Annotated in this window: 51 protein-coding genes and 2 pseudogenes (2 of these 53 cut by a window edge); 28 read left to right on the top strand and 25 right to left on the bottom strand. The window is 62.8% G+C overall.

The window, feature by feature from the left end; all coding sequences use genetic code 11:
• Positions 1 to 385 (top strand): annotated as a pseudogene (locus K3725_RS07870) (tetratricopeptide repeat protein) (its annotated part extends 434 nt beyond the left edge of the window); the annotation flags it as partial.
• 67 nt (positions 386 to 452) lie between these two features.
• Here K3725_RS07870 and mfd read toward each other — a convergent pair.
• Together mfd and K3725_RS07860 are read right to left on the bottom strand one after the other, a co-directional pair.
• Positions 453 to 3,905 carry a transcription-repair coupling factor gene (mfd, locus tag K3725_RS07865; RefSeq protein ID WP_260018235.1) on the bottom strand — a complete coding sequence of 1,151 codons (3,453 nt, stop codon included), beginning with the start codon at positions 3,903 to 3,905 and terminating at the stop codon, positions 453 to 455.
• Positions 3,906 to 3,942: 37 nt separating this feature from the next.
• Complete coding sequence (locus K3725_RS07860; RefSeq protein ID WP_260018234.1) at positions 3,943 to 4,467, bottom strand: component of SufBCD complex; 525 nt, start codon at positions 4,465 to 4,467, stop codon at positions 3,943 to 3,945.
• A 184-nt stretch (positions 4,468 to 4,651) separates the two neighbouring features.
• On the opposite strand from K3725_RS07860, the gene hemB reads away from it, so the two are divergent.
• Both hemB and K3725_RS07850 read left to right on the top strand, forming a co-directional pair.
• Positions 4,652 to 5,650 carry a porphobilinogen synthase gene (gene hemB, locus K3725_RS07855; protein ID WP_260018233.1) on the top strand — a complete coding sequence of 333 codons (999 nt, stop codon included), beginning with the start codon at positions 4,652 to 4,654 and terminating at the stop codon, positions 5,648 to 5,650.
• Positions 5,651 to 5,801: 151 nt separating this feature from the next.
• Positions 5,802 to 6,377 carry a YSC84-related protein gene (locus tag K3725_RS07850; RefSeq protein ID WP_260018232.1) on the top strand — a complete coding sequence of 192 codons (576 nt, stop codon included), beginning with the start codon at positions 5,802 to 5,804 and terminating at the stop codon, positions 6,375 to 6,377.
• Between the two features lie 101 nt (positions 6,378 to 6,478).
• On the opposite strand, the gene K3725_RS07845 is transcribed toward K3725_RS07850, so the two are convergent.
• Entirely contained in the window at positions 6,479 to 7,354 is an 876-nt protein-coding gene (locus tag K3725_RS07845; protein ID WP_260018231.1) for an NAD(P)-dependent oxidoreductase, read from the bottom strand.
• A 116-nt stretch (positions 7,355 to 7,470) separates the two neighbouring features.
• Between K3725_RS07845 and K3725_RS07840 the strand changes: the two genes are divergently transcribed.
• Both K3725_RS07840 and K3725_RS07835 read left to right on the top strand, forming a co-directional pair.
• Positions 7,471 to 9,945 carry a penicillin acylase family protein gene (locus K3725_RS07840; protein ID WP_260018230.1) on the top strand — a complete coding sequence of 825 codons (2,475 nt, stop codon included), beginning with the start codon at positions 7,471 to 7,473 and terminating at the stop codon, positions 9,943 to 9,945.
• Positions 9,946 to 10,010: 65 nt separating this feature from the next.
• On the top strand, positions 10,011 to 10,835 hold the full coding sequence (locus K3725_RS07835; RefSeq protein ID WP_260018229.1) for an alpha/beta hydrolase: 825 nt from the start codon (positions 10,011 to 10,013) through the stop codon (positions 10,833 to 10,835).
• A gap of 9 nt (positions 10,836 to 10,844) precedes the next feature.
• Here K3725_RS07835 and hflX read toward each other — a convergent pair whose 3' ends face one another.
• The 4 genes from hflX to trkA form a co-directional block, all read right to left on the bottom strand.
• The gene (gene hflX / locus K3725_RS07830; protein WP_260018228.1) at positions 10,845 to 12,116 is read right to left on the bottom strand and encodes a GTPase HflX; all 1,272 of its coding nucleotides are present in this window, start codon (positions 12,114 to 12,116) and stop codon (positions 10,845 to 10,847) included.
• Entirely contained in the window at positions 12,116 to 12,355 is a 240-nt protein-coding gene (hfq, locus tag K3725_RS07825; protein ID WP_005611588.1) for an RNA chaperone Hfq, read from the bottom strand. Before hfq ends, hflX begins: the two co-directional genes overlap by 1 nt.
• A 120-nt stretch (positions 12,356 to 12,475) precedes the next feature.
• Entirely contained in the window at positions 12,476 to 14,011 is a 1,536-nt protein-coding gene (locus K3725_RS07820; RefSeq protein WP_260018227.1) for a TrkH family potassium uptake protein, read from the bottom strand.
• A gap of 1 nt (position 14,012) precedes the next feature.
• Positions 14,013 to 15,389, bottom strand: coding sequence for a Trk system potassium transporter TrkA (gene trkA / locus K3725_RS07815; RefSeq protein WP_039183322.1), 1,377 nt, complete (start codon positions 15,387 to 15,389; stop codon positions 14,013 to 14,015).
• Between the two features lie 113 nt (positions 15,390 to 15,502).
• On the opposite strand from trkA, the gene K3725_RS07810 reads away from it, so the two are divergent.
• Both K3725_RS07810 and K3725_RS07805 read left to right on the top strand, forming a co-directional pair.
• The gene (locus tag K3725_RS07810) at positions 15,503 to 15,970 is read left to right on the top strand and encodes a hypothetical protein (protein ID WP_260018226.1); all 468 of its coding nucleotides are present in this window, start codon (positions 15,503 to 15,505) and stop codon (positions 15,968 to 15,970) included.
• 416 nt (positions 15,971 to 16,386) lie between these two features.
• Entirely contained in the window at positions 16,387 to 18,729 is a 2,343-nt protein-coding gene (locus K3725_RS07805; protein ID WP_260018225.1) for a caspase family protein, read from the top strand.
• 57 nt (positions 18,730 to 18,786) lie between these two features.
• Here the strand turns inward: K3725_RS07805 and K3725_RS07800 are convergent, their stop codons facing one another.
• From K3725_RS07800 to dusB, 5 genes are all read right to left on the bottom strand, one after another.
• On the bottom strand, positions 18,787 to 20,196 hold the full coding sequence (locus tag K3725_RS07800; RefSeq protein ID WP_260018224.1) for a sigma-54 dependent transcriptional regulator: 1,410 nt from the start codon (positions 20,194 to 20,196) through the stop codon (positions 18,787 to 18,789).
• Entirely contained in the window at positions 20,193 to 22,475 is a 2,283-nt protein-coding gene (locus K3725_RS07795) for a PAS domain-containing sensor histidine kinase (RefSeq protein WP_260018223.1), read from the bottom strand. The genes K3725_RS07800 and K3725_RS07795 overlap by 4 nt, the downstream gene beginning before the upstream one ends.
• Before the next feature lie 100 nt (positions 22,476 to 22,575).
• A complete protein-coding gene (locus K3725_RS07790) occupies positions 22,576 to 23,940 on the bottom strand; it encodes a sigma-54 dependent transcriptional regulator (protein ID WP_260018222.1) in 1,365 nt (454 codons plus the stop codon).
• A gap of 3 nt (positions 23,941 to 23,943) precedes the next feature.
• Entirely contained in the window at positions 23,944 to 25,023 is a 1,080-nt protein-coding gene (locus tag K3725_RS07785) for a nitrogen regulation protein NR(II) (protein WP_260018221.1), read from the bottom strand.
• Positions 25,020 to 26,006 (bottom strand): tRNA dihydrouridine synthase DusB, encoded by a 987-nt coding sequence (gene dusB, locus K3725_RS07780; RefSeq protein WP_260018220.1) that lies wholly within the window; start codon positions 26,004 to 26,006, stop codon positions 25,020 to 25,022. The genes K3725_RS07785 and dusB overlap by 4 nt, the downstream gene beginning before the upstream one ends.
• A gap of 182 nt (positions 26,007 to 26,188) precedes the next feature.
• Between dusB and K3725_RS07775 the strand changes: the two genes are divergently transcribed.
• The 4 genes from K3725_RS07775 (at position 26,189) to K3725_RS07760 (ending at position 29,643) form a co-directional block, all read left to right on the top strand.
• Complete coding sequence (locus tag K3725_RS07775; RefSeq protein ID WP_260018584.1) at positions 26,189 to 27,325, top strand: bifunctional 2-C-methyl-D-erythritol 4-phosphate cytidylyltransferase/2-C-methyl-D-erythritol 2,4-cyclodiphosphate synthase; 1,137 nt, start codon at positions 26,189 to 26,191, stop codon at positions 27,323 to 27,325.
• Positions 27,322 to 27,828: a phosphatidylglycerophosphatase A gene (locus tag K3725_RS07770; RefSeq protein WP_260018219.1), complete on the top strand. Its 507-nt coding sequence runs from the start codon at positions 27,322 to 27,324 to the stop codon at positions 27,826 to 27,828. The genes K3725_RS07775 and K3725_RS07770 overlap by 4 nt, the downstream gene beginning before the upstream one ends.
• Before the next feature lie 2 nt (positions 27,829 to 27,830).
• Positions 27,831 to 28,322, top strand: coding sequence for a CinA family protein (locus K3725_RS07765; RefSeq protein ID WP_260018218.1), 492 nt, complete (start codon positions 27,831 to 27,833; stop codon positions 28,320 to 28,322).
• A gap of 139 nt (positions 28,323 to 28,461) precedes the next feature.
• Positions 28,462 to 29,643, top strand: a complete 1,182-nt coding sequence (locus tag K3725_RS07760) for an ammonium transporter (RefSeq protein ID WP_260018217.1) — start codon at positions 28,462 to 28,464, stop codon at positions 29,641 to 29,643.
• 84 nt (positions 29,644 to 29,727) lie between these two features.
• Here the strand turns inward: K3725_RS07760 and tmpT are convergent, their stop codons facing one another.
• A complete protein-coding gene (tmpT, locus tag K3725_RS07755) occupies positions 29,728 to 30,369 on the bottom strand; it encodes a thiopurine S-methyltransferase (RefSeq protein WP_260018216.1) in 642 nt (213 codons plus the stop codon).
• Positions 30,370 to 30,463: 94 nt separating this feature from the next.
• A complete protein-coding gene (locus tag K3725_RS07750) occupies positions 30,464 to 30,910 on the bottom strand; it encodes a type II toxin-antitoxin system RatA family toxin (protein ID WP_065267326.1) in 447 nt (148 codons plus the stop codon).
• Between the two features lie 74 nt (positions 30,911 to 30,984).
• Here K3725_RS07750 and hpt point away from each other — a divergent pair, with 74 nt between their 5' ends.
• Positions 30,985 to 31,530 carry a hypoxanthine phosphoribosyltransferase gene (gene hpt, locus K3725_RS07745; RefSeq protein WP_260018215.1) on the top strand — a complete coding sequence of 182 codons (546 nt, stop codon included), beginning with the start codon at positions 30,985 to 30,987 and terminating at the stop codon, positions 31,528 to 31,530.
• Positions 31,531 to 31,786: 256 nt separating this feature from the next.
• Positions 31,787 to 32,155, top strand: coding sequence for an RcnB family protein (locus K3725_RS07740; RefSeq protein WP_260018214.1), 369 nt, complete (start codon positions 31,787 to 31,789; stop codon positions 32,153 to 32,155).
• Between the two features lie 3 nt (positions 32,156 to 32,158).
• Here K3725_RS07740 and K3725_RS07735 read toward each other — a convergent pair whose 3' ends face one another.
• Both K3725_RS07735 and lipA read right to left on the bottom strand, forming a co-directional pair.
• Positions 32,159 to 33,301, bottom strand: a complete 1,143-nt coding sequence (locus K3725_RS07735; protein WP_260018213.1) for an amidohydrolase — start codon at positions 33,299 to 33,301, stop codon at positions 32,159 to 32,161.
• Positions 33,298 to 34,251: a lipoyl synthase gene (gene lipA / locus K3725_RS07730; protein WP_260018212.1), complete on the bottom strand. Its 954-nt coding sequence runs from the start codon at positions 34,249 to 34,251 to the stop codon at positions 33,298 to 33,300. The genes K3725_RS07735 and lipA overlap by 4 nt, the downstream gene beginning before the upstream one ends.
• Before the next feature lie 208 nt (positions 34,252 to 34,459).
• On the opposite strand from lipA, the gene K3725_RS07725 reads away from it, so the two are divergent.
• Both K3725_RS07725 and K3725_RS07720 read left to right on the top strand, forming a co-directional pair.
• Positions 34,460 to 35,374, top strand: a complete 915-nt coding sequence (locus K3725_RS07725) for a hypothetical protein (RefSeq protein ID WP_260018211.1) — start codon at positions 34,460 to 34,462, stop codon at positions 35,372 to 35,374.
• Between the two features lie 174 nt (positions 35,375 to 35,548).
• Positions 35,549 to 36,097, top strand: a complete 549-nt coding sequence (locus K3725_RS07720; protein ID WP_260018210.1) for a peroxiredoxin — start codon at positions 35,549 to 35,551, stop codon at positions 36,095 to 36,097.
• 72 nt (positions 36,098 to 36,169) lie between these two features.
• Here the strand turns inward: K3725_RS07720 and K3725_RS07715 are convergent, their stop codons facing one another.
• Complete coding sequence (locus tag K3725_RS07715; RefSeq protein ID WP_260018209.1) at positions 36,170 to 37,243, bottom strand: helix-turn-helix domain-containing protein; 1,074 nt, start codon at positions 37,241 to 37,243, stop codon at positions 36,170 to 36,172.
• A gap of 232 nt (positions 37,244 to 37,475) precedes the next feature.
• Here K3725_RS07715 and K3725_RS07710 point away from each other — a divergent pair, with 232 nt between their 5' ends.
• Positions 37,476 to 37,826 carry a DUF6477 family protein gene (locus K3725_RS07710; protein ID WP_260018208.1) on the top strand — a complete coding sequence of 117 codons (351 nt, stop codon included), beginning with the start codon at positions 37,476 to 37,478 and terminating at the stop codon, positions 37,824 to 37,826.
• A 15-nt stretch (positions 37,827 to 37,841) separates the two neighbouring features.
• On the opposite strand, the gene K3725_RS07705 is transcribed toward K3725_RS07710, so the two are convergent.
• Positions 37,842 to 39,389: a trimethylamine methyltransferase family protein gene (locus K3725_RS07705; RefSeq protein WP_260018207.1), complete on the bottom strand. Its 1,548-nt coding sequence runs from the start codon at positions 39,387 to 39,389 to the stop codon at positions 37,842 to 37,844.
• Between the two features lie 243 nt (positions 39,390 to 39,632).
• Between K3725_RS07705 and guaA the strand changes: the two genes are divergently transcribed.
• From guaA to K3725_RS07660, 9 genes are all read left to right on the top strand, one after another.
• Complete coding sequence (guaA, locus tag K3725_RS07700; protein ID WP_260018206.1) at positions 39,633 to 41,201, top strand: glutamine-hydrolyzing GMP synthase; 1,569 nt, start codon at positions 39,633 to 39,635, stop codon at positions 41,199 to 41,201.
• 122 nt (positions 41,202 to 41,323) lie between these two features.
• Positions 41,324 to 42,832, top strand: a complete 1,509-nt coding sequence (locus K3725_RS07695) for a hypothetical protein (protein WP_260018205.1) — start codon at positions 41,324 to 41,326, stop codon at positions 42,830 to 42,832.
• A gap of 84 nt (positions 42,833 to 42,916) precedes the next feature.
• The gene (locus K3725_RS07690; RefSeq protein WP_260018204.1) at positions 42,917 to 43,801 is read left to right on the top strand and encodes a DMT family transporter; all 885 of its coding nucleotides are present in this window, start codon (positions 42,917 to 42,919) and stop codon (positions 43,799 to 43,801) included.
• A gap of 103 nt (positions 43,802 to 43,904) precedes the next feature.
• Positions 43,905 to 45,023: an outer membrane protein transport protein gene (locus K3725_RS07685; protein WP_260018203.1), complete on the top strand. Its 1,119-nt coding sequence runs from the start codon at positions 43,905 to 43,907 to the stop codon at positions 45,021 to 45,023.
• A 140-nt stretch (positions 45,024 to 45,163) separates the two neighbouring features.
• The gene (locus K3725_RS07680) at positions 45,164 to 46,027 is read left to right on the top strand and encodes an ATPase (RefSeq protein WP_260018202.1); all 864 of its coding nucleotides are present in this window, start codon (positions 45,164 to 45,166) and stop codon (positions 46,025 to 46,027) included.
• Positions 46,028 to 46,086: 59 nt separating this feature from the next.
• Positions 46,087 to 47,004: a homoserine O-succinyltransferase gene (gene metA / locus K3725_RS07675; RefSeq protein WP_260018201.1), complete on the top strand. Its 918-nt coding sequence runs from the start codon at positions 46,087 to 46,089 to the stop codon at positions 47,002 to 47,004.
• A gap of 1 nt (position 47,005) precedes the next feature.
• On the top strand, positions 47,006 to 47,959 hold the full coding sequence (locus K3725_RS07670) for an alpha/beta fold hydrolase (RefSeq protein ID WP_260018200.1): 954 nt from the start codon (positions 47,006 to 47,008) through the stop codon (positions 47,957 to 47,959).
• A gap of 61 nt (positions 47,960 to 48,020) precedes the next feature.
• Positions 48,021 to 48,890, top strand: coding sequence for a polyphosphate kinase 2 (gene ppk2, locus K3725_RS07665; protein ID WP_260018199.1), 870 nt, complete (start codon positions 48,021 to 48,023; stop codon positions 48,888 to 48,890).
• On the top strand, positions 48,883 to 49,500 hold the full coding sequence (locus K3725_RS07660) for a TetR/AcrR family transcriptional regulator (RefSeq protein WP_260018198.1): 618 nt from the start codon (positions 48,883 to 48,885) through the stop codon (positions 49,498 to 49,500). Before ppk2 ends, K3725_RS07660 begins: the two co-directional genes overlap by 8 nt.
• Positions 49,501 to 49,508: 8 nt before the next feature.
• Here K3725_RS07660 and K3725_RS07655 read toward each other — a convergent pair whose 3' ends face one another.
• The 6 genes and pseudogenes from K3725_RS07655 to K3725_RS07630 form a co-directional block, all read right to left on the bottom strand.
• Positions 49,509 to 50,567, bottom strand: a complete 1,059-nt coding sequence (locus K3725_RS07655) for an adenylate/guanylate cyclase domain-containing protein (protein WP_260018197.1) — start codon at positions 50,565 to 50,567, stop codon at positions 49,509 to 49,511.
• Complete coding sequence (locus tag K3725_RS07650; RefSeq protein WP_260018196.1) at positions 50,564 to 50,932, bottom strand: group 1 truncated hemoglobin; 369 nt, start codon at positions 50,930 to 50,932, stop codon at positions 50,564 to 50,566. Before K3725_RS07650 ends, K3725_RS07655 begins: the two co-directional genes overlap by 4 nt.
• A 136-nt stretch (positions 50,933 to 51,068) precedes the next feature.
• On the bottom strand, positions 51,069 to 51,680 hold the full coding sequence (locus K3725_RS07645; RefSeq protein ID WP_260018195.1) for a CatB-related O-acetyltransferase: 612 nt from the start codon (positions 51,678 to 51,680) through the stop codon (positions 51,069 to 51,071).
• Positions 51,681 to 51,843: 163 nt separating this feature from the next.
• Positions 51,844 to 52,329 (bottom strand): 30S ribosomal protein S9, encoded by a 486-nt coding sequence (rpsI, locus tag K3725_RS07640; protein WP_039178184.1) that lies wholly within the window; start codon positions 52,327 to 52,329, stop codon positions 51,844 to 51,846.
• A 5-nt stretch (positions 52,330 to 52,334) separates the two neighbouring features.
• Positions 52,335 to 52,793 (bottom strand): 50S ribosomal protein L13, encoded by a 459-nt coding sequence (rplM, locus tag K3725_RS07635; protein WP_260018194.1) that lies wholly within the window; start codon positions 52,791 to 52,793, stop codon positions 52,335 to 52,337.
• 166 nt (positions 52,794 to 52,959) lie between these two features.
• A pseudogene (locus K3725_RS07630) lies at positions 52,960 to 54,364 on the bottom strand (PLP-dependent aminotransferase family protein).
• A 96-nt stretch (positions 54,365 to 54,460) separates the two neighbouring features.
• Between K3725_RS07630 and K3725_RS07625 the strand changes: the two are divergent.
• Both K3725_RS07625 and asd read left to right on the top strand, forming a co-directional pair.
• Positions 54,461 to 54,694: a DUF1127 domain-containing protein gene (locus tag K3725_RS07625; protein WP_260018193.1), complete on the top strand. Its 234-nt coding sequence runs from the start codon at positions 54,461 to 54,463 to the stop codon at positions 54,692 to 54,694.
• Between the two features lie 171 nt (positions 54,695 to 54,865).
• Positions 54,866 to 55,756, top strand: coding sequence for an archaetidylserine decarboxylase (gene asd, locus K3725_RS07620; protein WP_260018192.1), 891 nt, complete (start codon positions 54,866 to 54,868; stop codon positions 55,754 to 55,756).
• On the opposite strand, the gene K3725_RS07615 is transcribed toward asd, so the two are convergent.
• On the bottom strand, positions 55,753 to 56,175 hold the full coding sequence (locus K3725_RS07615; RefSeq protein ID WP_260018191.1) for a PaaI family thioesterase: 423 nt from the start codon (positions 56,173 to 56,175) through the stop codon (positions 55,753 to 55,755). The two genes, asd and K3725_RS07615, sit on opposite strands and share 4 nt — an antisense overlap.
• 58 nt (positions 56,176 to 56,233) lie before the next feature.
• Between K3725_RS07615 and K3725_RS07610 the strand changes: the two genes are divergently transcribed.
• Positions 56,234 to 56,464, top strand: partial view of an enoyl-CoA hydratase gene (locus K3725_RS07610; protein WP_260018190.1) — the beginning only. The gene runs 555 nt beyond the window's last position; the window shows 231 of its 786 coding nt (coding positions 1–231); it begins with the start codon at positions 56,234 to 56,236; its stop codon lies off the right edge, out of view.

Genomic DNA, 56,464 nt, shown 5'->3' with positions numbered 1-56,464 from the left:
GGATCACCTGGACCTGCGCACGGTCTATGCCGAAAGCCTTCTGAACCTGACGCCCTGGCGGATGTGGGACCTCAAGTCCGGTCTGCCCGCCGAGGGTGCCGCCACGCTGGAGGCGCAGGAGGTACTGGAACGGGCAATGGACAGTGAACCGGGCGCCACGCAGCACCCGGGCCTGCTGCATCTTTACGTGCATCTGATGGAAATGTCGCCGGTGCCCGAAAAGGCGCTGAAGGCGGCGGATGTGCTGCGCACGCTGGTGCCGGATGCGGGCCATTTGGTGCATATGCCGACCCATATCGACGTGCTTTGCGGCGACTACCACAGCGTTGTGCACTGGAACCAGAAGGCGATAGAGGCGGACCTGAAGTTCTACGAATGGCGCGGCTGCCGCTGACGCCGGCCTGCGACATGAGCCCGGTCCGCGACGGGCTGGCCAAGGCCGGATTGCCAGCCTAGGCCCTGGCTTTCTTCTTCTCGGCCACGACCTTCTCTGCCAGGTCGCGGGCAATGGCAAAGGCGCCCTTGATCTTGTCGGCGTCTTTCTTCCAGTCGCGGCGCACAACGATCTTGTTGTCCTTCACCTTGGCCAGGCCGTTCTGGCCCTGGATGAACTCCACCAGTCCTTGCGGGGAGGCGAATTTGTCGTTGTGGAACTGGATCGTCGCCCCCTTGGGACCGCCGTCCATCTTGGCGATGCCGGCGCGTTTGCACATCGCCTTGATCCGCACCACCAGCATCAGCGTATTCACTTCCTTCGGCAGCTTGCCGAAACGGTCGATCAGCTCTGCGGCAAAGCCTTCCAGCTCCACCTTGGTCGACAGCGACGACAGGCGGCGGTAGAGACCCAGGCGCACATCCAGATCCGGCACGTAATCCTCCGGGATCAGCACCGGAACGCCCAGGTTGATCTGCGGCGCCCATTGGTCGTCGGCATCCGACAGGCCTTCCATCTCGCCCGCCTTGATCTTGGCAATCGCCTCCTCCAGCATCGACTGGTACAGCTCATAGCCGACATCGCGCATCTGGCCCGACTGCTCCTCGCCCAGAAGATTGCCAGCACCACGGATATCAAGGTCTTGGGAGGCAAGGGTAAAGCCCGCACCAAGCGTATCCAGCGACCCCAGAACCCGCAGGCGTTTCTCTGCCGCCGGGGTCAGCCGCTGGCGCGGCTTGGTCGTCAGATAAGCATAGGCAAGGGTCTTGGAGCGCCCGACACGTCCCCGGATCTGATAGAGCTGTGACAGGCCGAACATGTCGGCGCGGTGCACCACCATGGTGTTGGCGGTCGGGATATCCAGGCCCGACTCCACGATCGTGGTCGCCAGCAGCACATCGTATTTGCCGTCATAGAAGGCGTTCATCCGGTCGTCGAGTTCGCCTGCCGCCATCTGCCCGTGCGCGACCACATAGGTCAGTTCCGGCAGCTGCGCCTTCAGGAACTCCTCGACGTCCGGCAGATCGGTGATCCGCGGCACCACATAGAAGCTCTGACCGCCGCGGTAATGTTCGCGCAGCAGCGCCTCGCGGATCGTAACGGTATCGAATTCGCTGACATAAGTGCGGATCGCCAGGCGGTCCACGGGCGGCGTGCCGATGATCGACAGGTCGCGCACCCCGGTCAAGGACAGCTGCAAGGTCCGCGGGATCGGCGTGGCCGTCAGGGTCAGCACATGGATATCGCTGCGCAGCTGCTTTAGCCGTTCCTTGTGGGCGACGCCGAAATGCTGTTCCTCGTCGATGATCAAGAGGCCAAGGTTCTGGAACTTGATGTTCTTGGCCAGAACCGCGTGGGTGCCGACCACGATGTCGACGGTGCCCTTGGACAGCCCTTCGCGGGTTTGGCTGGCCTCCTTCGTGCCAACAAAGCGCGACAACTGTCTGACTTGCAGGGGAAAACCCCGGAACCGTTCGGCAAAGGACGCGGCGTGCTGGCGCGCCAGAAGCGTGGTCGGCGCCACCACCGCGACCTGCAAGCCCGACATGGAGGCAACAAAGGCCGCGCGCATCGCCACCTCGGTCTTGCCAAAGCCCACGTCGCCGCAGATCAGCCGGTCCATCGGCTGGCCGGAGTGGAGATCCTCCATCACATCTTCGATGGCGCGCAGCTGGTCGTCGGTCTCCTGATAAGGGAAGCGGGCCGAGAACTCCTCCCAGGCGTGCGGCGGCGGATCCATCACCGGTGCCTTGCGCAGGGCGCGCTCAGCGGCAATGCGGATCAGCTTGTCCGCCATCTCCCGGATGCGCTCTTTGAGCTTGGCCTTCTTGGCCTGCCAGGCGCCGCCGCCAAGGCGGTCCAGAAGCCCTTCGTCATGGCCGTATTTGGACAGCAGTTCGATGTTTTCAACCGGCAGATACAGCTTTGCAGCTTCGGCATATTCCAGCAGGATGCACTCATGCGCCGCACCGGCGGCCGTGACCACCTCCAGACCCTTGTAGCGGCCGATGCCGTGGTCCACATGCACCACCAGATCGCCGGGGCTGAGCGACTGGGTTTCGGTCAGGAAATTCTCCGCCTTGCGGCGTTTCTTCGGTGCCCGGATCAGCCGGTCGCCCAGCACATCCTGTTCCGCGATCACCGTCATGTCCGGGTCTTCGAACCCGTGCTCCAGCGCCCAGACGGCCAGATGCAGGCCAGACTTGCCAATGCGGGTGCCGTCCATCACCGGAATAGCTTCGGCCAGGCCCTCATCCTCGATAAGTCCCGTCAGACGCTCCCGCGCACCTTCTGAGTAAGAGGCGATGAGAACCGGACCTTCCTGCATCCGCGCCTTAATGTGTGCAGCCAAAGCGCCAAAAAGACTGATGTTTTCCTGCTGCCGCTCAGGCGCAAAATTGCGCCCGATTCGCCCGCCCGCATCCGCCACGCCGGGGCCGGAGGCCTGCGGCAGCGGGTGGAACTGCACAACGCGCTTTTCTGAAACCGCCGCCTCCCAGGCGGCATCATCCAGATACAGCAGACCCGGCGGTGTGGGTTTGTAAACGGTGTCGATCCGCCCTTTCTGCTCCAGCGCGTGTTTGCGGGTGCCGTACTGGTCCTCGATGCTGTCCCAGCGCGCCAGCCGCGCGGGTGTCAGCTGGTCATCCAGCGTGACGGTCGCCTGCGGCAGGTAGTCGAACAGGGTTTCCAGCTTCTCATGGAAGAACGGCAGCCAGTGTTCGATGCCCTGATGCTTGCGGCCTGCGCTGACGGCCTCGTAAAGCGGGTCGTCGGTTCCGGCGGCACCGAACTCAATCCGGTAATTCTGGCGGAACCGGGTGATGGCTGCCTCGTCCAGGATCACCTCGGAGACCGGCGCCAGTTCCACCACCTGCAGCTTTTCGGTGGTGCGCTGGGTCGCCGGATCAAAGCGGCGGGCGCCGTCCAGCACATCGCCAAAGAGGTCCAGGCGCACCGGACCGCTTTCACCCGGCGAGAAGATGTCGATGATTCCGCCGCGAATGGCATAGTCGCCCGGCTCCATCACCGTCGGGCTTTGGGAAAAGCCCATACGAACCAAAAAGTTGCGCAACGCGTCTTCATCCACCTTGTGATCGACGCGGGCGGTAAAGGCCGCCTCCCGCAGCACCTCCCGCGCAGGCACCCGCTGACTGGCGGCATTCAGCGTGGTCAGCAGCACGAACTGCTTGGGCATCTGGTGCACGAGCGCCGCCAGCGTGGCCATCCGCGCTGCGGAGATGTCCGCATTCGGCGACACCCGGTCATACGGCAGGCAGTCCCAGCCCGGGAACACGAACACCGGCATGTCAGGCGCAAAAAAGGCCAGCGCGGCCCGCATCGCCTCCATCCGCTTGTCATCGCGGGCGACATGCATCACCGGCGCGCCGGATTTCTGCACTTCCTTCAGGATCAGCCGGGCATCATACCCTTCGGGGGCGCCGCCCATGGTAATTGCGCGCTGTGCCATGCGGTTTCCTTTCCGGGTTCGCCTGATCCCCTGCCCCTCAGCCCAAGGCGCCGATCGAGAGGTTCTGATACATCCCCCAGAAGGCGGTGACCAGAATTGAGATTGACCCCACGAACTGGATGCAGAGCCGGCACAAGGCCAGCCGCTTGCACAGGTCCTCGCCTGCGGACCCATCCTGTGCAATGCGGCGTGCCGTGAAGTAGCTGATGACGCCGACAAAGGACATCGGGAAAGCGAGCAGGAACACGGCCTGGGCGAATTCCATCAGGAAGACATAGCCCAGCGTCGCCAAAGCAGACAGCAAGAAGCAGGCCAGCGCCACCAGCCAGGGGCCGGACACTTCGGCAATATAGAGAAGCCGGTTCACGTTGACGCGGACCATGTCCTCCAGATCCTGTTCGGCCTGCCCCCCGCGGCGGCGTGCCCGCTGGACCATGTCGAACGGAACACCCAGAACCCTGTGGCTGGCAGAGGACCACATCACCGCCAGTGCAATCCAGTACCAGAGGTTGGAAAACGACCGCAGGTCAATCATCTCATAGAGGATTTGAAACAGATCCACTCCAGCCCCCATCTTGCCGTCGCCGGCCCTTGGGGCCTGTTTTATGTAGCTGGCCCTATATCAACCGGGAAACGCCCGCAGGCAAGCCCGCAGAACACACAAGTTCCCAAGCGCGGCGAATGTGCCTCTTGTTCCCGGGGCAGCTTCCATGCCACCCATGGGCCAGCCAAAACGAGAGACCGCCATGAAGCCCACCGTCGCGCCCTTTCCCGCCGCCCGCCTGCGCCGCACCCGTGCCAGCCAGGCAATCCGCAATCTGGTGCAGGAAAACACTCTGAGCCCATCCGATTTCATCTGGCCGGTGTTTGTCCGTGATGGTGAAGGCGTGGAAGAGCCCATTGCCTCGATGCCCGGCGTGATGCGCCGCTCGGTGGACAAGATCACCGAGGCTGCGGTTGAAGCCCAGGCGCTGGGTATTCCGGCGATTTGCCTGTTTCCCTACACCGATGCCTCGCTCAAGACCCAGGACTGCGCCGAGGCCTGGAACCCGGACAACCTGACCAACCGCGCCATCCGCGCCATCAAAGACGCGGCACCGGATATTGCGGTGATGACCGACGTGGCGCTGGATCCCTATAATATCAACGGCCACGACGGCTATGTGGTGGATGGCGAGATCGTCAATGACGCCACGGTCGAGGCGCTGGTCAAGATGACCCTGGCCCAGGCAGACGCCGGCGCCGACATCATCGGCCCCTCTGACATGATGGACGGGCGCGTTGGCGCCATGCGGGCCGCGCTGGAACAGGCAGGCCACCACAATGTGGCCATTCTGTCTTACTCCGCCAAATACGCCTCTGCCTACTATGGGCCCTTCCGCGATGCGGTTGGGGCTTCTGGTGCGCTGAAAGGCGACAAAAAAACCTACCAGATGGACCCGGCCAACAGCGACGAAGCCCTGCGGCTGATCGAACGCGACCTGATGGAAGGCGCCGACATGGTCATGGTCAAGCCTGGCATCGCTTATCTCGACATCTGCCAGAGGGTGAAATCTGCCTTTGGCGTGCCGACCTACGCCTATCAGGTCTCTGGCGAATACGCGATGATCCAGGCCGCGTCCCAGAACGGCTGGGTCGACGGTGAGAAGGTCATGATGGAAAGCCTGATGGCCTTCAAGCGCGCCGGCTGCAACGGTATCCTGACCTATTTCGCTCCCGCCGCGGCACAGCTGCTGAACGGCTGACGGCGCAAGCCGGGCAACGCTGGATCACTTCAGCGGGAAGCCGCCAGTATCCGCCTTTGCAGCGGATGACAGGCAGCGGTTTTCCGCGTATAACCCTGGCCAGAGCCGGATCAAACCGGCCTCGGAGCAATTCATTACAGGCACCTGAAAAATGAGCGATAATTCCTCTACCCGCATGACCCGCCGCGGTTTTGCCCTGACCGCATTGGCCGGTGCAGGCGTCACTGCCGCCTGCGGCAATGGCGTCGGCAACAGCAACGCCGCCACCATCGACGCCCGTGTCAACGCCACGCTGAACCATATGTACAGCCAGTACCCGAACACCCGCACCCTGGCGGACAAGGCTGCCGGCATGCTGGTAATGCCGCTGGTCACTGAGGCGGGCTTTGTCTTTGGCGGCGCATATGGCCGCGGTGCGCTGCGGATCAATGATGTGACCGTCGACTACTATGCCACCTACAAGGGCAATGCCGGCATCCAGATCGGGGCCCAGCAATACGCCCACGTGCTGTTCTTCATGACCCAGGATGCACTGGCAGACTTCCGACGCTCGCAGGGCTGGGCGGCTGGCGCCGATGCCGAGTTTGTCATCATGAACGAAGGCGAGTCGCTGAGAGCCGATACCAACACCCTGACCTCACCGGTGCTGGCCGTGGTCTTTGCGCAGGCGGGCCTGCGTGTCGGCGCCACCCTGGAAGGCACCAAATACACCCGTATCATTCCCTAAGAGAACGGGATGGAGGCGGCAGGATCCGCCTCTTCATCTTGCTGGAAATATCCCCGCCGGAGGCATGGCCTTTCCAATTGGAAAGGCCATTTTCTTTTGCCTCAGCCGTCCAGCTTGCGCAGCCTTTTGAACAGCGACGAGGTATCCCAGCGCCCGCCGCCCATTTTCTGCACCTCCTTGTAGAACTGATCGACCAGCGCCGTCACCGGCAGGCTGGCGCCGGTCTCATCCGCGGCATCCAGGCAGATGCCCAGATCCTTGCGCATCCAGTCCACCGCAAAGCCATGCTCGAAATGATCGTCCAGCATGGACTCGTACCGGTTGGCCATCTGCCAGCTGCCTGCCGCGCCCTGGCTGATCACCTCCACCACAGACCGCCCGTCCAGCCCCGCCTTCTCGGCAAAATGCAGCGCCTCGCTCAAGCCCTGCACAAGGCCCGCAATGGCGATCTGGTTGCACATCTTGGTCATCTGGCCCGCGCCGCTCTCTCCGATGCGGCGGCAGATGCGGGCATAGGCGTCAATCACCGGCTCCGCGCGGGCATAGGCGTCTTCGTCACCGCCGCACATGACGGACAGCACGCCATTCTCCGCCCCGGCCTGGCCGCCTGAGATCGGAGCATCGACAAAGGCGATCCCCTGCTCCGCCGCAGCCCCGTAAAGCTCGCGCGTGACTTTGGCCGAAACCGTGGTGTGATCGGTAAAGACCGTGCCCTTGGCCATGCCTGCAAACGCCCCGTCCGCGCCCAGGCAGACCGAGCGCAGGTCGTCATCATTGCCAACGCAGGCCATCACGAACTCCGCACCCGACGCCGCCGCCCGCGGGGTCGCCGCAAAATGGCCGCCATGCTCCTTGGCCCAGGCCTTGGCCTTGGCTTCGGTGCGGTTGTAGACGGTGACCTCATGGCCCGCGGCCTGCAGGTGCCCGGCCATCGGATAGCCCATGACGCCCAGCCCCAGAAACGCGATTTTTGCCATCTGCTTTTCCCCTGATCTGTCTTCGCATATGTTGGCGCCAACCCTACCACCGCCGCCGCGGGGCGCAATCTGCCATGCGGCTGGAAATGACAAAAACCGAGGGAAAACAACCGCTGATGGGACTTCTTTTCCGCTGGCTTCTGCGCCTTGCTGCGGGCCTGATTCTGCTGAGCCTCCTGGCCGCCGCACTGGTCTACTACCTCGCTTCGCAATCGCTGCCCGAGTACAACAAGGATCTGGCCCTGCCTGGCCTTTCCTCGCCAGTCGAAATCGTGCGCGACAATGCCAACGTGCCCCATATCTTCGGCAGCTTCGGCGCCAGCGATGAGGATGTCTATTTCGGCCTCGGCTATGCCCATGCCCAGGACCGGCTGTGGCAGATGGCGGTGATGCGGCGCACAGCCCAGGGCCGCCTGTCGGAAATCTTCGGCACCCGCACGGTGGAGACCGACACCTACCTGCGCCGTCTCGACCTCTACAATCTGGCGCGTCAGTCGGTAGAAGTGCAATCGCCGGAAGCGATGGCCGCGCTCAGGGCTTATGCTGATGGCGTCAACGCCCGTCTGCTGGAAATCAATGAGGACGCATTGGGCCGCGGCGCGCCGGAAATGTTCCTGTTTCAGATGCCGCTCGCCCCCTGGCAGCCCGCCGACAGCATCGCGATCATGAAGCTGATGGCGCTGCAGCTGTCCGGCCATATGAAAGAAGAAATCCTGCGTGCCCGCACCTCGCTGGCGCTAAACGATGCGGAGCGCATCCGGGACATCCTTCCGGACGCGCCGGGCAAAGGCGTGACCGCCCTGCCCGAATACGCGGAACTGGTTCCCGGCGCCCGGCAGTTTGCATCCGCCGCCCCAATTGAGGAAAACAGCCTCTTGTTCCCGGTCGCCCCGCGCGGCCTCGCTGGTGCCTCCAACGCCTGGGCCGCCGCGCCCAGCCGCTCTGCAGCGGGCGGAACGCTCCTGGCCAATGACCCGCATCTGGGTCTCAGCGCCCCTGGCGTCTGGTATCTGGCCCGGCTGGAACTGGCGACCGGCGGCGTGATCGGCGGCACCATCCCCGGCATCCCCGCCGTGATCACCGGCCGTTCCGATGCCTTGGGCTGGGGGGTCACCTCCTCCTACATGGACGACCAGGACCTGTTCATCGAACGGCTGAACCCGGAAAACCCGCAGGAATACCTGAGCGTTGACGGCTACAAGAAATTCGTCACCCGCCCCTCGATCATCAAGATCAAGGATGAAGCGCCTGTCACCCTGACCCTGCGCTGGACCGACAATGGCCCGGTACTGCCGGGCTCCATGTTCAACCTGGCAGACATCACTCCGCCCGGCCACGTGGTCTCGCTTGCCTGGACCGTGCTCAGCCCCAACGACACCTCGATGAGCGCCACCATCGGCCTGATGCGCAGCGCCTCGGTCCAGGAGGCGATCATCGCAGGCGAGGATTTTGTTGCCCCGGCGCAGAACCTGACGCTGGCCGACAAGGACACCATTGCGCTGAAGACCGTGGGCGCCTTTCCGCTGCGCGACGCAGGCCATCAAAGCAAAGGCCGGATGCCCAGCCAGGGCTGGCGCCCGGAGAACCGCTGGCAAGGCCAGGCGCCTTATGCGGAAAACCCGGAGTTCGTCAGCCCCGCAGGCGGCATCCTGGGCAACACCAACAACAAGATTCTCGACCGCCCGTTCCCCCGGCATGTCTCCTTTGACTGGGGCGACACGCAGCGCATCCATCGCTGGGAAAAGCTGATGCAGAACCGCGAGGTGCACACCCGCGACAGCTTTATCGAGGCGCAGCTGGACACGGTGTCCTACACCGCGCGCACCCTGTTGCCGCTGATCGGCGCAAACCTGTGGTTCACCGGTGAGGCCGCCCCTGCCGGCACCCGCGAGCGGCAGCGCCAGATTGCCCTCACACTGCTGTCGGAATGGAACGGCGAGATGAACGAGCACCTGCCTGAGCCGCTGATCTATGCCGCCTGGCTGCGCGCGCTTCAGACCCGCCTGATCACCGACGAACTGGGTCCGGTCGCCAAATCCTACCGCCATGTGGAGCCGCTGTTCATCGAGCGTGTTTTCCGCAACGTCGACGGCGCCGCCGTCTGGTGCGACGTGCGTCAGAGCGCGCCGGAGGAGAGCTGCACCGACATGGCCCGCCTGGCGCTGGATGATGCGCTGATCTGGATCGAGGAACGTTATGGCGACGCTCTGGAATCGCTGCGCTGGGGCGACGCGCATCAGGCGGTGCAGGACCATGCAGTTCTAGGCGACGTGCCGCTGCTGCGCTACTTCGTGAACATCCGCCAATCCACCAGCGGCGGCGACAACACCCTGCAGCGCGGTAAGAGCTCCGGCAAGGATCCCGATCCGTTCCAGAACATCCACGCCGCGGGCTACCGCGGGGTCTATGACTTCGCCGACCCGGACAGCTCCGTCTTCATTACAGCCACTGGTCAGTCCGGCCATCCGCTGTCACGCTATTACGACGACATGGCCCAGTTGTGGCGCCGCGGCGAATACATCCCGATGTCGCTGGACGAAGAACTGGCCCGCGCCGCGGCTGTCGGAGTAACACGCATTTCACCTCGCTAACCCCTTTCACGGGCTAGGCATTTTCGCCCGGCCCGCCCCCTTGAGAACACGACCTCTTTTACAGTATGAAACTTTCAACTTACGTATTTCTGCTGCTCTTGGGCGCTGGCATTTTCTATTTCAAACCGGCGCTGTTGCATTCCGTAATTTACAAAACAGAAGCGCTGCAAGCGATGCCCGTCCCCCAAGGCGATGTACCCTCAGGAGGTTACGCCCGCGTCACGCGTAACGGTCTCAGCTCCGCTTTGTCGGGATGGGATCATTATTCGCCTTCCGAAGAAGTGAAGCAGCTCACTCAAACACACAGAATTTACGGACAAACCTGGCACAGTTATACACCGCCAGGCAGCGAAGCCGCGCCGGTCATCCTCTTGCTGCACGGCGCAGGGCGCTCAGGGCTTTCTATGATCGAGATGTGGCAGAAAACGGCCCAGGAACAGGATCTCATCCTACTAGCTCCGAATGCTTTAGGCTCTCACTGGGAGGTAAGGGACCTCTCGCACACCGCATTGCAGAAAGCTCTAAGCAGCTCGACCCTTGGCCGTCCTGCCGAGAAGGTGTTCCTATTCGGTCACTCGAACGGCGCCGTGTTTGCCTCACAGCTCATCAACCGGGCTCAAGGCCCCTGGAAAGCTGCCGCCATGCATGGGGGCTTTGCGCCCGCCGAAGCCTTTCAACCAGCCGCCGTGGCAAAGCCAGTTCGTTTATACTTGGGCGACCGGGATCACATCTTCACGACGCCCGAAGCGGAGAGAACAGGAAAATTAATGGCTAAATCCGGCCATCGGTTTACGTTGCAACTAATCCCCGGGCATACGCATTGGTTCTATGAAATCGGCCCAGCAGTCGCGGATGACAGCTGGGCATGGTTCCGGTCACTCGGCGAGTGACCGGAGCATTCACAGCCTTTCGAACTTCGCCTTCTGCCGGTCGGTCCACAGCACGGTGATGTCAAACCCGGTCTCGGTCTGCTCCTCGCTCTGCACCAGGTCTTCCTTGAACAGCCAAGCGCGCTGCTTGCCTTGCGCGAAGGTTAGCTGCAGCAGCTCCTCGTGCCGCACCCCCTGAAGCTTCTCGGCAATGTCGGCCAGCAGGCCATCCAGCCCCTCGCCGGTCAGGGCTGAGATCGCATGGATGCCTTCCTCGCGCGCCGCACGCTGGCGGCGCGCCTCGGCTTCTTCCTCGGGAAGCTGATCCAGCTTGTTCCAGACCTCGATCCGGGCGCGGTTCTCATCCACCCCCAGCGACGTCAGGATTGCCTCGACATCCTCTGCCTGCTCCTCGCTCTGGTCATGGCTGATGTCACGCACATGCAGGATCACATCCGCCGCCAGCACCTCTTCCAGCGTGGCGCGGAACGCGGCGACCAGTTCCGTCGGCAGGTCCGAGATAAAGCCCACGGTGTCCGACAGGATGATCTCCGGCCCATCGGGGATCTGCACCCGGCGCATGGTCGGATCCAGGGTGGCGAACAGCATGTCCTTGGCCATCACCTCAGCGCCCGTCAGCCGGTTGAACAGGGTCGACTTGCCGGCGTTGGTGTAGCCCACCAGCGCGACAATCGGGTACGGCACCTTGGCGCGCGAGGCGCGGTGCAGCGTCCGGGTCTTCACCACCTTGTCCAACTGACGGCGCAGCCGCACCAGCTGGTCGTCGATGGCCCGCCGGTCCGCCTCGATCTGGGTTTCGCCGGGTCCGCCGACAAAGCCCAGGCCGCCGCGCTGGCGTTCCAGGTGGGTCCAGGCCCGCACCAGCCGCGTCCGCTGATAGCTGAGCGCCGCCATCTCGACCTGCAGCACGCCTTCGCGGGTCGCAGCCCGGTCCGAGAATATCTCCAGGATCAGCCCGGTCCGGTCTAGGATCTTGACCTTCCAGGCCTTCTCCAGATTGCGCTGCTGCACGGGGGAAACCGGCCCGTCGATCAGGACCAGTTCAATCTCATTCGCCTTCAGGATGCCAGCCAGCTCTTCGATCTTGCCGGAGCCGAACAGCATCCCCGGATGCGCCTTGGGCAGGCGCACCACATTTGATCCGATCACGTCAAGATCGGGCAAGGCCGCTGCCAGCGCAACGGCCTCCTCAAGCGCGGGAGCAGCCTCTCGGCGCCCGCTGTCTGATTTGATTTCCGGATGCAGGACCCAGGCGCGGGTCTGCTTCCTGTCATGCTCCATCAATTGGAGTCTTCACCCTCATAGAGACTGATCGGCTGGGCCGGCATGATGGTCGAGATCGCGTGTTTATAGACCAGCTGCGACTGTCCGTCGCGGCGCAGCAGCACACAGAAGTTATCGAACCAGGTGATCACACCCTGCAGTTTGACCCCGTTGATCAGAAAGATTGTAACCGGAACCTTGGTTTTGCGAACGTGATTCAGGAAGGCATCCTGAAGATTCTGTCTGTCCGAAGCCATTTTTTATTATCTCGCCTTTGTTCTTGCCGCGCGCTGCGGACCAGCACGCACGTTAAAATTCAGTATGAACAAAGAAAATATAAGTTTCCAGCCGAAAAACACTTTTCACTCCCGCGGCAATCAGCTGCGCCAGAGGTTCGGGGACAGCAGAGCAATGAAGGCCAGTGTTTCCAGCCGGCCCAGCACCATGGCGAAGCACAGGATCAGCTTGGCCGGGTCGGTCAGCAGGTTCAGCACAATCGGCGCGCTGCTGGCGCTTTCGGTCAGCGGGCCGGTGGTCGAGAGCGCAGCGATTGCCAGAACCAGCGACTGTTCAAAGCTGGACCCGACCGCGGCCAGCGCGGTGCTGACCAGCGCCAGCGACAGGGCAAACAGCATGAAGAAGATCCAGGCGACAAAGGCACCGTTCTTTTGCAGCCGCTTGGTCCTGTCGCCCTCTCCGCTGACCGAACTGGGGTGCACCAGCCGTTCCATTTCCCGAAGACCGTTCAGGTAGAGAGCATAGACCCGCAGCAGCTTGACCCCGCCCGCGGTGGTGGCAACACCGCCGCCGAAGACCGCCAGCCCCAACAGGATCATGCCCGGCGTTTCCAGCCCGGACCAGGTCCGCGCGGCCTCCCAGTGGAGACTTTCGAATCCGGTGGTGGAGAGGAAAGACATTACTGTGAACAGCGTGCCCCAGAACGCCCGAAGCGCCTGCAGCAGATCCTCGCCCGCATCCACTTCGAAGGCGGCGAACCAATGGCGCAGAAACAACAGCAGCGGCACACCGAAGACGATCAGCAGCCCGGTGCGGAACTCCGGATCCTTGTCCAGACGCCCCTGCCCCGAAGTCACCGTATCACTTGAAAAGGTCAGCCGTGACAGTGCGAAGAACATGAACAGGAACATCACCATTTCGCCTGCGATCCCGCTGCCGGCGTTCTCCACCCCGCCGGTGGCGGAGATGCCCGAGGTCGCCATCACCGACATCGCATGGCTGAGCCCGGTCAGCGCCTGTTCGCCGGTGATCATCAGCAAGAGCCACAAAACCATGGTCAGCCCGGCATAGACCGGCGCCAGGGTCCGGGTGACGAGCAACAACTGGCGGCGCGGGTCCGCGCGCTCCATATGGCCCGGACCGGCAATGCCGCCGCCCGGCTCGCCCTTGGCGGTGACTTCGAACCCGCCCAGCGACATCGGCGCCAGCACGGCTGAGGCGGCCACCCACATCAACAGCCCGCCCAGCCAGCCGACCATCGCCCGCCACAGATGCACGCTGGGCGGCAGGCGGCCAGGATCAGCCCAGATATCGGCGCCGGTGGTGGTAATCGCGCTGACCATATCGAAATAGGCGTTCAGGTAGCGCGTGCTGACCAGCGCGTCCTGCACCGGCACCGCCAGGAACAGCGGCAAAACCGTAAAAGTTGCCAGCAGCGACAAGAGCTGCCCCGGCATCCCGTAGCGCGGCACCCGGTTGCCGATCGACAGCGCAATCAGCACCACCAGGATCAGCCCCGCCAGTCCGGAATAGAAAAAGCTTTGCGATGTGTGATGGTCATCCAGCACCACCGCATGGATGGCCGGCAGCCACATCGCCAAAGACGCGATGCCCCAGATCAGCAGGAACAGCGGCAGGCGCAACACGCCAATGGGGGCTTTGACCACGCGGCGCATGCTAGAAGTAGTCGATCGACACCTGCAGGAGCCGCTCCACCTCGGGCACGTCGTCCGCCATTGCAAACAGCGCGATCACGTCGCCTTCCTCGATCCGGGTCTCACCTGACGGGCGCAGCATTTCGCCGTTCTTCAGGATGCCGCCAACCAGCACACCTTCGGGAAAGTCCGTCTCGCGGATCATCTGCCCGGCAATCGGCGAGGTCGACAGCACTTCTGCCTCAATCATCTCAGCCTCGGCGTCGCCCAGCGAGTAGACTTGCCGCACCCGGCCGTAACGGATGTGGCGCAGGATTGAGCTGACGGTGGTGGAGCGCGGGTTGATATAGGCGTCGATGCCAAGATGCGGCAGCAGCGGCACCAGGGTCGGGTCATTGATCAGCGCAATCGCCAGCGGGCAGCCCTCGGCCTTGGCCCGCACCGCAGCCAGCATGTTGACCTTGTCGTCATCGGTCACCGCCAGCAGTGCATCCGCCTTGTCGATGCCCGCCTCGATCATCAGCGACCGGTCCAGCCCGTCACCGTTCAGCACGATGGTGCGCTCCAGTTCCTCGGCGGCGCGTTCGGCGCAGCGGCGGTCCCGCTCGATTACCTTGGCCCGGATCCGGGAAGTGCTGCTTTCCAATGCCTTGGCCACTTCCAGCCCGACGTTGCCGCCGCCGACCACAACCACACGGTCCTGGCGTTTCTCTTTCTTGCCGAAGACTTCGATGGTGCGCGGCACATCATCCGCATGGGAAAACACATAACAGCTGTCGCCGACGAACAGCTGGTCGCCCGGCTCCGGCGCAAACAAAGTGCCATCGCGGCGGACCCCCACGACGATCGCGCGCAAAGTGGAAAACAAGTCCGTCAACTGGCGCAGCGGCGTGTTCACCACCGGGCACTCCGCATCAATCTGAATCCCCAAGAGCTGCGCCTTGCCGCCCATGAAGGTTTCGGTGTCAAAGGCCGCCGGCGCCGACAGCCGCTGCATCGCAGCCGCGGCCACTTCACGCTCCGGGCTGATCACCACGTCAATAGGCAGATGCTCCCGCTGATAAAGGTCGGAGTAGATCGCAGTCAGATAGCTTTTTGCCCGCAGCCGCGCGATCTTGCGCTGGATCTTGAACACCGAATGCGCCACCTGGCAGGTCACCATGTTGACCTCGTCCGAGTGGGTGGCGGCGATGATCATATCCGCGTCCCGCGCCCCGGCCCGGTCCAGCACGTCCGGATAAGAGGCAAAGCCATGGATGCCCTGCACGTCCAGCGTATCGGTCGCGCGCCGCACCAGTTCCGGGTTGCTGTCGACCACCGTGACATCATTGTGCTCACCGGACAGGTGCCGGGCGATCTGCCAGCCGACCTGGCCCGCGCCGCAGATAATGACCTTCATTTACATGTCCCTTGGCGGAGTTTCGGGCAGAGATTTGCCCGACGTGAATGACAGATGCCGCATTCACGGTCAAATTAATTGTAACTTCCTCAGTTTGCGGCCATTCTTTTGGTATGCAACGCGGTTTCACAGTTATCTCAGGCGCTGTTTTGCTGGCCTTTACAACAGCCTGCGGGCCCTTGCCGGTCTACTACAAGCAAGGGGCAGAGGTGTCGCGCCTGCAAAGTGACGAACTGGCCTGCGCGACCCGGGCGCTGAAAGACGCCCCGGTCGCCAATGAGATCCGTCAGCATCCGCCGGTTTTCCACCCCGGCCGGCAGGTCTGCCACAACGGCAACTGCCACTATTACCCCGGCTACTGGTCCGAAGGCAGCATCTACACCGTCGATGTCAACAAGCCCCTGCGCCAGCGGCTGGAAACATCCTGCATGGCCTCAAAGGGCTATCAGCAGATTGCGCTGAAGCGCTGCACCCGCAGCAGTGCCGGCAGCCCGCTTGGGCCGCGGCTGGCACCGCTCAGCGAAGCATCCTGCGCGCAGCGCAACCGCGATGGCAGCACCGTCATCCGCAGCGGCGGCTGAGCCTCCGGCTGTGATCAGCCGCTCCGCGGCAGGACATTTTTGATTTGCGGCCTAAGTTCAAGTAAGCTGAACGCCAATTGTTTTTTGACCAGTATTCTCAAAAGAGAAAGGTACCCGATGCGGATACATTTCCTGTTTGCCGCGCTGCCTGTGGCGGCTGTTACCGCAGCCTGTGAACCGACAGCTCCGATTGCCCCGCCGCCAGCAGCGGCGCCTGCACCGGCGGCAGCACCTGCCAGCTACAGCACCCAGGCAACGCGCCCGGCGCCCGCACCGGCCCCCGCTTCAACAGCCCCTGTTTCTCCTCCTGCGTCCACTACGACAGTTCCTGAGGAAAAAACAATCGGGCCTCCCAAGGGCGGCGGTGCTGGAGGTGGCGGCGGCGGTGGCGGCTGGGGCTGAACCCGGACAAAACCATGACAGCCCATTCCCCCATCTCTTCCGCGCTTGCGGCTCTCACCCTCTCCTGTGCAGGGATGCTGCCTGCGGCCGCGCAGGCAGCCTATGAAACCCGCGAAGGCAGCGCCGCTCCCGAAACCGCCATTGTGATCGGCATACAGGACTACGACCACGTCAGCGATCTGACCAACACCCGCAAAGACGCCGAGGCGATGGCAGAGATGCTCAAGACCTTCGGCTATACCGTCTATGAGGGGTACGATCTGGACAAGCGCGGGTTCGAGGCGCTGCTGCGGCAGGCGGCGCTCAACATCCGCGAAGGCAGCCAAGTGTTCTTCTACTACGCCGGCCACGGCATTCAGCTGGGACGGCGCAATTATTTGCTGACCAGCGATGCCGAGCTTACGGGCATTCACGACCTGCCCTTCCAATCGGTCACCCTCGACCGGGTATCCGCCATTCTGGGTGGCAAGGCCGGCAGCCAGATCCTGATGCTCGATTCCTGCCGCGACAACCCGGTGCCGCAAGCCAAGCTCAACGCCGAGGTCGGTGCCCAGCTTTATGAAGCGCGCGAAGGCTTTGACGTGTTCCGCCCGCCGCTCAACACGCTGGTGGCCTTTTCCACCTCCCCCGGTGCCACCGCGCTGGATGGGGAGCCCGGCAGCAACAGCCCCTATACGGCCTCTGTTGTGCGGCATTTCCCGGACAACCCGGAGGAGGACGCAATGACCGTCCTGGCGGCCATCCGCAGCGATGTCTACAGCGCCACCGGCAATACGCAGGTGCCGTGGGAAAGCTCCACCCTGATGCAAAAGATCTATCTGCGCCCCGCGGAACGGTCTTTGAATGTTGCCTCGGCCAGTACGAGCACCGCAACAGAAACCGTGGCCGCCAGTCTTGACCAGATCCCGGCGGAACTGTCCGTCAAGGTGCCGCTGGGCCGGGCGCTGGAGCTTGGGCCTGAAATCAGCCCCTATGTTCAGGCAGGCACAACTGTTTCGATCGTCGAAAACTCATCTGCCGGTGTCACATCGCTGCAATCCGGCGATGGCCGCGCGCTCAGCGTCAGCTATGCGCCCAAGCTGACGGAGCTGCCCGCCCGCCAGGATGGCGGCCAGGTCCGCAGGGACCGGATGGTGCTGCGGCTGGCACAGGCAGATACCGTACGTGACGTAACCGTCAATCTCGAGATGATTGCCCGCCAATGCGACCTGGAGGCCGGAGATCTGCTGGACCTGCAGGGCGTTGGCCTGTTCCGCTACCCCAATGAAATCGACCTCGAGGCGGCAGAGGCCGCCTGCCGGGAGGCAGTTCAGGCCGCGCCGGACCTTGGCCGCCTGCATTACCAGCTTGGCCGCGCGCTGCAAGGCCAGGGCCGCCTGATGGAAGCCTATGAAACCTTTGAAAAGGCCGTGGAACTGGGCCATGTCCGCGCCTACAACGCGGTGGCCTATTTGCATGTCACGCAGAATGTGGACCGCGAGACGGTGCCGATCCCCTATGATCCTGACAGGGCGTTTGCGCTTTGGGACAAGGGCATTGAGGCCGGCGACCCCTTTTCGATGCATGCACGCGGCAAACGGCTCCTGCGCAAGAGCAGCACGCCTGAGGAAAAACAGCGCGGCTACGACCTGCTGAGCCGTGCAGTGGAGCTTGGCCATACCTACTCGATGAACGAGCTTGGCTATTTTTTCCTGTGGAGCGGTGATGAGCTGGCGCAGCCGGAGCGCGGGCTGACCTACCTGGAGGCCTCTGCCGGGCGCGGCGACATCTATGGCACTGCCAATCTTGGCTACGTCTACCGCGATGGCGGCGCCGGCAAACCGGTGGACAAGGAAAAGGCCCGCGCGCTGTTTGCCGAGGCCGCCCAGCTTGGCCATCCGCATGCCCCGGGTGAGATCGGCCGGATGATCATGAACGGCGATCTGCCCGGCAGCGATGCCGCCGAGGCGCTGGAATGGTACGACATGGGGCTGGCCCGCGGTGACGCCTGGGGCGGTGCCAATGGCGCCTGGGTGGCGCTGAACCGGCTGTCCGACCGCGTCCCGTCCCATGCCGCCGCCGCCCGCGCCGGCAAGGCGATGGCCCTGAATGACCCGGACGCAAGGGCCGCCGCACGGGATCTGCTGGCGGGAATGACCGCGGCTGACATCGCCGCCGCCACCCAGTCCGTGCTGCGCGGGCTCGGGTCAGGCATTGCCGTTGACGGCCAGTTCGGCCCGGCCTCGCGCCGGGAACTGGCAGATTGGGCCCGCAAGGCGGGATTGCCCGCAACAGTGCCCGAGGATGCCGTTGACCAGTTACGGCTGGCAGCCCAGGTTCATTTTGCCCTGAACCCGATCCGCCAGGACCTGTTCTGACCGCACAAGCGCCCGGCTGAATCCGGGCGCGCGCAGCCTTTTTTTAGGCCTGCCTTTTCAGGCCTCTTCTTCCTCGTTCTCCACATGCGCCACCCGGGCGCCCGCCTTGTTGGATGTCACCACCCCCAGCGATTTCAGCTTGCGGTGCAGCGCCGAGCGCTCCATCCCGACAAAGGACGCCGTCCTGCTGATATTGCCGCCAAAGCGGTTGATCTGGGTCAGCAGGTACTCGCGCTCGAATGCCTCCCGCGCCTCGCGCAGCGGCAGTGTCGCCAGCGCGCCGGACAGCACCACCCGGCCCTCCTCCTGCGGCTTTTCTTCCTCGCGCGGCAGATCCTTGGCCTCGATCGGGCCGCTGCCGTCGCCCAGGATCAGCACCCGCTCCACCAGGTTCTTGAGCTGGCGCACGTTGCCCGGCCACAGCATGGTCTGCATCAGCGCCACCGCTTCATCCGTCAGCTCGCGCAGCGGCAGGCCCTGGGCCTCGTTGAACTGGGCGATGAAATGGCCGGCCAGCAGCGGAATATCCTCACGCCGGTCCGCCAGCGACGGCACTGCCACCGGCACCACGTTCAGGCGGTGATACAGCTCCTGCCGGAACGTGCCCGCCTCGATCTCCCCCTCAAGATCCTTGTTGGTGGAGGAGACCACCCGCAGGTCCACCTTGATCTTGTCCGAACCGCCGACCCGCTGGAACTGCTGATCCACCAGCACCCGCAGGATCTTGGACTGGGTGCCCAGCGGCATGTCGGCGACCTCGTCGAAGAACACCACGCCGCCATGGGCCTGTTCCAGCAGTCCCGGCTCGACCCCGCGTTCAGCAGTCTCCCGGCCGAACAGCACCTCTTCCATCCGGTCCGGTTCAATGCTGGCGCAGTTCACCGTGATGAACGGCGCAGAGGCACGGTTCGAATTGGCGTGGATATAGCGGGCCGCAATCTCTTTACCGCTGCCCGCCGGGCCGGTCAGCATCACCCGGCCATTGGATTTTGTCACCTTGTCGAGCTGGCCGGTCAGCGTGCGGAACGCCGCGGAGGTGCCGATCATCTCTGCCGGACCGGTGTCCTTGCGTTTCAGATCCGTATTCTCCCGGCGCAGGCGTGAGGTCTCCATCGCGCGCCGGATCACCACCATCAGCTGGTCGATGTTGAACGGCTTCTCGATGAAGTCGTAAGCCCCCTGCTTGATTGCAGCGACCGCAATTTCGATGTTGCCGTGGCCGGAGATGATCACCACCGGAATATCCGGTGTGTCGCGCTTCACCGCCTTGAGGATGTCGATCCCGTCCATCTGGCTGTCCTTCAGCCAGATATCCAGGATCATCAGGGCGGGCTGGGCCGCCTCCAGCTGAGCCATGCATTCGTCGGAACTGCCCGCCTTGCGGGTGGCATAGCCCTCGTCCTCCAGGATGTCCGAGACCAGTTCGCGGATGTCGCGCTCATCATCTACAATCAGAATGTCACTCATGTCAGACCTGCTTTCACTGTGCTCTTGTTAGGCGCCGCCGCTGATTTGGCTGCGGCGGGCAGGCGGATCACCGCCATTGCGCCGTTATGCGCGTGTCCCTCAAACACCGGGGCGTCTTCCAGCGTCAGCGTGCCCCCGTGCTCCTCGATTATTTTCTTGACGATCGGCAGCCCCAGCCCGGTGCCCGCATCCCGCGTGGTCACATAAGGCTCAAACAACCGCGCCCGGTCCTCCGGCAGACCGATGCCATTGTCAGCAATCCGGACCTCATAGGCATTGCCTGCTTGTTGCGCAGACACACGGATTTCCGGCACCAGCCCCTCCGGGGCGCCTTTTTGCTGCAGGCTTTCAATAGCTTCGCCTGCGTTCTTGATCAGATTGGTCAATGCCTGGCCAATCATGGTGGCGTCCAGATCCGAGGGCATCTCTGCCTGGGGCAGATCCGCTGTGATCCGGACATCCGGCTGGCCCTGCTGCTGCAGGATCACCGCATCCCGCACCAGCTTCACCAGATCCTCCTCGCGCCGTTCCGGTTCCGGCATGCGGGCGAACTTCGAAAACTCATCGACAATCCTGCGCAGATCATTGGTCTGGCGCACGATCACATCCGTCATGGATTGCAGCTGGTCGCTGTTCTCCTCGCCCAGCTTGGGAGCGAACTTGCGCTTGATGCGCTCCGCGCTCAGCTGGATCGGGGTCAGCGGGTTCTTGATCTCATGCGCGATACGGCGGGCCACATCACCCCAGGCCGCCATCCGCTGGGCGCTGACCAGATCGGTCACGTCATCAAAGGCCACCACATAGCCTTCCAGCCCGCCCTCCTCTGAGCGCCGCGGCGACATCCGGACCAGCAGGTTTTCCAGCTGCCCCTGGCGGGTCACCTTGATTTCTTCCTGCACCACCTCAGCGCCAGTCTCGATCAGCTCCGCAAAAAGCGGCCCGAATTCCGGCACCGCAACAGCCAGGGCCAGCGATTGCTGATCCTCCTGCCAGTCCAGCAGCCGTTCGGCAGAGCGGTTCACAAAGGTCACCCGGCCATCGGCATCAAGGCCAACCACGCCGGAGGTCACAGAGGACAGCACAGAGTCAAACAGCCGCCGCCGCCGCTCAATCTGGCGGGTGTTGTCGATCAGCCGCCCGTGCTGCGCCTTGAGCTCCCGCGTCATCTGGTTGAAATACGCTCCCAATTGGGAGATCTCGTCGCCGCCGTCGTCAATTGGCACCTGCACGTCCAGATTGCCGGCCCCGACCCTCTGGGCGGCCACGGTCAGCCGCCCGACCGGACGCGACAGCCGCTCTGCAAACCACATCCCCAGCCACATCGCCGCCAGGATCAGGATCACAGCAAACCCGATGTAAAGCAGCGCAAATTCAAACAGCACCCGCCCCCGCTCGCTTTCCAGCTGCTGATACAGATGCGCGGTTTCCTGGGTATCATCCAGCAGGTTCAGCAGTTCGCCATCCACATCGCGGCTGATGTACAGAAACCGGTCAACAAAGGCGTCCAGCCGTACCAGCGCGCGGAACTCGCTGTTGTTCCAGTCCTCGATCAGCAGCAGTCCTTCCTCGCGGGCGGCGCTGATCTGCCGGTCATTGGGCTTTTCGAAGTCGAATTCATAAGACCGCTCGCCGCGGGCGCGGATCAGGCCTGCGCTGTCAACGATATAGGCCTCGCGCAGGCCGCGCTGAACCTGCAACTGACCCTGTGCCAGCACCAGCCGCAATTCGGCGTCATTGATGAAGAAACTGCGCGACCGGCTGCTGTCGAGGTACCGCGCCAGCGCACGGGCGTCCTCGGTCAGATCTCCCTTCTGCTGTGCCTGATAGGCTTCTGCAGCCTCCAGCGAGCTGCCGATCACCTGACGCACCCGCTGCGAGAACCAGCCCTCAAGACCCACATTGACCGTGAGCACCGCAAAAACCGCAACAATCACGGTGGGGATCAGCGCAAGGAAACCAAAGGCCCCGATCAGCCGCAAGTGCAGCCGGGAGCCTGCCGACTTGGAGCGCCGCGCCGCAAACAGCCGGAGGATCTGGGCCATCACCAGGGCGGCAATGGTCAGGATGTAAACCAGATCGGCCAGCAGGATCAGCCGCAGCGACCTGGATGAGGCGCCCTGCCCGAACGGGCCGATAATGAGGAAGGTTGCCAAGGCAAGGACCGGCCCCAGCAGAACCAAGCCGATGGTGCCGATATTGCGCGCCCGGCGGGTTCTCCGCCAGCGGTCCAAGGCCGCAAACGGCCCGTATGCCGCCCTCAGATGTGACTTATGCGCCACTTACTGCCCTCATCCTGATGTGCGACTCTTTGCGAGTCACCGCCATATCTCGTGGCCCTGCCTAGGAAATTCACAACAAGGCCACATTTCTGTGGCGATATTACATCAGTTTGCGGCGGCGTGTCACCTCAATATCCAGATCGGTTATCTTCTTACGCAGGGTATTCCGGTTGATCCCCAGCAAATCCGCGCATTTTGCCTGGTTGCCGCCAGTTGCCGCCAGGGCGATTTCAATCAGCGGCGTCTCCACTTCGCGCAGCAGCCGCATGTACAGGCCCGGCGGCGGCAGCATGTCGCCGTGCAGGTCGAAATACCGCTGCAAATGCCGGCCCACAGCCTCTGACAGCTTCTCGTTGGCAAACCCTGCCGCTGCGGGCTGCGGCCCGGTTTGCGGCCCCAGAACAGCCTCGGCATCCGCTTGGGTGATCTCCTCGCTGCGCGACGTCAACGCCAGACGGCGGACGGTGTTTTCCAGCTGCCGCACGTTGCCTGGCCAGGCAAACCGGCGCAGCACCTCCCGCACCGCTTCGCTCAGTTCACGGTGCGGCGCGCCGTCATTCTCGGCCTTGATCAGGAAGTGCTCCGCCAGCAGCGGAATATCTTCCACCCGCTCCCGCAGCGCCGGGACATGCAGCTCCGAACCGCAGATCCGGTAAAAAAGATCCTGGCGCAGATCGCCGTTTTCCATCGCCTTGGCCAGATCCTTCTGGCTGGACGCAATGAACCGCGGCGCGTGATCGCCGGGCACATCCATCATCCGCACCAGCCGCGCCTGCGCTTCCTCCGGCAGGTCTGCCAGTTCATCAATAACCAGGGTGCCGCCCTTCACTTGCGCCAGCAGCCGCGACGGGCCTTCCAGCGCAATCAGATCCGCCGCATCCGCATGCACAAACGGCAAGGTCCGCCGGTCCGAAAAATCATGTATTGCCTGCACGATCAGCGACTTGCCGGTGCCGCTTTCGCCGGTAACCAGCAGCGGCAGGTCAGTGTTCATAACCCGTGCAATCAGCCGGTACAGCGTCTGCATCACTTCGCTGCGGCCAATCAAGGGCAGCTCTTCGGGGCGTTCCTTTGCGTCGGAGCGCGGCGCCGCCGCCACCCGCTTGGCCGAAAGCGCCTTGGCAGTGCGTTTCATCAACTCCGGCAGATCAAACGGCTTGGGCAGATAGTCATAGGCCTCCGCCTCCTCTGCCTTAATCGCCGTCATGATGGTGTTTTGCGCCGAAATCACGATCACCGGCAGCCCGGGCCGGTCGGCCTGGATCTTGGGCAGCATCTCCAGCCCGTTCCCGTCCGGCATCATCACGTCCGAGATCACAACATCGCCCTTGCCCTCGCCCACCCAGCGCATCAGCGTCGTGAGTGAAGAGGTCGCATGCACTTTGCAGCCCGCGCGGGTCAGCGCCTGGGTCAGAACGGTGCGGATGGTGCGGTCGTCGTCAGCGACCAGAACGGTGCCGTCCATGGATCAGCTCTCCTGCGGTTTTGCATCACGCGGCACGCGCGACAGCGACAGCCGGAACACCGTGCGCCCGGGAACCGAGCTTACGGAAATCCAGCCATTATGCTCCGAGACGATCTTGCTCACCAAAGCAAGGCCCAGCCCGGTGCCGTTCTCCCGGCCCGAAACAAACGGGTCGAAAATGTCGTCCTTGATCTTGTCCGGCAGCCCCGGCCCATCATCGGTGATCTCGATCTGCAGGGGCAGCAGCTTGCCGGTTCCGTCACTGCGGCGCAGCCGGAAGGAATGCTCATAGAAGGTGCGGATATGAATATTTCCGCCTTTTTGATCAGCAGCTTCCGAGGCGTTCTTCAACAAGTTCAGCACCACCTGCAGCAGCTGATCCGCATCGCCCCAGGCCATCGGCAAGGAGGGGTCGTATTCCTCTGTGATGGTCATATGGGCGCCAAACCCCAACAGCGCCGAGCGCCGCGCCCGGTCCAGCACATCGTGCAGGTTCACCGGCTTGAAATCCGGCTCGGTCAGGTTGCCGAACTGCTCCACCTGCTCCAGCAGTTTCACGATGCGGCGGCTTTCGCTGACGATCAGGTCAGTCAGCTCCAGATCTTCCGGTCCCAGCCCCATGCTCAAGAGCTGCGCCGCTCCGGTGATGCCCGCCAGCGGGTTCTTGATTTCATGCGCCAGCATCTCTGCCATGCCGATGGCAGAGGCGGCAGCGGATTTGGCGGAATGGGTTTGGGTCATCCGCCCGGCCAGCTCCCGCGGGGTGACCATCAGCAGCATTACCCCGTCCTGCCCCTGCAGCGGCGCGATCTGCACCCCGCATTGGAGCGGCGCCCGGCTGCCGGAGCCGACGTCGATGTCGTTCACGAACAGCGGCGTGCTTTGCACCCTTGCCCGGGCAAAGGCCTCCTCAATCGGCGCGTCGATGGCCAGGGTGTCCCAGACCGGCTGCCCCAGCAGCGCCTTGCGCGAAGTGTTGAGGAACCCCTCACCGGCCGCGTTCACATCGGCGATCTTGTCCCAGGCGTCGATCAGAAAGGCCGGCACCGGCAAAGAGGCCCAGAGGGCAGCGCTGTCCATCATGCGGCGGCCTCCGGGACTGTGGCGCTCAGTGCCTCCGGCAGCAGCGCCAGCACGTCCGCCGGGTTTTTCTCTGTCAGCACTGCACGCCGCATGGCCGGGCCGGTTCCGGCCTCATCCATGTACCAGCCCAGATGCTTGCGCGCGACGCGCACCCCCAGGTCCTGCCCGTAGAAGTCGAGCATTGCCCGGTAATGTTCTGAAACCATTTGTATAAAAGCATCACCTCGCGGCACGTCCGGCGCCGGTGTGCCCCACAGGTGATGCGCCACCTCCGCCAGCAGCCAGGGCTTTCCTTCAGCCCCGCGCCCGATCATCACGCCATCGGCGCCGGACTGCTCCAGCGCCTGCCGCGCAGTTGCCGTGTCTAAAATATCCCCATTGGCCAGCAGCGGCACGCTCACTGCGTCCTTCACCGCCCGGATCGCCGCCCAATCGGCGGAGCCCTTGTAGAACTGGCAGCGTGTGCGGCCGTGAATTGTCACCATCTGCACCCCGGCCTCGCAAGCGCGGCGCGCCACATCCGGTGCGTTCAGGCAGTGATCGTCCCATCCCAGCCGGGTCTTCAGCGTCACTGGCACATCCACGGCGCCGACCACAGCCTCGATCAGCCGCAGCGCGTGGTCGGGCGTTTTCAGCAGGGCCGAGCCGGAATAGCCGTTTGTCACCTTCTTGGCGGGGCAGCCCATGTTGATGTCGATGATCCGCGCGCCTTGGCCTGCAACCTGTTTCGCGGCCTCAGCAATCCAGTATTCGTCGCGCCCCGCCAGCTGCACCGCGGTGTTCTCCGCATCCGCGCTCAGCTCGGCCCGCTCGCGCACGCCCGGCTTGGCCTGCACCATCTCCTGGCTTGCCACCATCTCGCTCACCATCAGTCCCACGCCGAAGGAGCGGACCAGATCCCGGAACGGCCGGTCTGTGATTCCCGCCATCGGCGCCAGGGCGATGGGCGGGGACATGGAGGTGGTTCCAAGCGTGAAGGACACTTGCCTAATCCTTGTGCAACTGAGAGGTTTTTACCCGAAGCCTCTGCTATGCAGCAATGAATTGCGCCTCCGCAACCCACTCCTGGACTCCATTTGCCTATTTTTTAATCACATTCCGCCAGGTGATTGCCACTTCCTGCGCCACCTCATAAACAATGCGGGACCTATCGGACGAGGACCGCATGACCACAGCCGCCCTGATCGTCGCCGCCGGCCGCGGCACCCGCGCAGGCGGCGGCATGCCAAAACAATGGCGCGCACTCAAGGGCCGCCGGGTGATTGACTGGACGCTTGAAGCCTTTGCGAGTGCGGGCGTGGACCTGATTGCACTGGTCCTTTCCGCGGACGACAGCGCCGCCTGGGAAGAATTTTCCGGCTGCGCTGGCCTGATCCTCGCTAAAGGCGGTGCAGAGCGGGCAGCTTCTGTCCTGAACGGGCTGAAGGCGCTGGAGCCGTACGGTGTGGACAAGGTCCTGATCCACGATGCAGCCCGCCCCTGTGTCAGTCCCCCCCTCATTCACTGCATTCTCAATGCCCTGGACGAAACACCTGCCGCAGCCCCGGCGCTTGCGGTGACTGATGCTCTGTGGACCGGCGCGGATGGCGCCGTCACCGGCACCCAGGACCGCAACGGCCTGTTTGCCGCGCAGACGCCGCAGGGTTTCCGTTACCGGGACATTCTGGCGGCACATCTTGCCCACCCCGGCGGAGCCGCCGATGATGTCGAGGTTGCACGCGCTGCAGGGCTCGGCGTCCGCATTATCCCGGGTGAGCCGGACAATATCAAAATCACCCGCCCCGAAGACTTCACCCGGGCGGAACACATTCTGGGAGCAGACATGGATATCAGGCTTGGCAACGGCTACGACGTGCACCGCTTCGGCCCCGGCGACAGCGTGATCCTGTGCGGGGTGGAAATCCAGTACGAGAAAACCCTCCAGGGCCACTCCGACGCCGATGTCGGCATGCACGCCGTCACCGACGCCATCTATGGCGCGCTGGCACAGGGCGATATCGGCCAGCACTTCCCGCCGTCCGATCCGCAATGGAAAGGCGCCGCCAGCGAAATTTTCCTGCGCCACGCCGCCAATCTGGCGGGCGAGATGGGGTTCACCCTGTCGAACGTCGACTGCACCCTGGTCTGCGAATACCCCAAGGTCGGCCCCCACGCCGCCAAAATGCGTGCGGTGATGGCTGAAATCCTGGGAATCGGCGCAGACCGTGTGTCGATCAAGGCCACCACGTCGGAACGCCTCGGCTTCACCGGCCGCGGCGAAGGAATAGCCGCTATCGCCACGGCAGCATTGGTGAAGTCATGAAGAGACAACGCCTGGCCTTCCTGATCGGCACTGTCGGCGGCATCGGCTATCTGCGGCCTGCACCCGGCACCTGGGGCTCGCTTGCCGCTCTGCCCATGGCCTATGCGCTGCACCAGCTGGGCGGGTTCCTGCTGCTGGCACTGGCGACCGTGATCTGCATGATCGTCGGCGTCTGGGCAGCAGAGGCGATGACCCGCAACCGCGAGAACATGGACCCTTCGGAGTTTGTCCTGGACGAGGTCGCAGGCCAGTTCACCGCGCTCTGGGCCGTGTCCTACCCGGCCTGGGCGCATGATATCGAGATCACCGCGCTGTGGCCGGGCTGGATCGCTGCTTTTGTGCTCTTCCGCCTCTTTGACATCCTGAAGCCCGGTCCCGTCGGCTGGGCTGACCGGCAGAAGGGGGCGACCGGCGTGATGATGGACGACGTGATCGCGGGCATCCTGGCCGCCATCTGCGTTGCCGCACTGGCCTTCCTGTCGCACGGCGTCTTGGGGATGTGACCATGGACACGGGCGAACTGATCAGACGGGCAACCGCCGCCGGCATCACCATCGCCACGGCAGAGAGCTGCACCGGCGGCATGATTGCCGCTGCTCTGACGGACATCCCAGGCTCCTCTGCCGTGGTTGACCGCGGATTTGTCACCTATTCCAACGCGGCCAAGATGCAGATGCTGGGGGTGAAGGCGGAAACTCTGGACGCCGTGGGCGCGGTCAGCGAGGAGGTCGCCGCGGAAATGGCCGAAGGTGCGGTGCGGAACGCGGGTGTCACCCTGGCCGTCTCCGTCACCGGCATTGCAGGCCCCGGCGGCTCAGAATTCAAGCCAGAGGGCCGCGTCTGCTTTGGCCTGGCCTGCGCAGGCCGGCCCGCCACAACGGAAACCGTGGAATTCGGCGCCATTGGCAGGGCGAATGTCCGATCAGCCACCCGCGATCACGCGCTGGAGCTGCTGGCGCAGGCGATTTCCCAAATCGAACGCGAAACGGGCAGCTGACCCGCTGCGGCGCTCAATTTTTCAGCACTTGCAAAAAAGCCCCGTTTTTGTGCGCCTCCCGCGCCCCTGCCGCTTTTTTCTGCGCGCCGACTGCGCTTTCTCCTGACCTCACCGGTTTTTGAGGGGAAGGAACAATCGGATGAACGGAGCGGATACCGCATGGATCATTGTGGCCACGGCCCTGGTGCTCTTCATGACACTGCCAGGGCTGGCCCTGTTTTACGGCGGCCTGGTACGTGCCCGCAATGTGCTCAGCGTCTTCATGCATTGCTACGCCATTGCCTGTTTGATGAGCGTTCTGTGGCTGGCCTTCGGCTACACAATCGCCTTCGGAAGCGGCACTTCCGGCCTGTGGGGCGGTCTGGACAAGATGTTCCTGAACGGTGTGACGGCTGACAGCCTGTCCGGCACCCTGCCCGAAGTTCTGTTCTTTGCCTTCCAGATGACATTTGCCATCATCACGCCCGCGCTGATCGTCGGCGCCTATGTGGAGCGTGTGGGCTTTGGCTTCGTCCTCGTGTTCTCCGGCCTCTGGATGCTGTTGTGCTACGCGCCCGTGGTGCATTGGATCTGGGGCGGCGGCTTCCTGGCGGACGGCGGCATCTTCGGCGACGTGGGCGTCAAGGACTTTGCCGGCGGCATCGTGGTGCATGAAACCGCGGGCCTTGCTGCACTTATCATCGCCTTCTTCCTGGGCCCGCGCAAAAACCGCGCCATCCCGCCGCATAACCCCGGCTATGTGATGATCGGTGCCGCGATGCTGTGGGTCGGCTGGTTCGGCTTCAACGGCGGCTCCCAGCTGGCAGCAGACGGCGGCGCCGCTATGGCGCTGACCGTGACCCATATTTCTGCCGCAACCGCGTCGCTCAGCTGGGCGCTGTGGGAAAAGATCAAATACGGCAAGGCCTCCCTCGTGGGCCTGGTCACCGGCACCATTGCGGGCCTCGCCTCTATCACCCCGGCCTCCGGCTTTGTGGGCCCGATGGAAGCGCTGATCATCGGCGCCATCGCAGGCGTGCTGTGCCAGGAGATGGTCAATCTGGTGCGCAACAAGATGCAAATCGACGACACGCTTGATGTGTTCGCGGTACATGGCGTCGGCGGCATCTTCGGCACCATCATGATCGCCGTCTTCGGTGCCGGTGCCTGGGCCGCGCAGCTGGGCGCGCTGGTGATCGTCGGCATCTTCACCGTGGTTGTGACCATCGCACTGGTGAAGATCTCCGCTTTGATCACATCCCTGCGCGTGGATCTTGAAAGCGAGACCAATGGCCTCGATCTTTCTATCCACGGTGAGCGCGCATACGACATGAACAGCTGACCCCGGCTATGACGAATGCCGCCACTCACGGCAGACGGTGCCATTTTGCACCGGACGGGTCCCCTCGGGGACCCGTTTTCTGTTTCAGGTCAAGGGAGTTAGCAGCCAGGCCTGTTCCAGCGTGTTGCAGCGTTCTCCGATCCGGCCATCCGCAGCGCGTTTCTCGATCAGACTGATTTCATGGCTGCCTTGATAGAGCATATTCACGGCTGATCCCGGCACCGAAAAAGGCGGCCCGTCCATCAGGGACTGGTCATAGTCGAACCCGATCAGCAGTTGTTTCGCGGTGCCTGTGATCTGGTTCAGATGCGCGGCGTAAGCCATTCTGTCTTCCGCTTTCACCGCGACAAGCGCAGCCCGGTCATAGACAGCATCAACCGCGCCAAGATGCCCTGGGGAAAGAGCAAAGAAGTCGCCTGCGTAGAGGGTCAGCTCACCTGACTGATAGCAGGTCAAACCGTCAGCCCGCGTGACGTCCGGTGTCAGCCCCTGCCGGGCAAACACCTCCTCCACCGCACCCTGGCTGAACTCCACGCCGGCCACGCGCAACCCCTGTGACAGCAGCCAGTCCAGATCCAGCGCCTTGCCGCACAGCGGTAAGAACACGCTTTGGCCTGTCTGCATTCCAAGCCGGGCAAAATGCTTGGTCAGCAAAGAGTTGGGCGCCGCTTCATGAAACCCGATGCGGTTCTCGCGCCACCGCGCCTGCCAGAATTCCTGCTCCATTGCGGGAGACTCCTTCCGTGGGAAATACCGTACTAAGCCGCTGATACGACTTGAAGCCCGCTTGAGGTCAAGCGGTGTCTCGCCCCGCAGAGAGTCAGCCGTACAACTCTGCCGCCCGGCGCTCAAAGGCCCGCACGATCCGCTGCATCGCCTCGTTGAAGACCACACCGATAATCCCCTGCAGCACCGCGTTCTTGAACTCGAAATCAACAAAAAAGTCGACGTCGCAGCTGCCGTCCTCGCGCGGGGTGAAAATCCAGTGGGATTTCATGTAGCGGAACGGGCCGTCCAGATACTCGGTATCGATTTTTCTCTCGCCAGGGTAAAGAGTTACCCGGCTGCCGAACCGTTCGCGGAACACCTTGAAGGAGATCACCAGATCCGCCTCCATCACCTCGGCCTCGCCCATCGGCGCACGGCTGCGGATACGGGCCGCAGCGCACCACGGCAGGAATTTGGGGTACTGCGCGACGTCGGCCACCAGATCGTACATCTGCTGTGCCGAATAGGGCATCTGGCGGGTTTCCGAGTGTGTGGGCATCTGTCCGCTGATTTTCTGCTACAATTATCGGGCGTGATGTCCTATGTACGCGCGGGAAATTCAAGGGGGCAGCCATGACACAGCGTCCATATGTCATTGATGTGATGATCTCGGCCAAGGCAATCGCCGCGCGGATCGAGGAGCTTTGCGAGGAAATCCAGAAGGAATTCGGCGATACCGACAAGCTGGTCGTGGTCGGCCTCTTGCGCGGCAGTTTCGTGTTCATCGCCGATCTGGTGCGCGAGCTGGATCTGCCGATCGAGGTCGATTTCCTGGAGGCGTCGTCCTATGGCGACGCCATGGAGAGCAGCCGGGAAGTACGCATTCTCAAGGACTTGCGCGGCGCCATTGAAGGGCGCGACGTGCTGGTCGTGGAGGATATCGTCGACACCGGCCACACGCTGAACCATGTCACGCATTTGCTGCAAAGCCGCAATCCGGCGCGGCTGAAATCCATTGCGCTTCTGGACAAGCCGTCGCGGCGCGAGGTGGATTTCCGCTCTGACTGGGTCGGCTTTGAAATCCCGGACGAATTTGTCGTCGGCTATGGCATCGACTATGCGCAGCGCAACCGCAACCTGCCGCATATCGGCAAGGTGCGGTTCACCGACGAGGGCTGAGCCGGCCAAAACCCGGGGGTGACATGCGTGCACCACCTGTACACCACCTGTCCACCACCTGTGCACCCCCCGGTGCAGCCTGCCGCGGTGCTTGTGCAAAACTGCCACAAACAGCGATAAACACAGCGTAATCGGGAACCGGCGGTCCTCCGCCGGTTCCACCTCGGCGGGCGGCGCATTCCGGCGCAACGGATTTGCCTTTCGCCGCCACCTGCCCCATGTGATTGGCAAACGCAGCGATCACAGGAGATCCGCCATGCAAAAGTTTCTGACCGCCGCCGCAGCCGCGGCTTTGACTCTGACCCTCGCCCCCGCAGCCAGCCATGCGGGGCCGCCGAAATGGGCCCCCGGGCACAGCAACAGCGCCGCCCATTATGCGCCGGGCCAGGTGAAGAAACGGCACCACCGCAAGCACAGCCACGATCATGACCATGATCACGACCGGTACGACGGCCGCATTCGCGGGGACGACTGGGTCTACATTGACGACTACGGCCGCTGGGGCCTGAACCCGCCGCGCGACGGGCACCGCTATGTGCGCCAGGGCGACAAGATCTTTGAGGTCGTCAAAGACACGCTGGCCATCATCGGCGCAGTGGCCGTTGTTGATGCGCTGGTGAACTGACGCTCAGCCCAGCAGGGTTCTGACAGCTTGCAGAATGATCCCGGCTCCGGCCGGGATCGCTGCGTCCGGGAAATCGAAATCCGGGTTGTGCAGCTGCGGCTGCGCCTCCCCGGAGCCCAGCCAGAACATCGCCGCTTTGGCCTGTTTGCCGAATTGGCCAAAGTCTTCGGACCAGCGCTGGGGATAGTCCCTCATCTGCGCCGGGTTGCCTGCCGCTGTACAGGCGGCCTGCAACATCTCCACCGCCTCCGGGTGGTTGGTGCAGGCGTCAAACACATCATCAAATTCGATGGAAAACCCCAGCCCCTCCGCTGCGCAGACCTGCTCCACCGATGCAGTGGCATCTGCAACGAGCTGATCCATCCGGGGATCCGTCACGGTGCGCAGGGTGGCCCAGACCTCGCCCTCGCCGGGGGCGATGCCAAAGGTCGCTTCACCCAGCCGGGCATGGGTCAGGGTGACTAGGGCGAAATCCGGCCCCAGATCACCGCCGCCACCCAAAGCCGCCAGACCCGGCAGCAATTGCGCGATGGCCCCGGCGGGCGACAAGCCGTCCTGCGGCGCGGCGGCGTGGGATGTTTTGCCGGTCAGCCTGATGCGCATCCCGCGGGAAGCGCAATTGGCAGCGCCGGAGCACAACGCAACCTGCCCCACCGGCAGCCCCGGCAGGTTGTGCAGCGAGAAAGCGTGGTCCGGAGCGATCTGCTGAAAGGCAGGATCCGCAATCACTGCCGCGGCTCCCTTGCCGGTTTCCTCGGCGGGCTGGAACAGCAGAACGGCGCGGCCCTTTGCCGGGCGCTGCGCCGACAGATCCTCTGCCAGCGCCGCTACCATCGTCATATGGCCGTCGTGGCCGCACAGGTGCCCTCGGCCCGCGTGGGTGGAGCGATAAGGCTGGTCCGACAGTTCCTCAATCGGCAACCCGTCCAGCTCGCAGCGGATCAGGACGGTAGGGCCTTCCGCCCTGCCCTCATAAACCGCAGCAACACCGTGGCCGCCAAGGCCGGTCAGCAGCTGATCGGGGCAATGCCCGCGCAGATAGTCCGCCACCATGGCGGCGGTCTTTTCCTCAGCGCCGGAGACTTCGGGGATCTGATGCAGGGCGTGGCGCAGCGTTGTCAGCCGCGCCAGACGCTCAGGCGTCATGCCAGGCCCAGCTTCTTGTTGCGGGCTTCGCGCAGGCGGGCGAAATCGTCGCCGGCATGGTAGGAGGATCGGGTCAGCGGTGTTGCCGAGACCATCAGAAAACCCTTGCCATAGGCGGCTTTTTCATAGGTCTTGAACTCTTCAGGCGTCACAAAGCGGTCCACCGCGTGGTGCTTGGGCGTCGGCTGCAGGTACTGGCCGATGGTCAGGAAATCGATATCCGCGGCGCGCATGTCGTCCATCACCTGCTTCACCGCCTGCGCATCCTCGCCCAGGCCGACCATGATGCCGGATTTGGTGAACATCGACGGGTCCAGCTCCTTGACCCGCTGCAAGAGGCGCAGGGAGTGGAAATAGCGCGCACCGGCGCGAACCTCAGGGTACAGGCCCGGAACGGTTTCCAGATTGTGGTTGAAGACATCCGGGCGCGCCTCAACGACCGTTTCCAGCACCGAGGGATCGCATTTCAGGAAATCCGGGGTCAGGATTTCAATGGTGGTGTTCGGGCTGCGGTGGCGCACCGCGCGGATGGTCTGGGCAAAATGCTCGGCGCCGCCGTCCTCGATATCGTCGCGGTCCACAGAGGTGATCACCACGTGGTTCAGACCCAGCTTTTCGACCGCATGGGCGACACGGCCCGGCTCAAACGCATCCAGCGCCTCAGGCGGCTTGCCGGTGGCGATGTTGCAGAAGGAACAGGCGCGGGTGCAGACCTCCCCCATGATCATCATGGTGGCGTGGCCCTGGCTCCAGCATTCGCCGACGTTGGGGCAGCCCGCTTCCTCGCAGACCGTGGTCAGCTTGTTGTCGCGCATGATCTTGTGGGTTTCGGCATAACCTTTGCCGCCCGGCGCCTTGACCCGGATCCAGCTTGGCTTCTTGGGCTGAGCGTTGTCGGGACGATGCGCCTTTTCGGGGTGGCGCTGCTCCGGGATCTTAAGGTCTCTCACGTGGGTTTCCCTTCCGGCCTTTGGCGTTCTGAGCGGGTTTAACATAGCTGATCTGGCTTGGCACGGGCATATCGTCAACCCCGCCTTGCCGCCTTGTCATGGCTCAAACACTGCAAATGTGCCGTTTTTCTTTGCCAAAGCGGCGCAGCGGGACACATAATTCCCGCAAGCAAGCAGACTTCAACGCAGATCATTCAGGGAGGGACGCATGGCCAAGGAACTGGAGAAATTCAAGGCAGAGGCCAAGAAGCTGGCTGCCGGCACCAGGAAATTCACCACCGCCGAGGGGGACAAGCTGAAGAAGCGGATCGGGATTTCGCTGGGCAACGCCTGGGAGGGCGAGGATTTCTTCCGCGAAAGCCTGGCCAAGGCGCGCGAAAACGGGGTGAAATCCGAGAAACTGGCCGATTTCCAGAAGGACAAGAGTTTCAAGGACGGGCTGACCACCTGGAACAAGGCCGTGGACATCCTTCAGGGCGACGTCGACGAGATGAAGGCCTTCTGCGCCGATGCCACGGCGCATATGGCCAAGCAGCAGAATCTCCTGAAGGACATCGAGAAGGATCTGAAGAAACGGTCAAAATCCTCTGCCTCCAAAAAGGACATCGAGACGCTGCAGGGGGAACTGGAGAAGGAGATTGCCGCGGTCAGGAAGGCGTCCGAATATGAGGGCAAGCTGAATGCGGCGCAGAAGCTTTACGCGGCGAATTTCCAGAAGAAGGTGAACGCCATCCTGAAGGAAAAGCCGGACAGCCATGACAAGAAGAAGGACGCGACAGAGCTGCCGCAGATACTGGTGGACCGGAATCTCAAGAAATTCACCAATCAGGCCGGCGCGCTGGTGAAGGCGATCAACGCCCATTGCAGCGCGGCCATCGACGCGGCGGGCGAGGATTTGAAGGCGGCAGCGCCGGAATTGAAGGCAGCCGCCGCAAAGTACAAGGATCTGAAGAAGATCAACGACCAGTACCAGCAAGTGAAGAAGAAGTTCCCCGGCGCAATCGAGGATTCCAAGGACAAGAAAAAGCTTCTTGAGACAATCAAGAAACTCGACAACGCCACAGACGCGATGGAGCGCAAGATCCGCGGCACCACGGTCACGATCAAGAAGGCTGCGGTATAACGTCCCGCACCGGGGCGAACATGCCGTTCTCGCGCGGTTTTCCGGCGCCGTACCGCTGCCTGTGCGGACAGGCGCAGGAAACCTGCGCGCATTTCACAGGGACGTGTTGAAGCCTGCTTAGAATCATTTTAAGCCTGCCCGCCGAATGACATCCGCAATCAGGAGCAAGCTGAAATGAAAGCTGGCGTTAAGCTGCCCGACGTGACCTTCCACACCCGTGTCCGCGACGAAGCGATCGAGGGCCCGAACCCGTTCCGCTGGGAAGACAAGACCACCGCTGACTACTTTGCAGGCAAGCGTGTTGTGCTGTTCTCGCTGCCCGGCGCCTTCACCCCGACCTGCTCCACCTACCAGCTGCCGGGTTTTGAAAAAGGCTTTGCCGGTTTCCAGGCCGAGGGCATCGACGCGATCTACTGCATGTCCGTGAACGACAGCTTCGTGATGAACGCCTGGGCGCGTGCGCAGGAGCTGGAAAACGTGGAAGTGATCCCGGACGGCTCCGGTGAGTTCACCCGCAAGATGGGCATGCTGGTCGCCAAGGACAACCTGGGCTTCGGCAACCGCTCCTGGCGCTATGCTGCCATCGTCAACGATGGCGTGGTCGAAGCATGGTTCGAAGAGCCGGGCCTCTCGGACAACCACGGCGAAGACCCCTATGGCGTCTCCTCCCCGGAGACCGTGCTGAAGCACCTGAAAGAAGCCAAGGCAGAAGTCGCAGCCTAAGCTGCACTGCCAGATCAGGCATTCGAACGGGTCCGCGCTGCGGGCCCGTTTTCTTTTGCGGCTCGGCCCGGCTCAGCCGATCATCTCTTCCTGCTGCGGGCAGGTCTCGCCATAGAAGTCCGCAAGATGCTGCAGGGCGATGCGCAGTACCACCTTGCCGGATCTGGCAGGCCAGCCGAGATTGCGCTCTGCGGTTTCCAGCCCTTCCAGATGGCAGCAGCAGCGCAGCGCGATGTCGCTGAGCCCTGCCCCCAGTTTCTGCAGCGCCTCTGTCATCCGCTGATGCGCTGCTGCAGCGGCCTGATGGCTGGTGCTGCGCATGGGGTGGCTGCCTTGTGCAAAATACATCTCCTCCTGCACCAGGTGGCTGCTGATCTGCGCCAGCTCGAAATCCTCGCGCAGCCGCCGCCCGGCGCGCACCATCGGCTGGGTCAGGAAGGACTTGCCGTCCTTGTCCAGCAGCCGGGCCAGCATCTCCAGCGGGGTTTCAGCCCCGCTGTAGCGGGACTTGCGCCCCAATCCCCCGGCCTCTCCCGCATCCGGTGCCTCAAACGGTGTCTGCACTTCGGCAAACCCGCCCTCCAGCCTGGCGCGGGCGCGGTTTTCCTGATCGGCGATGATCCGGTTCAGCGCCGCGCGGCCGGCTGCGGTGATCGCGTAGCGGCTGATCCGGCCCTTGCGCGAGCAGGCAATCCAGCCGGTCAGCGCCAGCGCGCCGGCCAAGGGCCGCGACACCGCCACCTTGTGCCCGTCGGTCTCCTGGCCTTCGCGCACCACAACAGCCATTTCCATGCCTTCGGCGGCAGCCAGAACCGCGCCGCCGCGGCTGAGCAGGGTCAGCACACTGGCCGCCTCCCGCTCGAACCCCGACCGCAGGCTGCGGCTTGCAGCGGTTGGCTTGTCTTCCGGGCGCGGTTTCGCCGTGGCCTTTTTATAGCGTCCGGCCAGATAGGTCAGAACCTCATCAATCAGCGGATCATCCCGCAGGATCTCGACCCGCCGGACCTGGCGCAGGATGGTGGAGGGATGGCAGCCCGCCTTACGGGCCAGCTGCCGGATCGGGCGGCCTGCCTCGGTGTGCTGAAGGTAGCGGCAGGTTTCCAGCGGCACCCAGCCTGGAAAGGGTGCCTGAGTCATATTTTGCATTCGTAACCCCCGGTCGTGAGCCAGGCTGCCGGGTCAGCCGCACTCAAAGGTGCCTGCGGCCTGTCCCTTTACGCCCGGCTGAAGTTGGACAAAAGCGCGGATCGGACATCATTGTTTCCAGAAAAAAAATAATCATCACAAAACGGACCGTTCGCCGGTCGCCCCCTTTCCGCAACACCACCTGGAGTTGTGTTTTAGCAGAGCCAGATCCGAGATAGGAAAGGAGACGGTCATGCAGGATGTTATCAGCCGCGTTTCGTTGCTCCGGCGCCCGGGGATTCTGGCGCGGGCGGCCCGGTTAGGGGCCCGGAATTACTGCCGCAAACGCGACCTGCGGCGCATTCTGGGTTACGGTGAGGTGCCCAAGCCTGCTGCCGCCGTGATGCGCCTGCTGGAACTGGAGGACGCCCTGAACACCGCCCGCCAGGCGGGCGAGGCAGGGTATTCGATGATCCGCCATGTGGATGTGCTGATTGCGCTGGCGGGCGAAGCCGCCTCCTTGAAGGCACGATCACAAGCAAGAACGGCGGCCCCGCGGGACCGCCGTTTTGCTGCGGCAGAGGGTGCATCCCCCTGCCCCTGATTTTCCGGCTCGCGCTTACATGAAAGCGTCGGGCATGGAGGCCTTCTTCTCGGCCACATATTCGTCCAGCGCCAACTTGATGGACGGATCCAGCGCGGGCTGCTCATAGGTGGCCAGCAGCTTGTCGACGCGGCTTTCCGCCAGCGCATAGGTGTCTCGCGCGCCCTCTTCTTCCCACTGCTCGAACGGTTTGTAGTCGAGCAGATCGGACTTCCAGAAGGCCGCTTTGAAGTTCGCCTGGGTGTGGGCGCAGCCAAGGTAGTGGCCGCCGGGGCCAACTTCGCGGATGGCGTCCATCGCCTGGCCGTTCTCGTCCACGGAAATACCCTTGGCGAGGCCATGCAGCGCGCCCAGCTGGTCAGCGTCCATCACGAACTTCTCGAAGTCGGCAACCAGGCCGCCCTCGAGCCAGCCGCAGGAGTGCAGCATGAAGTTCACACCGGACATCAGGCCCATGTTGAGCGAGTTGGCGGTTTCATAAGCCGCCTGCGCATCCGGCAGCTTGGAGCCGCAGAAGGAGCCGGCAGAGCGGAACGGCACGCCCAGGCGGCGGGCCAGCTGGCCTGCGCCATAGGTGACCAGCGACGCTTCGGGGGTGCCGAAGGTCGGGGCGCCGGAGTTCATGTCGATCGAGGACACAAAGGCGCCGAAGATCGCAGGCGCGCCGGGGCGGCACAGCTGGTTGTAGGCGATACCGGCCAGAACCTCAGCCAGCACCTGCGTGAGGGTGCCTGCCACCGACACCGGCGCCATGGCGCCGCCGACGATGAACGGCGAGATGATGCAGGCCTGGTTGTTCTGGGCATAAACCTCAAGCGAGCCCATCATCACGTCGTCGAAAGTCATCGGCGAGTTGATGTTGGTGAGCGAGGTCATCACGGTGTTGTTCTGCACGAACTCCTTGCCGAACAGGATGCCCGCCATGTCGACGGAGTCCTGGGCGCGGCTGGGTTCGGTGACAGAGCCCATGAACGGCTTGTCGCTGAGGGTCATATGCGCCATCAGCATGTCAAGGTGGCGCTTGTTCACCGGAATGTCGGTCGGTTCGCAAACGGTGCCGCCGGAGTGGTGCAGCCATTTGGACATATAGGCCAGCTTCACGAACTTGTTGAAGTCGTCCATGGTCGCATAGCGGCGGCCGCCGCTGCGGGTGCGCACGAAGGGCGGGCCATAGACCGGTGCCAGAACCAGATTGCGGCCGCCGATGACAACCGATTTCTCGGGGTTGCGGGCGTGCTGGGTGAACTCGGCCGGTGCGGTTTCGCACAGCTTGCGGGCCAGGCCGCGGGGAATGCGCACGCGCTCGCCCTGGACATCGGCACCTGCCTCGCGCCAGCGCTGCAGCGCCGCCGGGTTGTCGACGAAATTGACGCCGACCTCTTCCAGGATCGTGTCCGCGTTGTACTCGATGATCTCCAGCGCTTCCTCGTTCAGAATCTCGAAGTTCGGAATGTTGCGCTCGATGTACTTGGCGGTTTCGATCTTGACGCTGGTGCGCTCGGCGCGGCGGGCGGCACCGCCGCCGGAACCGCGGGCACGACGGCGCGGGGCTGCTTCTGTCATGGTTTATCCTCACCACAGGCATTTCATTGCGAAGGGTATTATAGCCCTCGCGCGCGCCGCCGCCGCAGGATTGCGGCCATTCAAGTTGAAAAGCGACATTGCCGCTGCAATTTCCACCGCGGCGGTGGACTTTGGCATACCTTTTGCGGCCCGGACGGCGGTCTGCCGTTAAATAGCGCCCGCTGCCCCGCAGATCGGCCAAACCCCCTTGCGGAAAACGCGTTCCTGCCCTATGGCGCGTGCATGACAGAGACATCCCATGACCGCCTTCTCATCATCGACTTTGGCAGCCAGGTCACGCAGCTGATTGCGCGCCGCCTGCGCGAGCTGAACGTCTATTGCGAAATCCACCCCTATCAGAATGTCACTATGGACTTTGTGCGCGAGCTGGCGCCCAAGGCGGTGATCTTCTCCGGCGGGCCGGACAGCGTGACCCGCGAGGGCAGCCCCCGGGCGCCGCAGGAAATTTTCAACTATGGCGTGCCGATCCTGGGCATCTGCTATGGCCAGCAGGTGATGATGCACCAGCTGGGCGGCACAGTGGAAAGCGGCCACGGCACCGCCGAATTCGGACGCGCCTATGTGACCCCCACGGTGGAAACGCCGCCGCTGCTGGAAGGCTGGTTTGCAAATGACGCCGACCGCGAACAAGTCTGGATGTCGCACGGCGACCACGTGAGCAAGATCGCACCGGGGTTCGAAGTCTACGGCACCTCCCCCAACGCGCCTTATGCCATTACCGCAGATGTCTCCCGCAGTTTCTATGCGGTGCAGTTCCACCCGGAGGTGCATCACACCCCTAACGGCGCCAAGCTTTATGAGAACTTCGTGCGCCTGGCCGGTTTCAGCGGCGATTGGACCATGGGCGCCTACCGCGAGCAGATGATCGAGAAGATCCGCGAGCAGGTCGGCGACAAGAAGGTGATCTGCGGATTGTCCGGCGGTGTGGATTCGTCCGTCGCCGCGATCCTGATCCACGAGGCAATCGGCGACCAGCTGACCTGCGTGTTTGTGGACCACGGGTTGCTGCGCAAGAACGAGGCGGAAGAAGTCGTCTCGATGTTCCGCGACAACTACAACATCCAGCTGATCCACGCGGATGAGAGCGATCTGTTCCTGGGCGAGTTGGACGGGCAAAGCGACCCGGAAACCAAGCGCAAGATCATCGGCAAGCTGTTCATCGACGTGTTCCAGAAACACGCCGACACCATCGACGGCGCCGAGTTCCTGGCACAGGGCACCCTGTATCCGGATGTGATCGAATCCGTGTCGTTCTCGGGCGGCCCCTCCGTCACCATCAAGAGCCACCACAATGTGGGTGGCCTGCCGGAGAAGATGGGCCTGAAGCTGGTCGAGCCGCTGCGCGAGCTGTTCAAGGACGAGGTCCGCGCTTTGGGCCGCGAACTGGGCCTGCCGCAGAGCTTCATCGGCCGCCACCCCTTCCCCGGACCGGGCCTGGCGATCCGCTGCCCCGGCGAGATCACCCGCGAGAAGCTGGAGATCCTGCGCGAGGCGGATGCGATCTATATCGACCAGATCCGCAAGCACGGCCTCTATGATGAGATCTGGCAGGCCTTCGTGGCCATCCTGCCTGTCCGCACCGTTGGCGTGATGGGCGACGGCCGCACCTATGACTACGCCTGTGCACTCCGCGCGGTGACCTCGGTTGATGGCATGACGGCGGATTACTACCCGTTCAGCCACGAGTTCCTGGGCGAAACCGCCACAAGGATCATCAACGAGGTGAAAGGCATCAACCGCTGCACCTATGACATCACCTCGAAGCCTCCAGGCACCATCGAGTGGGAATGATCAGATTTTAGAGAGCCCCGGCCGGATTGGCCGGGGTTTTTCTTAATCTGCGGCAAGCGGTTAACACATCCGTCAGACCTGTTTGGAATAGTCCCCGAGACACGACAGTTCCGGAGAACCCAATGATTATTTGCCACCCGCTGAAACTCATCTTCATCAAGACCAAGAAGGTAGGTGGCACGTCGTTTGAAATTGCCCTGTCCAGCTTTTGCGACGACACAAGCATCATCACCCCGATCTCTCCCGACGACGAAAAGACCCGTTCAGATCTGGGCTATCCCGGTGCGCAGAATCACCGGCACCAGGTCTGGCCGGATGGCTCTGAGACACGCGCCGGTTTCTACAACCACATCCCCGCCGACGAGGCCCGGCAACTGATCCCGCAGGACATCTGGGACAGCTACACCAAGGTCACAATCTGGCGCGATCCGTTTGACGCCATAATCTCCCGATATTACTGGGAAAAAGCCGACGCCGCCGGGATCCCCCTTGGACAGTTCGTGCAACGCTTCCCCGGCATGCTGACCGAAAACGTCCGGATTGCACCGCTGGACGGCCCGTCTGCGCCGGATGTTTTCCTGCGTTATGAACACCTGGAAGAAGACATCGCCGCACTGGGAATCGACGGGTTGTGGGAGCGGTTTTCCAGCTTGCGGGCCAAAGGGGCGTTCCGCCCGAAGTCGGGCACGGATCCCGCCACGCTTTTTGCGCAGCATCCTGGTGCCGCGGACATCGTGGCAAAGAATTGCGCCGCTGAGATCCGCAAGTTCGGCTATACGCGCCCAGGCACCCCGGCGGCAGCTGCCGCCATACCGGAAAAGCCCCGTGCAAACGACTTTATCTTCACCCTTTCAGCCGGGCGCACCGGCACCGCCTGGCTGGCGCAGCTGTTGCGCGACAACCTGGAAATCAACTCTGTGCACGAGCCCCTGGAGGTCGAGGACTTTGGATCGCAAATGCCCGAAATCGGCCACATGCGCACGTTCAACACCCGCGGTATGACTCCGAAGATGCGGAACTTCTGGAATGCGAAACTGGAGCCGCTGGAGGCTCCTTATGCTGAGTCCAATCACGCCTTGGGCAAATGCGGGCTGATCGAGGCATTGGCAGACAGCAGCATCTGCAACCGCACCACCGTGATCATCCTGCGCCGCGATCTGGCCAAGCAATGCGCCAGCTATGCGGGGCGCGGAGATTTCAACAATGTCACGGTGATCTGGCAATGGTACCTTGACGTGAGCTACGGCAACGTGATCGTCAATCCCGGCACTTTCCTGCAACTGGGCCAGATTGGCTGGGCGATCTGGTACGCTCTGGAGATGGAAGCACGCTATGCCTATTACCTTCTGAGCTACGGCCAAAAGATCAACTTTGTCACCGCCCGGCTGGAGGAAGCGACAACGCCGGAAGGCGCCGCCAAGCTGTTGGCGGAACTGGGCCACAGCGGCCCGGTGCTGCTGCCGGGGAAAAAGAATGCAACAGGCAACCCAGGCGATGCGGCGGGAGACCTGACCGCAGAGATCCGAACGCTGCTGAACCGGGTGAACTTCGACCCAATCGCAGCCGCCGCGGCCTATATCAAGTCGGGACGCAGGCTGGATGCGCAGGCCATGAACCGCGCTGCGGCCTGAGGCCTGCACCTGCCCCGCCGTGTTCTGCTTGACCCCGCAGGGAAAATCCGCCTCTTCTCGCAGCAGCAGTTACCGGGGGCAGGCATGACACAGGGCGAAACACGCGCGGGGCTGGCAGCGCTGTGGATGGTAGGGGCCATTGTGTCCTTCTCCGCCATGGCGATTGCCGGACGCGAGGCCGGGCTGACGCTGGACACCTTTGAAATCATGGCCTACCGCAGCCTTGTAGGGGTGGTGATTGTGGTGGCCGTCCTGACCGCCGCGAGCCGCTGGCATCAGGTCCGGCGGCAGCGTCTGGGGGTGCATCTGCTGCGCAACCTGTTCCACTTCACCGGCCAGAATCTGTGGTTCCTGGCGGTGACGCTGATTCCGCTGGCCCAGGTCTTTGCGCTGGAGTTCACCTCGCCGCTGTGGGTGATCATCCTGTCGCCGCTCTTGCTGGGCGAGGCGCTGACGCGGCGGCGCATGCTGGCGGCGGCGCTGGGTTTTGCCGGTATTCTGATTGTCGCGCGGCCCAGTCCGGACACCCTGAACCTTGGCCTGGCGGCGGCGGCCAGCTGCGCCATCTTCTTTGCCCTTACAGCGATCCTGACCAAACGGCTGACCCGGCATGAGAATACCGCATCAATCCTGTTCTGGCTGACGTCCATGCAGCTGGTCATGGGGCTGCTGGCAGCCGGGTGGGATGGAGACATGGCGCTGCCGGATGCTGCCACCCTGCCCTGGCTGGTGCTGATCGGCATCGCCGGGCTGACAGCCCATTTCTGCCTGACCACCGCCCTGTCGCTGGCGCCTGCCAGCGTGGTGGTGCCGGTGGATTTCGCCCGCCTGCCCGCCATCGCCATCCTTGGCATGGTGATCTATGGCGAAGCACTGGATGCCTGGGTGCTGGGCGGTGCAGCCGTTATCTGCATTGCAAATTACCTCAACATAGTTGCAGGCAAGTCCCACAGAACCCGTCAGAGCTGACTGAATCCGGCTAGTTGCCGTGCGGTTAATGTTGATTTGCTGAAATCGGCCCGATTACGTTCGCGTAAAGCGGCTCACCACAGCCGCCAATGAGGGAGGAACAATGAAACGCTATCTTGCAACTTCAGCGGCTTTGGCGCTGGCATCCGGCTCTGCCATGGCAAGCGGTCTGGACCGCACCGGCCAGCCGATCGGGATCATCTTTGAAGAAGGCAACTATGCCGAGTTTTCGTTCGCGACCACGTCGGTGGACCTGTCGGGCAACGACCGCACATCGCTGAACCCGTTCGGCTCTGCCACTGGCGATGTCGGTGAGCGGTTCAACATGTTTGGCGCCGGCTACAAGCGCGATATCAACGAACAGCTGTCGTTCGCCCTGATCTTCGACCAGCCCTGGGGTGTGGATGTGAACTATCCGACCACCGGGTCCCTGCTGCTGGGCGGCACCACGGCACAGGCAGATTCCAACGCGATCACCGCCCTGCTGCGCTACAAGTTCAATGAGCGCTTCAGCGTCCACGGCGGTCTGCGTTACCAGGAGATCGACGGCGAAATCAATCTGCAGGGCGGCGCATACGCCTCAGCCATTCCAGGCGGCACCTACAATGTTAAAGTCGCCAAAGATGGCGCCTTTGGCTGGGTGGCCGGCGTCGCCTATGAGATCCCGGACATCGCCCTGCGTGTTGCCCTGACCTACAGCTCCGAAATCGAGCATGATTTCGATCTGACTGAAAGCTTTTCAGGCTTCCCGGCTGCGAACGGCACCAGCTCAACCAAGACCAAAACACCACAGTCTGTGAACCTGGACTTCCAAACCGGCATCGCCCAGGACACTCTGCTGTTCGGTGGCATCCGCTGGGCCGAGCACAGCGTGACCAATCTGGTTCCTGGCATCTTTGGACGCGACCTGATCGATCTGGATGATTCCGTTACTTACACCTTGGGTGTCGGGCGCGCCTTCAACGAGAAGTGGTCCGGTTCGGTGGCGCTGATCTATTCGGATTCGGACGGCGACAACCTTGTCTCGCCGCTGGCACCGACGCATGGCTATGAAGCAATCCGGGTGGGCGTTCAGTATAAGCAGGACAACATGACCGTTTCTGCCGGCATCCGCTACACCCAGCTGGGCGATGCGGTTGCCTCCCCGGGCGGCAGCCCGGTCACCAACTTTCGGGACAACGACGCGGTCAGCGTGGGCCTGAAGGTCGGCTTCCACTTCTGATCCAGGCCCCTGCCGGGCAGTATGCCCCGCCCCTCCCAGGGGCGGGGTTTTCTTTTGCCGCGGCTCAAGCGCGCATGGAATTGACCCAGCCCGCACGGGTGGCTAGCAAGGCGTGACACCTTCAGGGACTTGAAACTTCCATGCTCTACTCTTCCGCACAGGACTGGCGCGACGCCCCCAGCAAACGGGTGCTGTTCTTTGGCATGTCCGGGCTTGGCAAAACCTATGTCAGCAACGTTCTGCGCGGGGCCGGCAGTTGGTTCCACTATTCCATCGATTACCGCATCGGCACCCGCTACATGGGTGAATACATCGCCGACAACGCCAAGGCCGAGGCGATGAAAGTGCCGTTCCTGCGCGAACTGCTGCTGACGGATTCGATCTTCATCGGCTCCAACATCACATTTGAAAACCTGCGCCCGGTCTCAGCCTATCTGGGCAAGCCCGGCGACACCACCAAGGGCGGCCTTCCGATTGCCGAGTACAAACGCCGCCAGGAACAGTTCCGGGTAGCGGAAATCCGGGCGCTTCTGGACACCGAGTATTTCGAAGGCCGCGCGCAGCAGCTCTATGGCTATCCGCATTTCATCTGCGACACCGGCGGGTCGATCTGCGAATGGGTCGATGCCAATGATCCGAACGACCAGATCCTGTCCGAGCTGAGCAAGCACACGCTGATGGTCTGGATAAAGGGCAGCGAGGAACACACCGCAGAGCTGGTGCGCCGTTTTGACCGCGCGCCCAAGCCGATGTCCTATCAGCCGGAATTCCTGAACCGCGTCTGGCAGGAATACCTTAAGGAAAACAAGATATCTGAGGCGGATGTCGACCCCGATGCCTTTATCCGCTGGACCTATGCCCAGGCGCTGGCGCACCGCCAGCCGCGCTATCAGGCGATGGCGGACAATTGGGGCGTCACGGTGACTGCCAGCCAGATCTCTGCCGTCAAGGATGAGGCCGGTTTCGTGGATTTGATCGCCAAGGCCCTTGAGGCCCGCGGCTAACCCGCTTATCTGAAAACCTCCGCTATATCGTACAACTTTCCGCAAATCAGGATACTGACATGCCCATCAAGATCCCCGCTGACCTGCCCGCCTATGACGTTCTGACGAACGAAGGCGTGATGGTCATGTCGCCGGATCAGGCGGCACGCCAGGATATCCGGGCGCTGCGCATCGGGCTCCTGAACCTGATGCCCAAGAAGATCCAGACCGAGAACCAGTTTGCCCGGCTGATCGGTGCCACACCTCTGCAGATCGAGCTGAGCCTGATCCGGATGACCGAGCATCAGACCAAGAACACCGCGGCTGAGCACATGGAGGAGTTCTATCACTCTTTCCAGGAGGTGAAGCACGAGAAGTTCGACGGGCTGATCATCACCGGCGCCCCGATCGAGCATCTGGACTTTGCAGAGGTCACCTATTGGGACGAGATGCGCGAGGTGTTCGAGTGGACCCAGAACAACGTGCATTCGACCTTTGGCGTCTGCTGGGGCGGCATGGCGATGATCAACCATTTCCATGGCGTGAAGAAGCATATGCTGGACCACAAGGCGTTCGGCTGCTTCCGGCACCAGAACCTGGCACCGGCCTCGCCGTACTTGCGAGGGTTCTCGGATGATTTCGTGATTCCGGTCAGCCGCTGGACGGAGATGAAGCAAGCGGAGGTCGATACCGCCGAGGGGCTCAGGACGCTGCTGGGCAGCGACGAGGTCGGACCCTGCCTGATTGAGGACAAGGCGCACCGGGCGCTCTATATCTTCAACCATTTTGAGTACGACAGCGATACGCTGAAGCAGGAATACGACCGCGACGTGGCCAATGGCACCCCGATCAACGTGCCGGGCAACTATTACCCGGACGATGATCCCAGCCGCCAGCCGCAGAACCGCTGGCGCAGCCATGCGCATCTTCTCTATGGCAACTGGATCAATGAGATTTACCAGACGACGCCTTATGAGCTGGATGAGATCGGCCGCTAGGATGCTGATCTGGGCAGGCCTTGCTGTGGCAGCGGGGGCTGCCCTGACCCACTGGCAGGCGGGCCGGCGCGAAGCCGCTGCTGAGGCCCGCCACCCGGCGCAAGGCCAGGTTCTGGTGGTAGGCAGCCACCGGGTGCATGTGGTGGAGATGGGGCAGCCCAAGGGCAGCGCGCCGGATCTGGTGCTGCTGCATGGCTCCAGCGGAAACACCCGCGACATGACGTTCCGGCTGGCGCCGGCGCTGGCGGAGGAGTTCCGCATCCTGATCTTCGACCGCCCGGGCCTGGGCTATTCCAGCCCGTTGAACGGCACGGGCGCAACCATTCGCCAGCAGGCGGACGTGCTGCGCCAGGCCGCAGCGCAGATGGGGGCCGAGAAGCCCGTCGTGCTGGGCCAAAGCTATGGCGGTGCTGTGGCGCTGGCCTGGGCGGTGGATCACCCCGAAAGCGTCTCTGCCCTGGTTTCGGTATCCGGGGTGGCTTACCCGTGGACAACACCGCTGGATCCGCTCTACCGCCTCACCTCCTCGCGCTTTGGCAGTGCGGTGGCGGTGCCGCTGCTGGCGGCTTATGTGCCGGATGCCGTGGTCAGCCGCTCCCTGCAGGAGATCTTTGCCCCGCAAGCGGTGCCGGAGGGATACGCGGAACACTTTGGCACCCGCCTGTCGCTGCGGCGCAACTCGCTCAGGGCCAATGCCAGGCAGCGGGCGAACCTGCTGGAGGAAGTGACGGAGCTTTCACAGCATTATGGCCGCATCACGGTGCCGCTGGAGGTGATCCACGGCACCGAGGATGATCTGGTCAGCCTCAATCTCCATGCCGAAGGGCTGGCCCGCAACGTGGACAGCGCGCGCCTGACGCTGCTGGAAGGCATCGGCCACATGCCGCAGCACGTCGCAACGGAAGATGTCGCCGATGCGGTGCGCCGCGCGGCGGAACGCGCGCATTTGCGTTAAAGCGATTCACATTCCATACTTCCTTCCCATATAAGGGGTTGAGGACAGAAGGGTTTTGCACATGCCGCTGCCGTTTGACGGGGCCATCAGCCGCTTTTTTCAGAGCGGCGCACCGGAGGAGATCCGCGAGGCCATCAAGGGCGCGGACAAGGATGAAATCCTCAGCCCCAGCTATCCGCACAGGAAGCTGATGAAGCGCAAGGCCTATGACAAAGAGCTTGAGGCGCTGCAGATTGAACTGGTCAAGCTGCAGTCCTGGGTCAAATCCAGCGGTGCGCGGATTGCCATCGTCTTTGAGGGCCGCGACGCGGCCGGCAAGGGCGGCACCATCAAGCGGTTCCGCGAGAACCTGAACCCGCGCGGGGCGCGCGTCGTGGCGCTGTCCAAGCCCACCGAAGCGGAACAGACCCAGTGGTATTTTCAGCGCTATGTGCAGCAGCTGCCCTCGGGCGGCGAGATCGTGTTCTTCGACCGCAGCTGGTACAACCGCGGTGTGGTGGAAAAGGTGTTCGGTTTCTGTACGGATCAGCAGCGGGAGCGGTTCTTTGACCAGGTTCCTGGATTTGAAGCGGCTTTGGCAGAGGACGGCATCCACCTGTTCAAGTTCTGGCTGAACGTGGGCCGGGCCGAACAGCTGCGCCGCATTCTGGCACGCGAATCCGACCCGCTGAAACAGTGGAAGCTGAGCCCGATCGACGTGAAGGGGCTGGAGAAATGGGACGGCTACAGCGCTGCCATTTCAGAGACCTTCGCGCGCAGCCACAACGCCGAAGCGCCCTGGACAATCATCCGCTCGGATGACAAACGGCGGGCGCGGCTGGCGGCAATGCGCAACGTGCTGCACGCGATTGATTACACCAGCAAGGACGCCAAGGCCATCGGCGCTTTGGACACCGAAATATGCGGAGGCCCGGACATCTGGGATGCCTAAACGCGGTTATCATCACGGCAACCTGCGCCAGGCGCTGGTCGAAGCCGCCCTGCAGCTGATCGAGGCCAAGGGGCCGACCGGCTTTACCCTGTCGGAGGCCGCCAAGCAGGCCGGTGTCACCCCGGCGGCGGTCTACCGCCATTTTGAAGGGCGCGAGGACCTGATCGCGGAAGCCTCGCGCCAGGGCTACGTGATGTTTGCCGACCTGATGCAGCATGCCTATGACAAGTATCAGCCCTCGGCTCTGGCAGCGTTTGAGGCGACGGGGCGGGCCTATCTGGCTTTTGCCCGCAAGCATCCCGGCCACTACATCTCTATGTTCGAAAGCGGCATCTCGGTGAACCGGACGCCGGAACTCGCCGATGCTGCCGCCCGTGCACGGGGCATTCTGGAGCGCGCCGCGGCGGACCTCAGCCAGCATATCCCGGCAGAGAAACGCCCGCCGGCCTCGATGTTCTCGGCCCATGTGCTGGCGATGAGCCATGGGGTGGTGGAGCTTTACGCGCGCAACTCTCCCGGTGCCGCCTCGCCGTTCCCGCCGGAGGATCTGCTGGAAAGCGGCATCGGCATCTACCTGCGCGGGCTGGGGCTGATCGGGCCGGACAACTAATCCAGCAGCTAGAACCGGCCGCTGGGCTGTGGTGCGCTCAACTCATCGCCAACGTTCACGAGGTTCACCTCGCCGATGCCCTTGATGTCCTCAGGGCCGATGTCGGTGACGTGGAATTCCTCTGACAGGGCGTCCTTCATATCCTCGGGCGCGACGATTTTCATCGGGTTGGCAAAGACTTGCAGCCGCGAGGCGAGGTTCACTGCGGGGCCGAAGACGTCATAGACGTATTTCTGGATACCCACCACCGACCCCACAGCAGAGCCGGTGCCAAGGCCGATCCGCGCCTGCCACTTGTGCTGATGGCTTTGATTGCGCCGGTCCAGGTAGCGCAGGAAACGGGTGGCGCAATGGGCCACGGCGGTGGCATGGTCCGGCGTCGGCTCCGGCATGCCCGCAACCGCCAGATAGGCGTCACCGATGGTCTTGATCCGCTCGCAGCCGTATTGCTCGACGATGCGGTCGAATGCGGTGAAGATGTCGTTCAGCTCTCCCAGCGTGACCGTCGGATCAGTGCGGGAGGCAAAGTCGGTGAAATTCACGAAATCCAGCATCACCACCGACACTTTGGGGTAAAGCTGCGGGGTGACCACGCCAAAGGTCTTGAATTCCTCATAGACAGAACGCGGCATCAGGTTCAGCAGCAGCCGCTCCACCCGCTCTTTTTCGCGCTCCAGTTCGCGGGTGTTACGCTCCACCATTGTGGAATAGCTGTCGATCATGCTCTCCAGCTCGCGGATGCGGGTGATGTTCTGGCATTCGACCACCAGCAGCGCCTCGTTCAGGTGGCTGGCTTGCGAGATGTTGATGGCGAACACCAGCGTGCGGCGCTTGCGTTTGATCTTCAGCTCCGCCGAATAGCGCAGCCCCTCGTCACAGAGCGGCCCAAGGTCCTCCGGTTGCAGGCCGTCGATAGCATCGGTCAGCGCCGCGCCCTCGCCCGGAGTGCCGAACCATTCTGCAAAGGGCTGATTGTGAAAGACAAAACCAAGATCTGACGCCCGCACCACAGCCACCCCGACGCCAATTGCGCGCAGCAATTGTTCATTGATGGCGGCAATGCTCATGCCGCTTCCCGGGTGACGATGATGCTGCGTTTGCCCTCAATGGCGCTGAGCGTGGTGCGGATATCCGGCTCTGACAGGCCATGCTGTTCCAGCGCCTCTTTCAGCAGCGCGCCCATTTCGTCGAAATCTTCGTGGCTGATGCCCAGGGCTCTGTGCACCGCCTCCAGCCGGTCGTCGCTGAAGGAGGCCGGGCCGCCCAGCAGCGAGGAAATGAACTTGGTCTGGTGATCAATCAGCCGCGCCATGTCAACATCGGCGAAGTAGTCGCCGATCTGGTCGGAGTCGAGCGCCAGTTCGTAAAAGGTCATTACGACCCGGCTGATGGCGCTGAACCCGCCGTATTTCTCGTAGATCGTTTGCGGCATGACAGCTGTCCCCCATCAGGAAGCGGTCCGCCCATGTTACGCTATTTTTGCGAAAATGTTAACGCCCGGGCACCGCAGGGGCATCCCGGGCTGGCTTGCACTCTGAAAACCAAAGGTTTTTCAGCCCGCTGCGCAGTCAGGCCGCGCTTTCGTCCGTGAAGGTCACCAGATCGCTGACAATGCATTGCAACCCCTCGATCAGGTCCAGCGTGGGCTGTGTGGACAGCAGCGGGGCCATTTCCTGGATCAGCGGCAGCGGCAGATCCCACCAGCGCAACGCCAGAAGTTTTTCGCAGACCGCGCTGTCGAAGCGCTTGCGCACAAGCTGCGCCGGGTTTCCGGCCCAGACCTCATAGGCGCCGACATCGCCGGTTACGGTCGCATTGGGGCTGATCACAGCGCCATCACCAATCGTCACCCCGCCCAGCAAGGTCGCATTGGCACCGATCCAGACGTCATTGCCGATCACCACATCCCGGCAGACCGGCTGCGGAACATGAGTGCCGGACCCGCCCAGATGGCTGGTAAAGGCTTCGCCGAAGGGAAAGGCAGAGATCCGGTCCAGCGCTGGGGACTGATCCAGCATCACCCGGACACCGCGCCCGATCGAACAGAAGGAGCCCACCATCACATTGGCACCATCGCCCTGCCCCTCGATCTCCAGATCCTCATAGCCATGGGTGAAGCGGCCGATTTCCAGTTTTCCGTTGCCGATCGGGGCAGTCTTGAATTGGTCTGGTGATGTCATGCTGTTCTGCCTTCCGGTTCCCGTCCTAGGAGTTCCGGGCCACCCTAGGCAGTCTTTCTAAAGGAACCCTGAAGGCGGCTATAAATCCGCGGCACCAGAGCAGCGCCAGAAACGCAAAAGGGCCCGCCAGCGGCGAGCCCTTCCAAAAGCATGTGTTTCCAGCTTAGCGCTTGGAGAACTGGAACGAACGGCGGGCTTTGGCCTTACCGTATTTCTTACGTTCCACAACGCGGCTGTCGCGGGTCAGGAAGCCGGCCGCTTTCAGCGCGCCGCGCAGCGACGGATCGTACAGCTGCAGGGCTTTGGAAATGCCGTGCTTGACCGCACCGGCCTGACCGGACAGGCCGCCGCCTTTGACGGTGGCGTAGACGTCAAACTCGCCTTCGACGCCGGCAACCTGGAACGGCTGGCGCAGGATCATCTGCAGCACCGGACGGGCGAAGTACTTGTTGATTTCCTTGCCGTTCACCTCGACCTTGCCGGAGCCCGGCTTGATCCAGACGCGGGCAACAGCGTCTTTGCGCTTGCCGGTGGCATAGGAGCGGCCTAGTTCGTCACGAACCGGCTCACGCGCGATGGTTTCTTCAGCCACTGCTTCCACACCGGTTGCAGCTGCGAGCTCTTCAAGAGTGTTGATCTGATCAGCCATCGGTATCAGCTCCGGGTGTTTTTCTTGTTCATGGATGCAACATCCAGAACTTCAGGTGCCTGGGCTTCGTGCGGGTGCTCGGCACCAGCGTAAACGCGCAGGTTGGTCATTTGCTGACGCGACAGGCGGTTGCCCGGCAGCATACGCTTGACGGCTTGGGTCACAACGCGCTCCGGGTGTGCACCTTCCAGGATTTCCTGTTTGGTGCGCGACTTGATGCCGCCCGGGTGGCCGGTGTGCCAGTAGAAGTGCTCTTCGCGCTTCTTGCCGGTCATCTGCACCTTGTCGGCGTTGATGATGATGACGTTGTCGCCCATGTCCATATGCGGAGTGAAGGACGCTTTGTGCTTGCCGCGCAGGCGCATGGCAACGATCGAGGCAAGACGGCCCAGAACAACGCCCTCGGCGTCGATCAGGATCCACTTCTTCTCGATATCTGCCGGAGTAGCAGAGAAGGTTTTCATGGCAGGTCAATCCTGTTTGTCGTGAAGGCAGAATCCCAAAGGTCATCGGCCTGAATTCGATGGACGGGGTTTACGGGCATCCCAAGCCCCAGTCAATACAAGCAAACAAGATTAAACCGTTACAAAACAATGGTTTAAAAAATAGGTATTATAATACCCCATAAAATCACACGCTGATCTGTTCCGGCGGGTTGTCCAGCAGGGCGCGCAGGCGCTGCATCGCCTCCTCGAACTGTTTCAGCGGCACATGCGCGTTGATGGCGATGCGCACCGCATGGGGCGCGCGGCCGTCGCGCAGGGCGAACTCATCTGCCGAGCGGATCTGGACACCATTGGCCTCTGCAGCGCGGGTAAATGCGGCGGCGCGCCAGCCGGACGGCAGTTTCAGCCAGAGGAAGGGCACTTCCGGATTCCAGGTCAGGTCAAAACCGCCGAGCGCGTTGACCGCAACCCTCACATAGCGGGCCATTTCATTGTTCACGGCTTTCACCAAGCCAGGCAGCCGCGGATCGCTGAGCAGGATCCGCACAAGTTCCGCCAGCGGCTGGGCCAGGCCGAAATAGCCGTATTCTGCCACCCGGCGCAGATCCGCCGCCCGCCCTTCCGGCGCCAGGGCGAAGCCGACGCGCAAGGCCGGCGTCAGGATCTTGGAGATCGAGGACACATGCCAGGCCAGTTCCGGCGCCAGCGCCCGGTAGCTGGGCGCGCGCGAGTCCCCAAGGCGGTAACAGTCGTCCTCGACAATCTGCACGCCATGGCGGCGGGCGATTCGGACGATTTCCTTGCGGCGCTCCAGCGGCGTGAACAGTCCGGTGGGATTATGCACCTCTGGGCTGGTGCAGATGACGGAGGCACCGGATTTGCGGATTGCCAGCTCCATCGCATCCGGGCGGATGCCATGTTCATCCATCGCGACCTCAACAACCTGCGCCCTGAGCAGCTCCGCCGCGCGGCGGAAACCCGCATAGGTCAGATCCTCCACCATGATTACCGGCTGCGGGCCTTGCAAGATTGCCTGCAGCGCAACCATGATGGCGTTTTGGCCGCCATGGGTCAGCACCACGTCCTTTTCACTGACCGGGCCAACCGGCGCCTTTGCGATCCAATCCGCAGCAGCCTGGCGCACCGGCTTATAGGCATCACGGGTCGGGTAGTTCAGGAAATTCCGCGCCTCGCCCTCGGCCACTTTGTGCAGCGCTTCGCGCACCGCTGACACCTGCCCCATGTCGGCAATCCGCGGGCTGAACAGGCTGACATGGCCGGGAACGCGCGCCTCCAGCAGATGCAGCTCCCGCGACCATACGTCATCGGGCACCGGCTTCTTCTTTTCGGCTACGAAGGTGCCGCGCCCGACCTCCGCTTCAAGCACGCCCTCATCGGTCAGAATGCTGTAGGCCCGGGCAACGGTGCCCGGAGTTATGCTCAACTGATACGCGAGATCCCGGACCGGTGGCAGCTTTGTACCAATTTTCAAACTGCCCATTTCGACAGCAGAGCGGATTGTATCTGCGACCTTTTTTGTACTTGGGACCTTTTGTCTCACCCAGAGCTTGCGGCCAAATTGTACCCATTACAATCCATCCTTGGACAACCTATCACCCCCTTTGTATCAAAACATCACGACAAATCAACAGGATTGTATCAACACAATACGAAGGAAGCCTCTCATGGCACAGCATATGCAAATGGCACAATCGAACATGTCCTATCTGAACAGCCGCCCGGCCCTGCCGGTGCTGGCGCAATGGGCCGTCTCCTTTGCCGTGCTGGTGACCAAGTGGAGCCTGCGCCATCGCACACGAACCCATTTGAAACACCTGAGCGACACGCAGCTGAAAGACATCGGGCTGTCCCGTGAAGACGCCCATTATGAAGCCACTCTTCCGTTCTGGCGCCCGTGATCCCCTGGGCAAAAGAACAACCTGACGGCCGGGGTTCGCCCCGGCCTTTTTTATTCGCACCTTGGCGCCCGCAACGGTGACCCTTGCAGCCGCCGCACCACACATCTGCTCTTGGCCCCGCCCCCGCGCTTTGCTAGGCGCAGCGGAACGAAACCATATTTGGCAGATTTGATGCAGCGCGACCCCATTCTTGTTGTAGACCGCGAGACCGGCGAGACCTTTGAAGAGGCGGTGCTGGGCGAAAAATGGATCCGCTGGGCCTATCAGAACGCCAGTGCACGGCCGGTGGAAAAGCTGCTGTTCCGCTCCTCCCTGATCAGCCGGCTGATGGGCGCCTGGTTCGATTCCCGGTTCTCCAAGAGCAAGATCGCCGCAGTGGTTGACGAGCTATCCATCGACATGAGCGAGGCCACCGCCCCGGCGGACAGCTATGGCTGCTTCAACGACTTCTTCGTGCGCCATCTGAGGCCAGAAGCCCGCCCCTTCAGCGCGGACCCGAAAGACATTGTATCGCCGGCTGATGGCCGGGTGCTGGTGTTCCCGGAACTGGCAGAGGACGTGTTTGTTCCGGTCAAGGGCTATCCGATGTCGGTGCGCACCATGCTGCCCGGCATTGCGGAGCGATTCATCGGCGGTGCGCTGGCGATCGTGCGCCTGTGCCCGGCGGACTACCACCGCTACCACTTCCCGGCCGCGGGCCGCATCACCGCAGCACAGGGCGTTCCCGGCGCACTGCATTCGGTCAACCCGATTGCACTAGGCGCGGGGCCGGATGTTTTCGGCGAGAACAAGCGGACCTGGACGCTGATCGAAACCGAGAACCTGGGCAGCTACTGCTTTGTCGAGGTCGGCGCCTTTGGCGTCGGCTCCATCGTCAACACCCGCACTTCGGGCACCGTGCAGAAGATGGACGAGAAGGGCTATTTCAAGTTCGGCGGCTCCACCGTGGTGGTGGTATTCGAGCCGGGCAAAGTGCAGTTCTCCGATGATCTGGTCGCCAACAGCGCCAAAGGCCGGGAAACCCTGGTCAAGGTGGGTCAGCCTTTCGCCACCGCCCTTTAGCGTTTCGGCGGGATCGAATAGGTCATCGAGGCGCGGGCCACCGGCTCTGCCATGCCCTCGGAATAGATCAGCACATCGGCCACCGCCAGCACACGGCCCAGCTTCAGCAGCCGCGCCTCGCCAATGAGGTCAGCACCGGCCGCGGGCTTGCGCATGAAATCGAGCGAGCAATTGGTGGTCACGGCCAGCGCCTCCTGCCCCAGATGCGCCAGGATCAGCGCGTAGACCGCGCAATCGGCCAGCGCAAACATCGATGGGCCGGACACCGTGCCGCCGGGCCGCAGGTGCTTCTCTGCCGTCAAGAGCCGCATCCGGAGGTGATTTTCCTCCATCGTTTCGATGGCAAAGTCATCCCGCACCTGCGGAAAAATCTCATGCAGGTATTCCGTCAGACCTGCGACATCAAATGCCAGCGCCATGCTTTCCCTTTCCGTTCGCCCCGCCTAGAGTTGCCCCCGGATTTGCGAGGAGGGCAAGATGGCAATTCTGGAACGTCACGACACAGGTGCAATTGCGCGGCTCACCATGAACACGCCGGAGAAGCTGAACGCGCTGTCGGATGAGATGCTGGCCGCGCTGCAGCAACAGATCGATGCCTTGCGCGAAGACAGCCGCATCAAGGTTGTGATCCTGTCCGGTGCAGGCAAGGCGTTCTGCGCTGGCCATGATATCAAGCAGATGACCGCGGGCCGCACTGGCGAGGACGGC

This window comes from Leisingera sp. S132 (assembly GCF_025144465.1).
Lineage (GTDB): Bacteria > Pseudomonadota > Alphaproteobacteria > Rhodobacterales > Rhodobacteraceae > Leisingera.
Note: the sequence above shows the minus strand (reverse complement) of the source record. Positions and strands in the feature narration are given on the sequence as shown.

Bases quoted from the DNA above. Each gene is read 5' to 3' on its own strand.
- tmpT (WP_260018216.1), bottom strand. From the start codon at position 30,369: ATGGAGCAGGAATTCTGGCAGGCGCGGTGGCGCGAGAACCGCATCGGG.
- K3725_RS07845 (WP_260018231.1), bottom strand. From the start codon at position 7,354: ATGGCAAAAATCGCGTTTCTGGGGCTGGGCGTCATGGGCTATCCGATG.
- metA (WP_260018201.1), top strand. From the start codon at position 46,087: ATGCCCATCAAGATCCCCGCTGACCTGCCCGCCTATGACGTTCTGACG.
- K3725_RS07710 (WP_260018208.1), top strand. From the start codon at position 37,476: ATGCAGGATGTTATCAGCCGCGTTTCGTTGCTCCGGCGCCCGGGGATT.
- K3725_RS07725 (WP_260018211.1), top strand. From the start codon at position 34,460: ATGGCCAAGGAACTGGAGAAATTCAAGGCAGAGGCCAAGAAGCTGGCT.
- hfq (WP_005611588.1), bottom strand. From the start codon at position 12,355: ATGGCTTCGGACAGACAGAATCTTCAGGATGCCTTCCTGAATCACGTT.
- hflX (WP_260018228.1), bottom strand. From the start codon at position 12,116: ATGGAGCATGACAGGAAGCAGACCCGCGCCTGGGTCCTGCATCCGGAA.
- K3725_RS07785 (WP_260018221.1), bottom strand. From the start codon at position 25,023: ATGATGGACAGCGCTGCCCTCTGGGCCTCTTTGCCGGTGCCGGCCTTT.
- trkA (WP_039183322.1), bottom strand. From the start codon at position 15,389: ATGAAGGTCATTATCTGCGGCGCGGGCCAGGTCGGCTGGCAGATCGCC.
- K3725_RS07615 (WP_260018191.1), bottom strand. From the start codon at position 56,175: ATGGCGCTGGCATTTGATGTCGCAGGTCTGACGGAATACCTGCATGAG.
- K3725_RS07850 (WP_260018232.1), top strand. From the start codon at position 5,802: ATGAGCGATAATTCCTCTACCCGCATGACCCGCCGCGGTTTTGCCCTG.
- K3725_RS07695 (WP_260018205.1), top strand. From the start codon at position 41,324: ATGATTATTTGCCACCCGCTGAAACTCATCTTCATCAAGACCAAGAAG.
- asd (WP_260018192.1), top strand. From the start codon at position 54,866: ATGCAGCGCGACCCCATTCTTGTTGTAGACCGCGAGACCGGCGAGACC.
- mfd (WP_260018235.1), bottom strand. From the start codon at position 3,905: ATGGCACAGCGCGCAATTACCATGGGCGGCGCCCCCGAAGGGTATGAT.
- K3725_RS07820 (WP_260018227.1), bottom strand. From the start codon at position 14,011: ATGCGCCGCGTGGTCAAAGCCCCCATTGGCGTGTTGCGCCTGCCGCTG.
- K3725_RS07840 (WP_260018230.1), top strand. From the start codon at position 7,471: ATGGGACTTCTTTTCCGCTGGCTTCTGCGCCTTGCTGCGGGCCTGATT.
- K3725_RS07810 (WP_260018226.1), top strand. From the start codon at position 15,503: ATGCAACGCGGTTTCACAGTTATCTCAGGCGCTGTTTTGCTGGCCTTT.
- K3725_RS07805 (WP_260018225.1), top strand. From the start codon at position 16,387: ATGACAGCCCATTCCCCCATCTCTTCCGCGCTTGCGGCTCTCACCCTC.
- K3725_RS07765 (WP_260018218.1), top strand. From the start codon at position 27,831: ATGGACACGGGCGAACTGATCAGACGGGCAACCGCCGCCGGCATCACC.
- K3725_RS07650 (WP_260018196.1), bottom strand. From the start codon at position 50,932: ATGCCGCAAACGATCTACGAGAAATACGGCGGGTTCAGCGCCATCAGC.
- hemB (WP_260018233.1), top strand. From the start codon at position 4,652: ATGAAGCCCACCGTCGCGCCCTTTCCCGCCGCCCGCCTGCGCCGCACC.
- K3725_RS07835 (WP_260018229.1), top strand. From the start codon at position 10,011: ATGAAACTTTCAACTTACGTATTTCTGCTGCTCTTGGGCGCTGGCATT.
- K3725_RS07645 (WP_260018195.1), bottom strand. From the start codon at position 51,680: ATGACATCACCAGACCAATTCAAGACTGCCCCGATCGGCAACGGAAAA.
- K3725_RS07770 (WP_260018219.1), top strand. From the start codon at position 27,322: ATGAAGAGACAACGCCTGGCCTTCCTGATCGGCACTGTCGGCGGCATC.
- K3725_RS07715 (WP_260018209.1), bottom strand. From the start codon at position 37,243: ATGCAAAATATGACTCAGGCACCCTTTCCAGGCTGGGTGCCGCTGGAA.
- K3725_RS07720 (WP_260018210.1), top strand. From the start codon at position 35,549: ATGAAAGCTGGCGTTAAGCTGCCCGACGTGACCTTCCACACCCGTGTC.
- K3725_RS07655 (WP_260018197.1), bottom strand. From the start codon at position 50,567: ATGAGCATTGCCGCCATCAATGAACAATTGCTGCGCGCAATTGGCGTC.
- K3725_RS07685 (WP_260018203.1), top strand. From the start codon at position 43,905: ATGAAACGCTATCTTGCAACTTCAGCGGCTTTGGCGCTGGCATCCGGC.
- K3725_RS07775 (WP_260018584.1), top strand. From the start codon at position 26,189: ATGACCACAGCCGCCCTGATCGTCGCCGCCGGCCGCGGCACCCGCGCA.
- K3725_RS07750 (WP_065267326.1), bottom strand. From the start codon at position 30,910: ATGCCCACACACTCGGAAACCCGCCAGATGCCCTATTCGGCACAGCAG.
- K3725_RS07735 (WP_260018213.1), bottom strand. From the start codon at position 33,301: ATGACGCCTGAGCGTCTGGCGCGGCTGACAACGCTGCGCCACGCCCTG.
- K3725_RS07760 (WP_260018217.1), top strand. From the start codon at position 28,462: ATGAACGGAGCGGATACCGCATGGATCATTGTGGCCACGGCCCTGGTG.
- hpt (WP_260018215.1), top strand. From the start codon at position 30,985: ATGACACAGCGTCCATATGTCATTGATGTGATGATCTCGGCCAAGGCA.
- rplM (WP_260018194.1), bottom strand. From the start codon at position 52,793: ATGAAAACCTTCTCTGCTACTCCGGCAGATATCGAGAAGAAGTGGATC.
- guaA (WP_260018206.1), top strand. From the start codon at position 39,633: ATGACAGAGACATCCCATGACCGCCTTCTCATCATCGACTTTGGCAGC.
- K3725_RS07660 (WP_260018198.1), top strand. From the start codon at position 48,883: ATGCCTAAACGCGGTTATCATCACGGCAACCTGCGCCAGGCGCTGGTC.
- K3725_RS07705 (WP_260018207.1), bottom strand. From the start codon at position 39,389: ATGACAGAAGCAGCCCCGCGCCGTCGTGCCCGCGGTTCCGGCGGCGGT.
- K3725_RS07625 (WP_260018193.1), top strand. From the start codon at position 54,461: ATGGCACAGCATATGCAAATGGCACAATCGAACATGTCCTATCTGAAC.
- K3725_RS07800 (WP_260018224.1), bottom strand. From the start codon at position 20,196: ATGAGTGACATTCTGATTGTAGATGATGAGCGCGACATCCGCGAACTG.
- K3725_RS07680 (WP_260018202.1), top strand. From the start codon at position 45,164: ATGCTCTACTCTTCCGCACAGGACTGGCGCGACGCCCCCAGCAAACGG.
- K3725_RS07670 (WP_260018200.1), top strand. From the start codon at position 47,006: ATGCTGATCTGGGCAGGCCTTGCTGTGGCAGCGGGGGCTGCCCTGACC.
- K3725_RS07740 (WP_260018214.1), top strand. From the start codon at position 31,787: ATGCAAAAGTTTCTGACCGCCGCCGCAGCCGCGGCTTTGACTCTGACC.
- K3725_RS07690 (WP_260018204.1), top strand. From the start codon at position 42,917: ATGACACAGGGCGAAACACGCGCGGGGCTGGCAGCGCTGTGGATGGTA.
- K3725_RS07790 (WP_260018222.1), bottom strand. From the start codon at position 23,940: ATGGACGGCACCGTTCTGGTCGCTGACGACGACCGCACCATCCGCACC.
- rpsI (WP_039178184.1), bottom strand. From the start codon at position 52,329: ATGGCTGATCAGATCAACACTCTTGAAGAGCTCGCAGCTGCAACCGGT.
- ppk2 (WP_260018199.1), top strand. From the start codon at position 48,021: ATGCCGCTGCCGTTTGACGGGGCCATCAGCCGCTTTTTTCAGAGCGGC.